The organism is Paenibacillus turicensis, from assembly GCF_050461185.1.
GTDB classification, from domain to species: domain Bacteria; phylum Bacillota; class Bacilli; order Paenibacillales; family Paenibacillaceae; genus Fontibacillus; species Fontibacillus turicensis_A.
In genome coordinates, this window is sequence record NZ_JBCMOR010000013.1 from 619 (window position 1) to 58,289 (window position 57,671).

The window sequence follows — 57,671 nt, forward strand, 5'->3', positions numbered from 1 at the left end:
CGGATGTAACGGTCAGCTTGACGTTAAATGGCAATGTGTTTAGTGGCATTAAAAACGGGGCAACTCAGCTACAAGCAGGAGTGGATTATGAAGTTACGGGTGGCAATGTAGTTACGATAAAGAAAGAATATCTAGCCCAGCAAGGGATAGGGGTAACTAACCTAGACTTTGAATTTAGTGGTGGACAAGCGCAGACACTTGCAGTAACCGTAAGTGACAGCACGCCACAAAATAGTGGGCTAAGCCAAACGAGCACGAGCTTTGACAAAAAGGCATCTGCGCAAGCGGATGTAACGGTCAGCTTGACGCTAAATGGCAATGTGTTTAGTGGTATTAAAAACGGGGCAACTCAGCTACAAGCTGGAATCGATTATGAAGTTACAGGTGGCAATGTGGTTATGATAAAGAAAGAATATCTAGCCCAGCAAGGGATAGGCGTAACTAACCTAGACTTTGAATTTAGTGGTGGACAGGCGCAGACGCTGTTTGTGAACATATCAGATAGTACTGATAGTGTAGCAAATCCAGCTCTCCTCGTCCCAGTGACTGCTGGAAATGGACAAGCGAGCTTACTCTGGAGTCCAATTAACGGGGCAATAGGTTACAAAATATTTGTGAGAACAGATGCTGAGCCTTTTGCTTCTGAGCTAACAACGCTTGCATCTGATTTGAACAGTTATGACGTTACTAATTTAGTTAACGGAACAACCTATTACTTTGCTGTTAAGGTAGTTTATCCTGAAGGGGATAGCGCATTCTCGAATGAGCAAAGTGCAACGCCAGGAACTGCACCTGGAGTACCAACTGGTGTATCTGCGGTTGCAGGAGATAAACAAGCAGTGGTTTCCTTTACAACACCACTAGATGATGGTGGAGCTCCAATTACCGCATACCAAATTAAAGATATAGATGGAAATGTAGTAGCAACAGGAACATCAAGTCCTATTACGGTTCCTAATTTAGAAAATGGAAAATCATATATTTTTGTTGTACATGCTATAAATCAACATGGAGGTAGCACAGCTTCAAGTCAGTCTAATGCTGTTACACCTAACGCTACGTCTAATGAGGGTCCAATCGATTCAGGTGGAGGCGGAACTACATCACCAAGCACACCAACACCATCTTCACCTTCAACAGGAACGACGACACCATCTACAACAACTCCAGTTAATAGTGGTGCAGGTGTAGATATTTTGGTTAATGGCAAGGTGGAAAAAATCGGAACAGCTATGACCACAACGAATAATAACCGTTCAACTACTACAATTACAGCGAATCAAAAGCTGTTAGAGGAGAAGCTAGCACAGCAAGGAAATGGTACTGTAATTACAATCCCATTAACCTCGCAATCAGATGTAGTGATTGGTGAATTAAATGGTCAAATTGTCAAGCAAATGGAAGATAAGCAAGCTGTTATTGAGTTAAAAACGGATAAAGCAACTTATAAGCTACCGGCTTCACAAATCCAAGTTTCACAACTGTCCAAGCAATTTGGTTCAAATATTGATTTGAATAATGTAAAAATTCAGCTTGAGACAAGCGTAGCAACTAGTGATCAATTAGCTTTAGCGAAGCAAGCGGCTTTAACAGGGGGATATAGCGAGGTTTCTAGTCCACTTAACTTTGAAGTTCATGCTCTATATGCTGATCAAAAACTAGACATTACTAAGTTTAATATTTATGTTGAACGTTCAATTGCATTACCTGAAGGTGTGGATTCTAACAAGATCACAACAGGTGTTGTAGTTGAAGCAGACGGAACAGTTCGTCACGTACCAACAAAGGTAACTGTTAATGCAGGTAAATATTATGCCACAGTAAATAGTTTAACTAACAGTATATATTCCATTGTATGGAATCCAATTGAGTTCAAGGATGTTGCAAATCACTGGGCTAAATCGGAAGTAAATAATATGGGCTCTCGCATGGTTATTAACGGTAACGGTGAAGGATTGTTTAATCCAAATGATGATATCACACGTGCCGAGTTCACAGCCATTGTTGTACGTGGTCTAGGGCTGAAGCTGGAGAAAAGTAATGTTTCCTTTAACGATGTGAAATCAAATGATTGGTACGAGCGTGTAATCCAAACCGCGTATGCAAATGATTTAATTAATGGGTTTGAAGATGGTTCGTTTAAGCCTAACGATAAAATTACACGTGAGCAAGCGATGACAATTATAGCAAAAGCGATGAAGATTACAGGGTTGAGCAAAAAGCTAGAGGCTGAATCTGGAAGTAGCCAATTACAAGCTTATCGTGATGTGGCACAGGTTGCTGCTTGGGCAAACCAAGGTGTAGCTGATGCGTTAAAAGCAGGGATTGTGAGTGGACGAGATGCTACATTGTTAGCACCAAAAGCACACACAACACGTGCTGAAATTGCAGCGATGATTCAACGCTTATTGAAGCAATCCGATTTGATCTAATTCAATAACTAGGGCTCTTCTTTTAAGAGTGGGCTATAATTAGATTAGAATATGTAAATTATGTTATGACAGAGCGCCCCTCATCAAAAGTTGATGAGGGGCGCTTCTTTTACATGCCATTTAACTTATGTGGTTAACTTATAAGCTTAGCTCATGGGATCAACTCACGAAGTTAATTTACTACAATTAATCATTAAATTAATCATTACTTAATTGTTATTTGATGAAATGCCGTGTGCGTAGCTCCTTGATCATCTGTGACGGTAAGTTGAACTGTAAAGGTGCCAGGATCATTATAACGATGTTCTGCTTTCACACCTTGCGCTTCGCTTCCGTCTCCAAATTGCCAAGCATAGCTAACAATTTTCCCATCAAGATCATAAGACTTAGAGGCATTGAATTTCACATTTTTAGATTTTTTTGCGTTATCTTTAGCATCAATCACAGCTACAGGGGCTGTATTATTGTCTGGCTCTGTCACTCCCGTAGTAGTTACATACAATTTACCTTGCGCTTGCTGTTCGTTTTTATTTCCAGCAGCATCCGTAATTTGAACTACGATAATTCCCCCATCTAATTTAAGGGAAGCTGGTGTCTGGTAGCTAGCTTCATAGTGTCCAGGCGTTGTTTCAGTAAAAGGAATCACATTGCCACCTTCAAGCTGGAACAACAAAGGGATTTCGACTCTAAATGCGGCCTGTAGTCCTGGGACACTATCAAATGCGACGGTAAAGCTTTCCCCAGCTTTAATATGAATATCTTCCACAGGGGTCAGATTTTGAATTTCAGGTGCAGTTAAATTCACAACAATTTTGATGGCTTGTGTTGTCGTATTCCCCGCTTTATCTGTGGCTTTGACTGTAATTACGTTTTCTCCTTCACGTACAATGATGCGCTCATCGAAGGCACCATTTTCATCCACAGTCGTTACTTGACCGTTGATTTCCACTTTATCTAAATGTAAATCTGCTACTGTACCTGTAACATGAATTAATTCAGCATTTTTGGATTCATTATCCGTAGGTGACGTAATCGTTAAGGTTGGATTAACTGTATCTACCGTAATTTTAATCGGTGTAGAAAGGTCTGTTCCCTTACCGTTTACAAAGACGCGAGCAGTCAATTCGTTTAAACCTTCACTTAATTCTACAGGAATATTAAATTTGTGATCAACAACTTGACTTGTGGCAAGTAACTCCGTACCTTTATAAATTTTAACTTCCGCATCGTTAGCAGGAGTACTTCCGACGATAGTCACTTCGTTTGTATTTGTAAAGCTTCCATCGACAGGTGACGTGATTTCCGGCGCACCCAAAGGATAACGAACGGTAGCACGAATCATGTAATTTCCTTCAGCTTCAGGAGATTGACTCCATGCGCCACTAGCCCGTTGCCAGCTACGTAACGCATTAGGGCTACTTTCATCTGTTGCAAGGCCGGGAGCGTCCAAACCTGCGGCGGATTGAATGTACACAATGTAGAAGTCACCTTTTACATTTACAGCTTCAGGTAGTTCAAGTACTGTCCATTTGTCATTACGTAATGCAGTAGCGTCAAATGGTCCTGCTAATTGGCGACCTGGTGCGCCGTTTGGACCTGATGCATCATAAACAGCATATTGGAATGCAGTCCCCCCAGGAATAGGGAATTCGGTATTCCAGAAACGAAGGGAAGCCCCTGTCACTTGTGTGCTCTCGGATTCTGGTGTAAAGCGAACCGCCCATGCATTGCCTGCAGCATTAAAGGCTCTAGCGTTTTCAGGTGTTCCATCATCATAGCTAATTTCACCTGGGAATCCGATAAACGGTTTTAATGTTGCATTAGCTTCAACATTCGTATTACCTTTAACGGTTACAGCGACCGTTGTATTATTATAATCCTTTGCTGATATAGCCAACGTGTATGAGCCTTCCAGCAAGGTCAAGCTAAATGTACCATCTGCTCCAGTTTGTACTGGTGTAACGGAGGCATCTTCAATGACAAGGATGGTTGCTTCTGCAATAGGTTCTCCACTTTGCTCATCTGTAATTGTACCTTGCACGGTGCCACTTGGTATTTCTTCTAATCTGAAGTTGGCTTTTACATTTGTTCCGTCTGTAATCGTAACAGGTAACGTCTGAGCGTAATAACCATAGGCTTCTGCTTTAAGTGTGAAATCACCTGCGGCATGGTTAAAGCTGAATCTTCCAGTAGATGGATCTGTTTTTACGGAACGTCCAGTTTCTAACACCGTTACTGTTGCACTTGCAGGTAAGCTAGCAGGTGCCTGATTACTAGATTTTTTTGCTTCATCTTTTAAAGATGCGTTATATTCTTCCTTTGTTGTGTAGCTTAATTTAAATTCAGGTCCATCAAATAAGGAAAGGTCCTTTGCTTTTGTCTCTGTGCCAAGCACATTTTTAGTAGACTCGGTAGCGGCTACACTTAATACTTTAAAATTATCGATATACCAGCCTAATTTCGTAACAGAGCTATCACTTTTTAGTCTAAAGCGAAGCTGTACTGTTTTTCCAACATATTTGTCTAAATTATAATAAACGGGAGTCCAAGCTTTACCTGCTGTAGAGTGAGAGAATTTACCTAACTCTGACCAAGTATCGCCTTGGTTACTGCTAATTTCTACATATCCAAAATCATAGTTGGTTTCAATTTCAAACCAATGCTCAAAGGTAGCTGTTGCATTGCTTACACCAGTCAGATCAATAAGTGGAGAGTAGAGAGAAGCATCTCCGCTATTTTCATAGGTGTTATCTAAATCCGTTGCCCATACATTTGGTAGTGATACTGCACTTGCTGGGCCACCCGTTGCTGTAGGCACTCCACGCTCCCATTCATCTTTAGCACCAGAGTGTGTCCAGCCGTTATCATCATTCCCATCGAAATTATCACTGTAAATAATCGTTGGACGATGAATCGTTAAGCTAATTTCGTTGGAATAAGCACTTTCATTTCCGCTATAGTCAAGGGCAGTAACTACATAATAGTAGGTGGAATCCCCTTCTGTTGTAGCATCTGTATACGATGTAGCTGAGGTTGTCGTTAATAATTCATAACCTGTACCACTGCTTGTAGAGCGGTAAACTCGATATTCCTTAAAATCTTCCTCTGTTGAAGCTTGCCAGTTTAATATTACATTTCCTGTAAAATTCGCTGTTCCTGTAAGCTGTGCTGGTGCTGCTGGCGCTTCTGAATCAGGGGCAGATAGTGCAACATCATCAATATACCAACCTGTTTTTTGAATGGTAGAGTCGCTAGTGAAGTTTAGCAGAACGTGAACCTGCTGTCCTCCATAAGGGGTTAAATCAATATATTGTGTTTTCCATCCACCACTTGTTCCTGTTACTTGTGCAACTTCTACAAAGGCATATTCAGAGTCTTCAGTCGCAATTAAAATCTTCCCTACATCGTTATTGTTCTCAAGGTCATACCATTGTTTAAAGGAGAGCAAAGCTCCATTTGGACTGTCGCTGAGATCAATTGGAGGTAGCTGAATGTGTGAGTTCGCACTTGCTGGATAAGTGCCTGTTAAATTTGTAGCAATCACTTTACTGCCTGAATAAGCTTTTCCTGGTCCGCTGGTTGGTACTCCCCAAGCCCAGGTATTTTTAGTGCCACCTGAAACGTAACCTGTATTATTTTCCTCAAAGGTTTGAATATAACCAGGGGTAATACCTGCGGAAACTGGAATAGTATAAATCGTACTTTCTACTACATTATTGCCGTAATCATTTACACGAATGTAATACTCTAATCCTGCTGTATCGATAAGGAAAGCAGGTACATTTACTTCGTACTTCCCGTTTTTAGAATCTCCAGAAACTCGTGTTGCAGGGAGATATAAATAATGGTCATCCCCTTTTGATCTGGCATAAAACTCAACAGAGGTAACTGCAACGTCATCACTAACATCAGCCGTAAGCTTTACATCAAAACCTTTATATAGCTGTGTTGGTGGTGTGTGTGAAATGACAGGTTCACTTTCATCATCCCCACCGATCGTTACTCTTCCTGAAACAGTTCCTACCCCGCTAAGAACAGAGCTTACAGCATCTAATGCATTGATAATGCCATAACCATACCCGTTGTTAGGTGTTGTTGGATAAGCAGCATCTGTACGTGGTGTTGCCGTAGATTTAATAATTTCCTCAAGCTCACTTACAGTTAACGAATGATTTGCTTGCAATAATAATGCAGCAAGTGCTGCTGTATGTGGACCTGCCATAGAGGTTCCGTTCCAGCCACCTTCATATGCACCACCCGGTACAGAGGAACGAATGTTTACCCCTGGCGCAGTTACATCTGGCTTAATAACCCCATATGGTGAAGGACCTAGCAATGAAAAGTCGCCTAGGTTTTGATTAATATCTGTAGCACCTGTTGTAAATGCTTCTGGATAGTTCCCAGGGTTAGCTACAGAGCCAGGACCACCAGGGTTCGTACGCGTTGTATTTCCCGCTGAAAATTCAGGGAAGATGCCTGCATCACGCCAAGCGCGTACAACTGGACGGAACCAGTCATCCACACCAGGACCACCACCCCATGAATTGTTGACCACATCTGGTGCTAATTCAGGATGTAGGTTACCGTCTTTATCCACTGGGGCTAGAATCCATTGTCCAGCATCTAAAATGATGGCGTCCGTCGTCTCTGGATTAAAAATACGAACGGCAATCCATTTTGCGCCTGGTGCAACCCCGATTTGGTTTGAGCCGTCAGGTTCAGAGCCTACCATCGTACCCATAGTATGTGTACCATGACCATGAGTGTCCACAGGTAGAGGCGCATGATCATTTGCATCATACCAGCTTAATTCTGGATTTACTATATTTCCAGATGCATCTAGTCCACGCCATTTACTTGCTAAAGCAGGGTGTGTATATTCAACCCCTGTGTCAAGGTTAGCTACAACAATCCCTGTACCATCGATACCTTGATTCCATACCTGTGGAACATTAATTTGGGAAATGTTCCATTCGATGTTGGCGTTATTTTTACTTTTATCTTTAAGTGCCACGCTTGAGTCGCCTTTAGCCGCTTCTTTGGTCGTATCAGGTTTTTCGATAGCGGGTGCAGCGTTTAGTTTAGTTGTAGCTGAAGGTGTTTGTTTTTCCTTTACCTCCGCTTTATCTAAATAACGCGTTTGGTTTGGCACAATTTTTTCAACCTCAGGCTGTAGCGCCAATTCATCTAATACCGCTTTTGTACTTTTGACATAAAGTGCATTGACGATAAAGTATTTTTTAAACTCTTTAACCTCACCACTTTTTTCTTGCTGCTCCAAGTAACTAGTAATAGAATCCTGTGTTCGGGTTGCTGTTTCCCGCAAGGCGCTTACAACAGAAGTACGCACAGCCAATTTTGCAGAAGAAGCTGTAGATTTATTGGTAAGAGCTTTACTTAAGGCTTGATTAGCTACCTTTGTTGTATTTGTTTGCTCCTTTAATTTAACCAAATAAGAAACGTACTCATCTTGTTTAAAGCTTTGTAGTAATTGCTCATCGATTTTATTCACTGTGCTACTAGGTAAGTCTCTTTTCAGCTCTAGCTTTTGTGTGGAAGATCCGTTATCAGCAAAGGCCGAAGGGATTAGCGTGAATACTAGGATGAGGGCCATGCTGAGTGAAAAAGATTTGCGAAATTTTTTGGATTTAAACAACTTCTCCACTCCCTTTACTTGGTTTTTGTCTTTTACGGTAATACTCAAGGCAGCCAGCCTAAGTAAATTGCTCCTTAGCATTGAGACACAATTCTTCTCAAGGAATTGCCTAAGGAATATCTGATGGTGGCTTTCATCACCTCCTTTACTAAATTTATTTTTAAAAAGTTAAAAGGTATATGTGATAAAAAATGATAGGATGATAGATAGTAAAAAATTGAAGAATGTCAGTAAAATGAAGTAAGTCATGAGGAGAGTTGTCATACGATGTAATATATTAACATCATTGAGAATAAATAGTCGTTGTCTTAATTATTGATAGTATAATATTGTAAAATAATATATACAAGTATAATTTGTGAAAAATTATTACATATTTTCAATCTTTGCGAAAAATAGGGCTAGTTACATAGAAAAATAAAGAAAGATTAGTTCGATAGTGAGAGGAAACTGTGACTTGATTCGTCTTAGTTATACACATTGAAAAGTCCAATTTATTTTAAGGAGGGGCAGCATGGACCCGATCACAGATCAGGCCCTCGTGGAAGAGGTGCTGAAGGGTCGTAAAGAGTCTTACGCTCTTATTTTAGATAGGTATAAGACCAAGGTTTACGGCTTGTTAAGAAGTATGGGAGCAACATCAGTAGATGCGCAGGATTTAGCGCAAGAAACCTTTATTAAAGCATATTGTAAACTGTCACAGTATCAATTTGACAGTAACTTTGCAGCGTGGTTGTACAAGATTGCAGTCAATACGTTAAAGGATTTTTATCGTAAAAAGATCCCAATCCCGATTGAAGATGCTTATGGGGCGTTAGAACAGAAAACACAATGCAGGCAGGAAGAGCAAATTACAAACGTACCTGAGCAAAACTATTTAAGTAAAGAATTAAGAGAAGAGTTCAGAAAGCTTCTACAAACACTTCCTGAGCAATGTCGCCTTATTATAGTTTTACGGTACAGTAATGAGCTAAGTTACCGAGAAATTGCTTCGATCGTAGGTGTGTCTGAGAGCAAAGTGACGAATAGTATTCATCGCGCAAAAAAGAAGTTAAAAAAGCAATTAGGGCAAAAAGGAGGGGATTCTTTTGAATTGCTGGAGTCAATTGCAAATGGAAAAAGTATTGTTTAGTGGACAAGCATCGGAAAAACAGAAGCAAAAGCTGATGGCGCATATTGAGCATTGCGCAACCTGTAAACAACAATATGATGAGTTGCAGCGGGAGCAGGCTGCTTGGGAAGAAGCTTTATATTATGATGAGCTTCCAATTGATTTTACGGATAATGTAATGAGCCAGATCAACACACTAGAGGCAGGGGCTAGTTCTTCAGGCAATGCGCTATGGACAGATATAGATAGTTCAAAGTCACCAAATGTGGGGCTGAGAAAAATGCGTTCTTCCTTATTTAAAATGAAGGTGGCAAGTGCTGTATTAGCTGTTATTGTCATGCTATTAGCCATAAGTATTTTTGTGCAACCTTCTTTAGCAGAAAAGATCAGGTCGATGTTTACGAAGACAGAGCAGGATACATTTGATGTGGTTGATCCTGCTCTTCGGAGTGCATTTAACCAAGGATTAGTCACAAATACGGATCTAGTAGTGGAAAATGCGGGCTATACGTTAGAAGTGAAGGAGGTATATGCAGATCCATTACGAATCAGAATGAGTGCATTGTTAAAGGATAAAAATGGGAAGGAGATTAAAAACCATCCACTTCGGGTAGTTTCGGTCCAGGTGAGTGATTCCAATGGACATAATATTCCAAGCATAATGTATGATATGTCTATAGAAAGGGAAGAAGCACTCCCCTATTACGGAGCAACATTTAATGAGCCTGTGATTACAGATGGTCTTGAAATATATATGGTATTAGATGATTCATATACTCTTCAACAAATTCAACAAAATCAAAAAGGGGAAAAAGATTTTATTCCGGGAAAATGGGAACTTAGCTATCATGCTAATATTAGGCAGACTAAATCGCAAACGGTTTTAATTCCTTTAAATGAAAAAGTGACAACCCCTGCTGGGCTTCATGTTCAGATGGAGGGGATTACACTTTCACCTAGCGGTGCAGGATTGAATTTTATAACCTCACTAACAAAGGAAGCTCAACAACGGTCACCAAGTGACCTTGGGCAAAGACAATCCATATATTATCATTATGAAATAAATGGAGAACCATGGGATGGTTATAGTAAAGGTCTTTCAAATGGTTCTGCTGGTCATGGAACATGGCTTAGTGGCTATAGTAATGCTGCCTATAACGTATGGGATCAACATATGAGATGGTACTCATTTGAAACGTTATTAAAAAATTCAAATCAAAAAGATGATATTAAGTTTGTATTAGATGGTTATTCTATTTCAGAGAAATCTGATTATAAAATAACCTTTAAGCCCTCAGAAATTTCAGAAACTAACCCTGCAATATTTAATAGCTTAGGAGATCAATTTCATATAACAGCGATGGAATATAAGGATCGAGGAACTTCTGGTCATAAGGAAATGCTTATTGATATTTCTAAAGGGACGTTTACAAATTTAATGAATACTAATGAACAATGGGAAATTGAAGATGAAAAGGGACAGACCTATCCTGTTCATTTTGGTCCAAATGAATCAAGTAGTGATGCTAGGTTTGGTTATCCTTCACATTTTAAATCTGGTTATATATTTGTTGATGATCTAACAGAGGTTCCTAAACAAGTGACACTAAAGCGTACGATTGTACAAAGGTTTTATAAAGACATCAATTGGTCATTTATGATACCAAAGGATGGGTTTGTACCACAAAGAGAACTAATTGATCTTGGTGAACTTTATAAACAATAACTAAAGAATAAAAGTGAATGTTTTGCGGATAGACGCAAGCATTCACTTTTTTTTGCTAACTTTTGCGTGATCTACCGATAAAATTCAGTAAAAATTAATTTCAGTAAGAGAAAATCATGAATGTATGCGTCTTAATACATAGAAAGCAATTTAGTTAATGTCATAAAGGAGGGGCAACATGGACCCGGCTACAGATCAGGCACTTGTTGAAGAAGTGCTAATGGGTCGTAAGGAGTCTTATGCATCTATTGTGGATAAGTATAAGAATAAGATTTACGGCTTGCTAAGAAGTATGGGGGCAACCCCAATAGATGCGCAGGATTTGGCGCAGGACACGTTTGTTAAAGCATATTTCAAATTATCACAATATCAGATGGAGAATAGCTTTGCTGCGTGGTTGTACAAAATTGCTGTAAATACGTTAAATGATTTTTATCGTAAAAAAATACCGATTCCGATTGAAAATGTTAATGAAGCATTAGAACAAAAAACACAACGGGGACAACATGAGCAAAGTGCAAACGTTCCAGAGCAAAAATATTTAAATAAAGAATTAAGAGGAGAGCTGAGAAAACTACTATATACATTGCCTGAGCAATACCGCCTCATTATGATTTTAAAGTACAGTAGTGACTTTAGTTACCGAGAGATTGCATCGATTGTAGGGATATCCGAAAGAAAAGTGAGTAATAGTATTTTTCAAGCAAAAAAAAGGCTGAAAAAGCAATTAGGGCAAAAAGGAGGAGATTCTTTTGGATTGCTGGAGTCAATTGCAAATGGAAAAGGTATTATCTAGAGGACAAGAGCTGGAGAAAGAGAAACTGATGGCACATATTAAGGTGTGCTCTACATGTAGACAAAAGTTTGAAGCGTTGCAGCAGGTGCAAAAGATGTGTGAAGAAGCTTTAACTAGTGAAGAGCTTCCTATTACCTTTACAAATGAAGTGATGCAGAGCATTGAACAACAGCTAGCTATTGAGAGCAATAGCACTAATATTAAATTCACAGAGCTAGATAATCCTAAACCATCTAGTATTCGTTTAAAGAAAATGCGTTCCTCCTTATTCAAAATGAAGGTGGTAAGTGCTGTATTAGCTGTCATTGTCATGTTTTTAGCCATAAGTATGTTTGTACAGCCATCTTTAGCAGAGAAGATTAGGTCGATGTTTACGAAGTCTAGTTTAGAATGGTTAGATGTTGTTGATCCTGGACTAAAAAGTGCTAAGGAGTTAGTGAATGAACCTAAGTTTACTGCGAAAAACGGAGATTATACCTTTGAGGTGAAGGAGATGTATGCTGATCCACTACGGATATTAATAAGTGGAGTGCTTAAGGATAAAGTTGGAAATGAAGTTAAGGGTCATTCACTTGAAATAGTTTCACTAGAGGTTAGAGATAACCATCGGCATATAATCCCAGGGAGATTGTATGGATTAAATATGGAAGATCTCGGAGCGATACCTTTCTATGGATTGGTTTTTAAAGAACCGGTTATCACAGATGATATAAGAATAAAAATGGTGCTAAAGGACTCACAAGATAACAATAAGAAAGGTGAACATCAGACTATACCTGGTCAATGGACAGTATACTGTTATGCTGATATTAGAAAAGCTAAGGAGAAAACTATAATAGCACCAGTAACAGAGCAATATACAACACCTAGTGGACTAAATATCAAAATGAATGGAATTGCCTATGCGCCTAGTGGGCTTGGATTAAGTTTTGCTACCAAGTTCACTAAGGAAGGGCAACAACGTTCTCCAGGTGAGCTAGATAAAAACAGTGGGATTTATTACCATTATGAAAAAAATGGTGAACCTTGGGATGGTTATAGTGATTTTTATGATGAGTCTGATATCTACTATGATCCTTGGCAAAAGGAAACTAAGTGGTACACGTTTGATTCAAGATTGACAGTAGCAAATAAGAATGACGATATAAAGTTCGTATTAGATGGCTACTTCACCACAGAGCAGTCAGATGAGAAAATAACCTTTATGCCGTCAAAAATATCGGAATCGAAGCCAGCAGTTTTTGACAGCTTAGGAGATTCATTTAAAATAACTGGGATTGAATATTTTGAAAAACATAGGTCCTATGGAGAGAAGACAACATTAATAAATATATCTAACGGTGTATTTTCCAACACAAAGACTGATGATCAATGGGAAGTTATTGATGAGAATGGAAAAACGTATAGCGCTAATATTTCTACGCAAGGGGAAGGTCAAGATGTAAGATTTGGTAAACCAAGCTATTTTTCTTCAGGTCATATTATCATTGATAAATTAACCCATATCCCTGAAAAATTGACCCTTCGACGAAAAATCGTGGGAAGACTGTACAAAGATGTCAACTGGTCCTTTATGCTTCCAAAGGAAGGGAAAGTGCTAGAAAGTAATATTATTAATCGTGACCATTTAAGAGGCTACTAAAAATATATTTAAAAAAGCCAGTATTTCGTATTATACGAGACACTGGCTTTTTAGTGTTTATTTGAGATCTTAGTTCTTATCCAATACCAACTCTAACTGTACGCCAATATCATTTTCCGTAGACAATACAACATTGTGTGGGTTTTGCATTCCAAAGTCACTAAAGGTCACTTTCGTTTTACCAGATAACATGACTTGATTGTTTTTATACATTGCTTGTGCGTCAAAGGTAACGTCCTTTTCAATCCCTTTTACTTTCAATTTACCTGTTAGTTTAAACGGAATTGCAGTACCTTCAGTCCATGCTTTTGGTAAGTTCTCAAATGAAGTTGCTGTGAACGTCGCATCTGGAAACTTAGCTACATCAAAAAAGTCTGCTTGCTGGATATGATTATCACGTTGGCTATTGCCGGAATCGTTGGCAGTCATATCGATACTCCCGTTTCCTTTCATTGTGCTAGGCGAATCGACATTAATATCCCAATTCCCACTTACCTTTTTATTTTCAAAGTTCACGGTTTCTTGTGAAGTCGTTACTGAGAAATATACCTTAGATGCATCCGTAATTTTCCATTGGCCATTTAAAGCATCTGCCGCAACTTCCCCACCTTGGTTAGAAGTAGCAGCGGGAGTAGAAGAAGTATTTCCTGTAGTTTTATTTGCTTCACTATTTTGGGTGCTGTCAGGAATTACACTATTAATTTCGATATTGTTGCCTGTAAAGGACCTAAAAAATAGATAAGTCCCCACACCTATGATGATGACTAATGCAATAATAATAATAGACCAACTTCGTTTGTTCATTTTCTCTTTTCCTCCTAAATTTTTACATATTTTTTCTCTGTCAGCTCTAAGATCAGTGTTAAGTGATTTACGCTGTTATGTAATTCATAATTTAGCAAGGAAATGTGTCAGTAAGATGTCAAAGCGAAAAACTTGCTTACATTCAGAAAATATGTAAAATTGCTATAATAAAGTGTTCATTTTGTAATGAACTAGAGTAAGAATGGAATTGAACTAAAATAGATTGAAATTGAAATATAGATGCATGGAAGTAAAGGAGATGAACTTTTGATACCAGATTCTAGTAATAAACAGACACTTCTTGTGGTAGAAGATGAAGAGGCGATTAGCCGTGTTTTATATAGCTATTTGAATAAAGCAGGGTATCAGGTTGTTCGATGTTTGGATGGTAATGCTGCTCTTGAGGCGTTTGAGCAACATGTGTTTGACTTAGTATTGCTTGATGTAATGCTTCCAGGCAAAGATGGCTTTGAGCTACTTACCGAAATTCGCGAAAAAAGTGCATGTCCGATCATTATGCTAACAGCAAAGGATCGGCTGGATGATCGCTTATTTGGTCTTGATCACGGTGCGGATGATTATATGACTAAGCCTTTTGTGCCAGATGAGGTAGTTGCTAGAGTTAAAGCAGTTTTACGCCGGAGACCGATTTATTCAGAGGAGCCTGAACGTAAATATTTTGGTTCCTTGTTAGTAGACTATGAGGCTAAACGTATCTTTCTGAACGGGAAAGAGATCGCAGTCACTCCAAGAGATTTGGATGTGTTTTTGTTTTTATCAGCTAGGCCAAATCGTGTGTGGACAAGAGAACAGCTTATAGAACAAATATGGGGATACGACTATGAAGGAAGTGATCGAGCGGTGGATTTATGTATAAAACGATTACGAAAAGTACTCGCAGATTGGCCACAAGCTCAAGGGGAAATTCGGACGTTGCGAGGAAGTGGGTATTCATTTTGCGTAAACCAGTAAAGCAAGTTTCCATTTTGTCGTATTGGTCGGTTCGGTATATTGTTATATTATTTGCCGTCTGTGCTGTCATCGGCTTAGTATCAGTTTATTGGATTAGAGAAACGGCAAAAGATAATCGCCTCCAAACCTCAAGCTTATTTGTTCAAAACATTGCAGAACGATTAGGTGGAGAAAATGCTCTTGAAATTCCGAAAAATCTGGATGATATCGTGGGGAATAAGCTGCAGTATTTTGATGTTGATGCTAATTTTTGTTTATATGTCGTAGATGAGGATGGGCATTTAAAATATAGTATGCCTCAAATGACACAGCAGGAGTTTAATGAGAAATGGGATTATAACGAGTTAATTTCACCACAAAGTAAATTTAATTTGATTTCATCTCCAGTATATGGGCATTCCTTAAAAGAAGTTGGCAAGACTGTATTGATTCAGTCCAATCAATCCCTCACGAATAGCGAGGCTATTATTACTGTCATTATTATCATGCTAGTTATTTTCACTTCAGCAGGTCTATTAACGATTTATTTATTATCTAGTCGGCTTTCCTTACCTTTACGACAGGTGACTGCAGCCACGCAAAGGATAGAAAAAGGGGATTATTGTATTGATAATTTACAGGTGAAAACACAAGAAAAAGAAATCACTCAGCTTGTAGAATCTTTTTCAGGGATGGCGACTCGTTTAAAACAGCTTGAGGAGTGGCGAATATTGTCTCTAGCTGGTGTGAGCCATGAGTTAAAGACACCCGTTACTTCAATTAAGGGCTTAATTCATGCTGTTAAGGATGAGGTTGTTACAGGTGAGGAAGCAGAGGAGTTCCTAAACTTAGCTTTGCAAGAAACTGGAAGATTGGACAGAATGGTGGCTGATTTACTAGACTATAATGTCTTTGCATCAGGAAATGTCAGTATGCGAAGTGATAGAGTAGAGTTAACTGGATTGCTAGGTGAAGTGGTTCAACAGTGGGAGCTCATCGATAATCATCAGGAAGTGAGATGTGAGCTGCTTATACCTGAGGATGAGATTTATGTCATGGGGGATGCGCTCAGGATTAGACAAATTATCGTTAATTTACTAAATAACTGCGTTCAAGCCAAGCATAGTGAGCGTGAGCTTATGATTAAGGTTAGGCTTCACTGTAATACACTTGGTACTGAGCTTAAATCTAAGCGTGATGCCAAGAGTGATATTGAACATAGTATTGCGCGAGAACAAGCCATCATTGAAATTGAGGATAACGGAACAGGAATTAGTCAAGAGGACGCACCTAATATCTTTGAACGTTTTTATCGGGGGGAACGCAAAATTGCGCGCCCACATGGTTTAGGATTAGGTCTCACCTACAGTCAGCAATTAGCGCAGGCACAGGGGGGAGACTTAACTTTGAAATCTACTTCTAAAAATGGAAGTGTTTTTGTGATTAGGTTTCCGATTGCATAAATAAACATTATAAATTCTGTAATTACATCGCTTTTTTCTATATTATATCGCTTTCTTAATTGTATATAACATGATATATTATTACATGTAATGATTATGTCTATGTATGATGTCTAGGAGGAAGCATGATGTCCAATCAATCTACATCTAAACCGATGTATGAGCAAATTTTTGATGCTTTGCGTGAAGATATTATTTCGCTTAAATATAAGTCAGGAGAACGTATTCCGTCCGAAAAAGAATTGTGTGAGCAATATAATGTGAGCCGGATCACGAGTAAAAAGGCGTTGGAGCTCCTTACCACAGAAGGTTATATCATTCGTAAACCAGGAAAAGGCTCTTTCGTAAATGAATTTATGGGTGTAAAGGAAGATACTAATCACAATGACGGGATATTAAGCTCGCCGATTAGTTCAACCGTAAAAACCAATAAAAAACTGTTAATTGGTCTGGTGATTACTACCTTTGATGATAGTTATGGCACAGAATTGATCTATGGGATGGAGGAAGCCTCTCGGGAGCATGACTGTTATTTAATTATTCGTCGTTCCTTTGGGATTGCTGCCCAAGAGGAAAAAACAATTACGCAATTTTTAGAGATGGGCGTAGACGGTTTAATTATTTTTCCTGCTCAGGGCGAATATTTTAGCGCAGAAATTCTGAAGCTTGTGATTTCAAAATTCCCGTTTGTGCTTGTAGATCGTTATTTAAAAGGAATTTCAGCTTCATCTATTAGCAGTGACAATGTGCAGGCAGCAAAGGTAGCAAGTAATTACTTATTTAACTTAGGTCATACACATATCGGACTTTTAACGCAACCCTCCATTAATACAACAGCGATTGAAGAGCGGATTGAAGGCTTTATAGAAGCACATGCGGAAAATGGGATTGTGGCAGACCGTGGATTGTGGTTAGAAAACATTACGTCTACAATGCCAAATGAGTTCGATCCAAGCTCAAGAGAACGGGATATTGAAATGATCCAACAGCATATCCAGCAGCATCCTGAAATCACAGCTCTATTTGCAATCGAATATACGATTGCACAGTATGCATATGAGGCAGCTCAGCGCTTAGGGTTGTCTGTACCAGAGGATATTTCAATTATTTGCTTTGATAGTCCGCTTAGAAATGATGCCTACCAATTTACACATGTTAGACAAAATCAACAGGCGATTGGTAAGCAGGCGATTGAAAGTGTGCTTAAACTAAATAACAACGAAGTGGTACCTAGTAGAGTTATGCTTGAAGCTCCACTGATTGTGGGGAAAACAACGGCAAAGGCAAAAATTAATTAACAACAATCTTCAGAATTTTTCTGGCTCCTCACTAGTTAGGGTTAGTTGTCAAGGACTGATCTCCACAAATAAAATATAAGCATTTGATAAAAAGAAGCTTGAATAAGGCTTCTTTTTTGTTTTGTTATATTGTTATATACATGTATATATTAATCATGTAAAAAGTATGTATAAATGACGTAAAAGGCATATTTTTAACAAAATAATATATTGACATACTAATCTATTTACATATAATAAATGTAAGCGGTTAATTAACAGCGGTTTTATATTTAGAAAAAGCTATTACATGGAAATAGGAGGTGTGGATTTGCCATCACCCACACAAAAAACAAGCAATGTAGCAATTGAAAACATGATTGACGAAATGAAAAACAGGTTTGTTGATCGACCTAAGCTTGCTCAGATTTTTGAAAATGGTTTTCGTAACACGATCAATACGACGATTCAAACATTAGAGGACAACACTACCTTTGTTATTACAGGTGATATCCCTGCAATGTGGTTAAGGGACTCCGCAGCTCAGGTTAGACCCTATTTGGTGCTTGCGAGCAAGGATAAAGAGATAGGGGATATGGTTGAAGGTTTAGTTCAGCGTCAAATGGAGTTTGTATTGTTAGATCCTTATGCCAATGCATTTAATGTAAGTGCGAATGGAAATGGACATCAAGATGATTTAACACACATGGGTCCATCGATATGGGAACGTAAATACGAAATTGATTCTTTATGCTACCCGTTGCAGCTTGGTTATTTATTATGGAAAAATAGTGGTCGTACAACACAGTTTAATGATACCTTCCGTAAAGCAGCAGAAGAAATTATAAAGCTGTGGCGAACGGAGCAACATCATGAGGAGCAATCGCCATATTTGTTCCAAAGATTAGATGCCCCTATTACAGATACTTTAAGTCGAGAAGGTAAAGGGAGTTTAACGGCCTATACAGGCATGACGTGGTCTGGATTCAGACCTAGTGATGATCGCTGTGAATATGGTTACTTAATTCCATCCAATATGTTTGCAGTAGTTGTATTGAAATACTTAAATGAGATTGCACTTACAGTATGGTCTGATGAAGCTCTAGCTCAGCAAGCACTTGACTTAGCTAATGAAATTCATCAAGGCATTCAGCAATACGCAATTGTTGAACATCCTGAGTTTGGGAAAATCTATGCTTATGAGACAGACGGCTTAGGTCATTATAATCTAATGGATGATGCGAACGTGCCAAGCTTATTATCTTTACCTTATTTAGGTTGTGTAGCTGAAGATGATGAAATATATTTAAACACGCGTAAATTTGTACTGAGTACACATAATCCTTATTACTTTGAAGGAGATGTCGCTTCAGGGATTGGTAGTCCACATACACCTGATCATTATATTTGGCATATTGCTTTATCCATGCAGGGTTTAACCTCACTAGACTCAGTAGAAAGAGAAAAATTACTTGAATTATTCCAAGCGACAGACGCTGGAACAGGTATGACACATGAGGGCTTCCACGCTGATGATCCTTCGCAATATACAAGACCATGGTTTTCTTGGTCAAACATGCTGTTTTGCGAGTTTTTAATGGATTACTGCGGTATCCGCATTCATAAATAGCATTTTAAATTTATTCATCAGGGGGTTTGTCAAAATGAAAAGTAATAAAATCAAGGCTTCTTTTATGTTCATGCTCGCAGCACTAATGGTGTTTACAACTGCATGCTCCAGTGGTGAGAAAAAAGAAGAGGCAAATGGAAAAAAGGAAATTACAGTTACATTTCGTTCCTCAGGCTCTAATGATTCTTTAACTAAATATTTTAATGCTGGGTTAGTGGAAGAGTTTGAGAAGGAAAATCAAGATATTAAAGTAAATTTAGCTCCGATTCTTGCAAGTGAAGGAGATTACTTTTCAAAAGTTGTGCTACAAATGAAGTCAAGTGACACCTCTCCTGATCTCATTGCGGAGGATACTTCTATTTTGAAATCGGATGCGGAAGCGGGGTATTTAGAGCCTTTAGATAGTAAAGTTGAGGCATGGTCAGATTGGAGTAATATTATCCCGAATCTGAAAGCGGGAGTTACTGGAGAAGATGGCAAGGTATACGGTATTCCTGCTACCTCTGATACTCGTGGATTGTGGTATAACAAAGATTTATTTAAAAAAGCTGGCCTGCCTGTGCCATGGGAACCTAAAACGTGGGAAGAAGTCTTAGACGCGGCGCGTACTATTAAAGCAAAATTACCGGATGTAACCCCAATGCACATGACTGTGGGTAAGGCAAGTGGTGAAGGCGTAACGATGCAAACGTTAGAAATGCTGCTGTATGGTACGCAAGATGAACTATATGATTTTGATACGAAAAAATGGATTGTGAGCAGTCCTGGCTTATTGGATTCTTTTAAATTTATTAATCAAGTATTTAATGTAGATAAAACAGGTCCAGCTTTGCAAATTGCACTTAGTGGACAAGCAGGAAGCATGGCATTTGAGCAATTGTTACCTCAGGATAAAATGGCGATTGCCCTTGATGGTAGCTGGGCTGGATCAACTTGGAGTGCAACAGGTGCTGCACCAATTGAAAATGTAACTGAAAAGATGGGTTTCGCTGCAATGCCAACTCAAAATGGTCAAGAGCCTGGCGCAACAACCATGTCTGGTGGCTGGGCGTGGTCTATCCCTGCAAATGCTAAAAATAAAGACGAAGCATGGAAGTTTTTACAGTTCATTATGAACAAGGAAAATGCAACAGCACGTGTCGTGGCTGAGGGAGCATTAAGCCCTCGTGTGGACTCTGTAGATGTAAGTGGCTATTTAGATCGTCCATTTATTAAAGAAGCTCAATCATTTTTAAACCATGCACATTTCCGCCCAACGAATGATAAATATGCTTCAGTCTCTACTCAAATTCAAAGTATTGTTGAAAGCATCGCTTCGGGTAATCTCAGTCCTGAAGATGCAGTGAAGCAATTCAAGGAAAATGTAACAAGAGTTGCTGGGGCAGATGCAGTAGAGGAAAAATAATCTAAAAATAGGCTTAAAGGAAAAATTAGTGGTTGCTTACTTTCGAGGTAAGAGACTACGGTACAGAGGGTGACTTCAACCGCTGTTAAAGTCTGATTTTCTTTAATCAAATATGTAATGTGATGAAAATCCAACTTTAAAGGCGGCCGCTGACGCTTTTCCATCATCCCTCTGTCCCTTCGTTAATTTAGCCTTTGCAACCACTAATTTTAAGATTAATCCTAACGTTTAAACATAAGCCGAAATCAGATTTTTTAGAAAAGGAGTAGAGGGACTGAATCACATTCTGGATGTGATGTGAAATGCAGATTGCAGAGTCATATCATAGATCACAGTTTACTGGTCGTCCCTCTATCGCCTTGTGAATGGAGAGAATGACATGGACAGACAAAGGGGAAAAGGATTACAAGCATTCCTATTCTTATTTCCATCCATCATCCTGTTGCTTATCTTTTTCGTCATCCCGATTTTTCTGACCGTTGGTTTTGCTTTTACGAACATGTCATTGACGGGAGCAGCAGCAAAAAGCTTAGAATTTGTAGGCTTTCAGAATTTTGCAAATATGTTTCAAGATCCAGACTTTAAAATTAGTGTGTATCGGACATTAGTTTTCCTTATTTTTTCCGCAGTAATTGGACAGGTTGTATTAGGCTTTATGATTGCACTATTAATGAAAGAAAAAAATATTACGTTTAGACGTTTTGTGGGGATTATCGTAATTGCTGGTTGGGTAACCCCAGAAATTGTTGTTGCATTTTGTATGGTAGCTTTTTTTGGTGATACAGGAACCTTAAATAGTATATTAGAAGCCGTCGGCTTATCGTCGGTATCTTGGTTGTTTACATTTCCGATGACAACCGTTGTAATTGCGAACATTTGGCATGGGACTGCCTTTTCGATGATGGTATACCAATCTGCCTTAGACGATATTCCTAAAGATGTGGAGGAAGCTGCCACAATTGATGGAGCAACCGCCTTCCAAACTTTACGCCACATTACATTACCGATGGTAAAGGGCTCCATTGTTACGAATATGATGTTAGTTACGCTGCAAACGTTAGGGGTATTCACCTTGATCTATACTATGACGGGTGGTGGACCAGGTAATTCAACGCAAACCTTACCGATCTTTATGTATCATCAAGCGTTTGTGAATTATCAGTTTGGTTATGGTACAGCAATCTCGATGGTATTGTTATTTATCGGTATCATTGCAAGTCTGTTGTACATGCGATCCATGAAAGTCAAAGTGTAGATGAGGGAGGTGGACATCCATGTTTAAAAAACATCGCATTCATAAACAAATTCAATATGCAGTGCTTGCTTTAATTGCTATCTGTTTCTTGATCCCTTTATTGTGGATTGTGTTAGCATCGGTAGATCCCCATGCACAGCAAGGAATTAAAATTCCAGATACCTTTACATTAAGCAACTATAAAGATGTGTTAGGTGAAGCATCTAATGTGCGCTCTTTTGGGGTGGGATTACTGTTATCAGGTGGACAAGCCATTTTTGTAGTGGTGGTCTCTGCCTTGGCGGCATACCCATTATCCAGATATGAAATGAAGTTTAAGAAAAGCTTTTTACTTACGATTTTATTTATGACTGCATTGCCTATTACAGCAGTGATGGTGCCTGTGTTTCAATTGTTTTTATATTTAAAGCTGCAAAATTCGATTTTCGCGACGATGTTATTTTTAACGGCATCCTCCTTGCCTTATGGAATATGGATGATGAAAAATTTTATGGATTCAGTTCCAATTGATCTGGAGGAATCCTCTTGGATTGATGGTGCTTCGGTGTGGACAGGGTTACGTAAAATTGTTGCACCTTTAATGCTCCCAGGTATTGCAACGATCGCTATTTTTACGTTTTCAGGAAGCTGGGGGAACTTTTTTGTTCCGTATATTTTGTTACAGACCCCAGAAAAGCTGCCTGCTTCTGTGTTGATTTATCAATTTTTCGGAAATCATGGTATGGTTGAATATGGGCGTTTAGCTGCCTTTTCATTGCTGTATACGATGCCATCTGTTGTGTTGTATATTTTCTCGCAACGTTATATGTCTAAAGGCTTTAGTATGGGTGGCGCAACAAAGGGATAGATGGGAAGCGTGTAGCACAGGGAGTAAAAAAACAATACGCGTTATTACTGTAAAGGTTCTTTGCAGTAAAACTTTCTTTTAAAAAGGTGCAGAGGAGCTGGATACATTGACGCAAAAAAAGACGGCACATATTATTTCCCATACACATTGGGATCGGGAATGGTATATGCCTTTTGAATATCATCATATGTTGTTAGTAGAATTGATGGATACACTGCTAGATACACTAGATTCCGATCCTAATTATAAATATTTCCATCTAGATGGACAAACGATAGTGATTGAAGATTATTTGCAGGTTCGACCGTCTCAGAGAGAACGTCTAGAACGTTATATTAAAGAGGGACGTATTCAGATTGGACCATGGTATGTTTTACAGGACGAATTTTTAACGAGCAGTGAAGCAAATATTCGTAATTTACTTACAGGACATAAGGATGCCGAGCAATATGGTGTTATTTCCAAAACAGGGTATTTCCCAGATTCATTTGGTAACATGGGGCAAGCGCCGCAAATCCTCCAACAAGCGGACATTCAAAATGCAGTGTTTGGGCGTGGGGTTAAGCCTACAGGTTTTAATAACATGGTGGGTGAAGCCGATACGTATGAATCGCCTTATTCTGAAATGTATTGGGAAGCACCCGACGGGTCAAAAGTGTTAGGTATTTTATTTGCGAATTGGTATTGTAACGGGATGGAGGTTCCTGTAGGGGCGGATGATGCCAAGGCGTACTGGGATAAAAATTTAAAAAATGCTGAGGAGTTTGCTTCCACACCTCATCTGCTATTTATGAATGGTTGCGATCATCAACCGATTCAAACTGATTTGTCAGACGCAATTAAGACAGCATCAACTTTGTATCCAGATATTGAATTTAAGCATTCCAACTTTGATGAATATATTGCAGAAGTGGCTGAAACTGTACCTGATGATCTGACAGTGGTTAAAGGAGAGTTGCGCAGTCAGCATACCGATGGATGGGGAACACTTGTGAATACTGCCTCTGCACGTATTTATTTGAAGCAAATGAATCAGCAGGCGCAGACGTTGCTTGAAAAGGTGGCGGAGCCACTAGCTGTGTTTGCACATTTAGATGCTAACGCTTCGTACCCTCATGATGAACTCACATATGCGTGGAAGACATTAATGCAAAACCATCCGCATGACAGTATTTGTGGCTGTAGTGTGGATGAGGTGCATCAGGAGATGGAAACTCGCTTTTTAAAGAGTCGCAATGTGGCAGAGGTGCTCATTAAGGAAGCTACCTCCAAGCTAGTGAAGGAAATAGATACGTTGGGTGTTGATGCTTGGAGTGGGAATGAAAGTGATGTTAATGCAAATGCAGATGTCGACGCAAATGTGGATGCCAAAGCCAAAGCCAAAGCCAAAGCCAAAGCAGTAATCCCTTTTACCATATTTAATACAACGGGTTGGCATAGAACTGGTGCAGTACAAGTAGAGCTTGAGGTCGCTAAAAAATATTTCTCAGAGGGACCTGCCCCGCATTTATTAGCTCAAGAGCTTAAGAAAGAGAAGCTTGGTCACTATGTAGTTAGAGATGATCAGGGCAAGATTGTACCTTCTCAAATTGCAGATATGGGCGTGCATTTTGGTTATGATTTGCCTAAGGATCGTTTCCGTCAGCCTTATATGGCACGAAAAATAAAGATAACATTGCTTGCAAGTGATGTTCCTGCGCTTGGATATAAGGTGTATGCCTGTCAACAGGTGACATCAGATTCAACAGTAGGTACAGTAAATGTAACATCAAATTCAACATCAAGTTCAACATCAAGTTCAACAGTAAATGTAACTTCAAATTCAACATCAGGTGTAACTTCATTGTCAGAAGCTATTGAAACTAAATCTGTACATGTTGAAGGTCATACGATGGAAAATGACAAGCTTGCTGTCACTGTGGAGCAGAATGGGACATTGACCTTACTAGATAAAAAAAGTGGACATGTGTTCAAAGGCTTAAATGCATTTGAAAACAGTGGTGATATTGGGAACGAATATGTATATCGTCAGCCAAATGGAGAAGTGGCGATGACTACGGAAGGGCTACAAGCACAGATAACAGTTGTGGAGCAAAATGCTGTTCGTGCAGTTATTGAAGCAAGATTGGAATGGGAGATTCCAGCATCTGCAAATGAAACCTTTGCCGAGGAGAAGCAGGAGTTTGTTCCATTTAGAGAAAGAACGGCTGTGCGGACAACAGAAACTGTACCCTTCATTTTAACAACAAGATATACACTTGAAGCTAACAGTGGCATGGTGAAGGTGGAAACACGTTTTAACAATCAAGCAAAGGATCACCGTTTGCGTGCATTGTTCCCTACAGGTGTAAATAGCGCTTATCATTATGCGGATTCCATTTTTGAGGTGGCAAAACGAGATACTCAGCCTGCAAAGGAATGGATCAACCCAAGTAACTGTCAGCATCAGGGTGCATTTGTCAGTGTACATGAGCAAAATCGTGGCTTGACGATTGCCAACAAAGGCTTGCAGGAATATGAAGTATTACAGGGAGAGGAAAACAGGATTGCCATCACTTTGCTAAGAGCGGTGTCTGAGCTTGGAGACTGGGGTGTGTTTGAAACACCTGAGGCGCAGTGTTTAGGTGAGCAGGTTGTAGAGTATGCGATTATTCCTCATGCTGAAGATGGTATAGCTTCAGGTGCTTATGCGAATGCGTATCAATTCCAGATTCCTTGGACTGTCGTACAGACGGAGTTACAACATGGGAAGCTGCCTACGACTTACAGTTGGTTAAATTGGAATGAGGAAGAGACAGCACTAGCTTTTTCCACTTTGAAATTAAGCCAAGAAACATCGGATGTAATTGCAAGGTTTTATAATTTAGGACAAAAGACAGTAATGCTAAATGCGGATCTTCCTCGTGGTACGGGTGATATTTATAACAGTGATGTGCTTGAACGTAGACATGAGCTTGTAGATAAGAGTAAAGGTTATGAGGTAGCAGCGTACAAAATTGTTACGTTATCTTATCCTGTTTAAAACGAGTGATTTAGATGCCTAGTGATATCCTCAAAAAGTGAAGGTTAAGTTATTTCATTTAGCTTATCCAAAAGGCTGCATTTTAAGTCGTAAAATTATGACTTGAGTTGCAGTCTTTTTCTTGTAAAATTCATTCAGCATTACTTTGTGCATTTGTTCACAAATATTTCAATTGCTTTTTCTCGAGAAGGTGCTATATTATAGTAAGTAACATTTTGAAGTATTAAATCATAAGTTATTAAATAAACTAAAATAAATTGAATATGGATCTTCGGGGTAAGGTGAAATTCCTGACCGGCGGTGAGAAGCTCATTTTGTTCATAAGAATAAAGAGATGCTTTTAAGCCCGCGACTCGTAAGTTGCTATTAGTAATTTACGACTGACTTGGTGAAAATCCAAGGCCGACGGTAAAGTCCGGATGGGAGAAGATCAATCCTAAGCATGAAGAATGTTTATTTAGGCGAAAGATATTTGTCTTTGCTGTTGTCTATAAAGATGATGGTAAAGTAGTTTACGCTTAAATTATGCTTAATTGGTCAGCCCCCGAATTGTCGATTAATGTCGATATCGGGGGTTTTCTGCTGTAAGACCCCATATTCGAGAAGGGGAAATCAACATGGATAACGCAAGTGTAAGAGTAAAACCAGCAACTTTATCTTTTGGAAAATGGAATGTAGGTTTTTGGTTAGTAGCAATTGGTGCGGCAAGCTGGGGAATTGAGCCTTTATTTCGTGTATTATTGCTACACTCATTAACGTCTGCACAAATTGTATTATTAGAGCATGTTATTATTGGTGCAGTAGTATTACCTATTTTGATAAAAAATCGTGCAGAGCTACGCACCTTAAAATGGAAACAACTAGGCGCCTTAATATTTATTTCATGGGGTGGCTCAGCGATTGCAACAATCTTATTTACAAAAGGTCTTGCAATGGGTGGCAACCTAAATGCACTTGTTTTACTACAAAAGCTACAGCCGTTATTTGCAATTATTTTAGCTCGTTTTTTACTAAAGGAAATTTTACCTAAAAATTTCTTCCCGTTATTTTTAGTCGCACTAGTAGGTACGTATTTTTTAACCTTCGGTTTCTCATTACCAATTGGACACTGGAGTGAATTTATCCAAATGGGTAGCTTGTTTTCACTAGGTGCTGCTGCATTATGGGGTGGATCTACAGTAATGGGGCGTTTATTAGTTGGAAATTTAAAATATGAAACGGTCACTGCTTTACGTTTTGTGATGGCAATTCCGTTATTGTTAATGATCACAGTTAGAGAAGGTGCTGCGTGGAATTGGCCAACCGCTTCTTCCGAGTTGTTTCTAGTATTACTAAATTTATTTGGTCAGGCATTATTACCAGGATTACTTGGTTTATTAATTTACTACAAAGGATTAACAACCACCAAAGCTTCTGTAGCGACACTAGCAGAACTTAGCTTCCCGATGGTGAGTGTATTGATGAACTGGTTTATTATGAATGAAGTGATTACATGGGCACAAGCCTTTGGTTTTGTATTGATCTGGTTGGCATTGTTCTTTATTTCTAAAAAAGGGCAAGCAAAAGCACCAAAACTTTCAGTTACAAATAAATAAATGAACAATAAAGCAATATATTAAGGAAATAAATAAAATCGCTTGATTTTTACAAAGACGCCTTTTACAATAGGTGTTATAAATTGGAATTTGGTGAAGCACACCTTACTTATTTTGGATATCTTATGATGTCATTTAGTTGGCAGTTAGATATCACCTAATGAGAGGTGTGCTTTTTATTGTACGCTGATTCCTGTATTTCTCAATTTATCCTTATTGAAGGAGGTGAAAAGGGATATTTTGTCGAAATATTGTAGGTGGATGGGAATGGTGTCCTAGGAGAAAAGGAGGAAGTGCTTAGAGGTAGTATCAATAAAAATATAGCAGTGTCATCAATGAAACTATAGTAGAATCAAACATCTTAGTGTACAGCATACATAGTTCAAGATTTTTTAAAGTGGATTTAAAGAAATTAAAGGATTTAAAAGATTTAAGGCATTTAAAGGAGTTAAAAGAAAAGAGAATTTTCGTTTAAAGAGCTTATAAAATTATTGAGAAGATATTAATCCAAGCTTATGAGTTCTTAACTATAAAACTGATTTTAAAGGAGAAGGAAAATGAATAAAAAGGCGATTAGTATTATTTTAGGGATGGTGTTGGTAGCTGCAAGTGGAGGGGCGCTTTGGGGTAATGGGAATGAAGTGAAGGCGCTAGATAGTGAGAAGGCCGGTACGTCAGTGATGTCAACAACAACGGTGGAGAATAATGGTACAGAAACTAAAACAGATATAGATACCTCGGTGGAGAAGAGCAGCAATAATGGAGAACTGACAGACAAAGATCGTACTAGTCGAGAAAAGAGTGGGGAAAAAGATAACGTCGATCAGGAGAGTACTAGCCAAATGTCTGACGTAACGACTCAGCAAGTGACTTCCTTTTCAGATGTGAAGGATACACATTGGGCGAAAAAAAGCATTACGGCTGCAATTGAAAAAGGTTATGTAAGTGGCTACCCAGGTGGTGTGTTTAAGCCTGAGCAAGCAATTAAACGTGATGAGTTTATGAAAATGGTGGTTACGGCTATGAAGCTACCTGTTGAAACAGAGGGAGCATCTACGTGGTATGAGCCTTTTGTAAAAGTAGCGAAAGAAAACAAGTTATATGTAAATAGTGACTTTTCAGATAGTGATCTAGGTTGGAATAAAGTTATCACCCGTAAGGAAATGGCACGCATTGCTGTACGTGCAGGACTTGGAGAAGAAGCAAAAGAGGATAGTAAATGGATGTATTTAGCGACTAAAGCAGGCTTGGTTACAGGACTTGGAAAGGGAGAGCTTGGCGAAACAAAGACAACGACCCGTGCGCAATCTGTGACGATTATTGAGCGTATTTTAGCTGTGAAAAATGGGGAGAAGTTGCCTGTAGATAAATATGCAGTAGGGAGTGCAGAGTTAGCTTGGCATGGTACAAATATTTTTACGGTGATGCCTGAGATTATGGTGACGAAAGAAGAGGATTATAAGGGGAAGACGATTGAGGAGTTGTGGAGACAGGATCAAATGACAGTAGAAACTAAGGATGGGAAGTATAAGGGGGTATTGGAGGGGCTAATTGCAATTGATTTAGAAGACCCTCACGATCCAAATCTAAAGTTATTACCACCACTAAATGAACTGAAATGGGATAGTAATAGTGGAACTATAGCTGATGTACCCACTCAAGTTAACTATGTGAGTAAGTGGGAAAATAGCTATATACTGTATTTTAAAGGAAAAGAGATTTTCAACAAAGATGATAAGAGTTATAGAAATGATCCACGTGGACCGAGGAAACTTTTGTTTGGTATATCTACGCCTGATATGAAGAGTTTTTTTGAAGGAAATCTAAACAAACAAGCAATCGTTTATCATAAAAGGTTAAATGATTTGTCTGCTTTAATATTGCCTAAATCGGGCTGGAAGCAAGATGGAAAATTAGTACTGAAACTCTATTCACCAAATCTTAGTGAGAGTGGTTACCATGCTAATATTTTATTTGAAATAGATGGACCTAATTTGTAGAATAGTTTCCTATATTTTTCTGAGGAAGTGACAATGATTGCGAATAAAGAAAATATTTAGTTTTATGCTATCAGTGATAATGCTTTTTACTTCGCTCTCAATATTAAATAATCCTGTATTTGCAGAAGAGAGTACCGAAATGCCAGTAGGAATAAAAACAATATCTTCATTTGTTACAAGTAACAATCAATCAGTGCCCTCAAAAAACATATTTCCAAAGTATGATTCTATTTTTACTAAGTATCCAAAATTGAAGGCTCAAATCAATGAGGATGCTGGAAAGGGTAAGATCATAACGAAAATTGAGTTTTTAATGGGTGATAAAGTTGTCCAGACTAAAACTGTAAATGAACAAAAATTTAAAGGAAGTGTGGAACTAACCCCAGAAACTGTTTTAGTGACATCAAAAGATAATATTACACCATCTGGAGCGACTATTGCATTTAAAAGAGTGGGCAACACTTGGAAGATGTGGAAATCCGGTAGTTGGTATGAACCAGTTGACTCAAAAGCTGTAAAGCCTAAGAAATTTGATAATTCAAGCTTAGATGCATATCCTGGTACTTTTATAAAACACATGGCTCAATTCAATAGACGGGAGCCTTATAAAAGTGAAAAATATTCTGGCATTCATGCTTTTGAAGAGAAATATTTAGATGATTCATTAGGAACTTTATCAAAATTGAATGTACCTATTTTAAATGAGAGAGACTCCAATAATAATGTAAAAGTTCGTTGGGATAAAGAGGTAGAATATCCTCTAGGAAGTGGAACAACAGATAGATCAACAGAAGTTTATGATTTAAAAATTACATCTTTAGGACATGCTCAAGTCTATTTTACTCAGTTCTATGATCATACTGGAAAGTATGATCCTGCTAGTGGTTCAGTAATGTTCTACCTTTCAGCATATCAATATACGATTAAAACCAACACTTACCGCTACCCAGATCGTATTAAGGTGTATGTCAAAAAGGGTCCTGATAAACCGAATCCACCTAAAGATCCCGATTGTACTGAAGAACGTGGTCAAGTGATAGAGGGAAAAGATTTAGATCCTAACGTTAGCGCAGTGATTAAAGCAGATCAACGTGGGAGCGAACAATTTAATATCCTACAAGGAATTCCAACATCTGAGACCTTATTTGGAAATATATTCACAAAAAAATATTTATCACAAAATAAATTTGTTCAGATCAAGGGGAAATGTACCTTTGAAGTAAAGGTAAATAAAAAATTCACCTTGAAATGGGATCCAGGAAAGCCAGGAACCGATGCTAAAGGAAAACCTATTACACTTCCAGATCCGCAAACAGATGAGGAAGTTGTACCTAAGACGTATCAAGTAGAACGCCCTTATTCCTATTGGATTATTGATAATTTAGAAGTCTATCAAATTGATCAAGCTAGGCTAAAAAATTATGCATTTGAAGGGGAAGAAATTTGGATTACTCCGCAAAACTATGATCCACCTAGTTATGATACAGTTGAAAGTCATGGCTATGAACGACCTGAATATGAAAAAGAGGTCAATGTCGATGGGCCAACTCGAAATGGAGGTAAGGATCGTCCAGATGTTTCAGATGAAGAATTTCCAGAAGATGCAGAGAAGGTCGTAGGGAAAGTCAAAGTCACAAACGACACCTTCACCTTCGACGGCACCACGATCATGGATGGTGCGCAAACCGAAGAAAGCGGACCTACGCCAGGTCGCATCCAGCAAGCATCACAGATTGGACAGGACGTATTATATAGCCCTTACAATATGATTCCAACCACCAAAACTAATAAGGCAAATCAGCCAAGTAGCGGTACGATTTTCTATGGACTGATGTCAGGCAATATCAATGGGGGCGAAAACAAGGAATACCCGATAAACGGGATCAATTCCGTCACCGTACATACGCCAGTGGTGTTATATCCTTCTGTGTCTGACGACAAGGCACATAACCAAAAAACGGAGCCTGCACAAAATCGATCCGCGATTATTTTGGAACGTCCGTTTACCGTTCACTTACCCAATAGTGGACAACATACGAACTATAAAGGTTATGGCATCCGAGATTATGGCAAATATGTGCGCAACAAGCAAGTGAAGTTTCCTTTTGATGTGTATGATGTATTCCGCACGACTTTTTATCCGAAAGGGACTTGGATCGATGTGGCGAGCTATGAAGAGGAAGTGGAGTTTTATTTACCCGTTTGGGTGGACGAAGGCTTTTATGATGTTGAGATGCGTACATTTGCGGAAAATGCACCTGAGAATCCGAGCGAGCAAACCAATGCCAACCTCGATTTAACTCATCATGTGGCAAAGGCGACTGTCCCTGTCGATGTTGTGGGCAGGTTGTATGATTTTCATGTCACAGATATCGCAGATTTTAACTGGGAATCGGTATTTCGGATGGAGCAAGGTAGCCGATTGCATACAGGCAACAGCTATTGGGTGGGACAAGGGGACATCGATGGTGACCCCAGGTATACTCCCTCCCAATATACGTTGCCCCTGCGCCCAGGGAGTCATCCTGTCTTTAAAAATCTGGTGACTAAAACAGGGTATCACTTTAAATTCGAGCTAAAAACCAAAGGGAATATGTTTAGTGACAAAGATGGAGTAGAGATTGTCCCTAGCTTTTACTTTATTCCGTTGTTAAAGGAGAAAGACAACCCAACGCCACAGATCGGTAAACGGGTGCCTGTCGATTTGTATTATCATACGAATGACAAATACTTTATCCAAATCGGCTCGAAAGATGATAAGGAAAGCAGATATGTTATTTTAAATGAGCGTTTGCGGAATGTACCGCAAGTGGAGCTAGAGGATACGGCACGTTATCAGTATGATGTGGAGAAGAGCTTCTCAGAAGTGAATCAAATCAGCCGTGCTCAATACCTAGCGCAATATCAAGACAAAACGACAAAGCAAAAAACAATGGTGGGTGGGTATGGTGGTTTATTTTTAAGTGCCCCCATTCGCACCTATATTGGACCAAAGACCGAGCTACCGACAGGGGTAGACCCATATCGAGCCAACGCAGCCATACAAAAATGGTATGGCGAATATAGCATCCCAGCTGGGGTGTATGCAGTAGAGAAGGGGACCAATATTGCAGAATATGGACGTACGCACCAAGGCCTGGATGATGCTTCCCCGATCTTTTTAAAGGATGGCTATATTGTCGTGAACTTTGATCTTCGTAGTGTGCAGAATGGACAGAGAGATCGCCCGCATCTGCAATATATTCATGGCAAGCTAATGAATCAATGGAGCCAGATGGAGGGCTTTAAGAAGGATGTTATCGATCCTTATGGCAGAAGCTCACCCACCCAGGATGGCGATGTCATTTATTATGATGGCAAATACTCGAGTCGGAATGACTTTGTGCCGATGGTGACGCATTAAGGAGAGCAATATCATTAGCATAGAAATAAGAATAGCAGTTCTAGTAGATTCTAAATAGATTCAAGATAGATTATAGATTACGTAAAAAAGGCTTCTCTTTTTTAGTGGTATAACGTGATACGCCACATACGAATGGGGAGATTTTTTTTAAAGAATAAAGTCTGGTAGAGTTCATTCCTTAGGTGTTAAGCATAGGGAGTCTACGTTATAATTGTGAATTTTTAAGGAATAAAGGATATATTTCCTATCTTCTATGTTATTATTTTCCTATAAATATAAAAATCATAGGACTTTTGGGGCTTTTTAGGAGGTATAAAGAAGGCACAAACCTAGTTAAACATGAATACATAGGAAGAGAAGAGGGAAAAGACAGATGCAGATTGAAGTGAGAGCTTCTGATTTAGAAGAGCTTGGCTCGAAATTAAGAAGATCTGGTAGTGAGATGGGGGACATCCGTGCTGAATTACAGCGGGCGATGCGCTCCCTTACCTTGCGAAGCCAGGGACGCACGGAGGTGGATGCATCCTATCAGAGTATTGAGCGGATGCTCCAGCAATTGGAGCAAGACCTCGATCGGTTTAGTCGTGGTTTGAATCAAAAAGGCAAAGGCTTTGATGAAGCGGATGGGAAAGCACCTCCGTTTGAGTGGGGAAAGGTATGGCAAGTATTCAAGGTAGTCACGAGTATGGTTTTAGACTTTGTGCCGATTGTGGGTAATATTAAAGGGCTCTACGAGGCACTGACCGGGCGTGATCTCATAACTGGCGCAGAATTAAGCTGGTATGAGCGTGCATTAGCCTTAGCGGGTCCACTGGGCAAAGGTCTCAAAGGGGGCGCCAAATTGCTGAAGGCAAGCAATGAGGTGGTCAAGGGGATTAATAAAATTGTAAAAGCGACGGATACCGTGATCTCTGTCGTGGATAATGGTAAAAGTATCGTCGAGGCGATCACGGGCGTGGATATGCTTACGGGTGAAAATCTAAAGCCATGGCAACGACTCATGGGTTTAGGTGGAACTGCGGCGAGTGCAGGAATGAGCAAGGTGAAGAACAAGAAAGATAAGCTATTCCAAGCGGCAGATGAAGTGACAGAAGGGATTCCGAAGTTTAAGAAAGCAGATGCGCCTTTGGAAGGAATGAGAGAGGCAAGTATACACCAGGAAAAAGGAAAACATCCTGAAGTTTCTGCGGAGAACCGAACTGGTGACGGAGGCCATGGACTTGAAGCAACTGCGGCAGGGACAACGGTAGCAGCGGCGAGTGCAATGAGAAATCCGAAGGACAAGGGAAGCGTTCCAGATTCCTCTCCTAAGCAGGATAAGGGGAACCACAGAAATGAGACGGAAACCCCTTCACAGCAAAGGGAGAAAAATCCAAACGAACAGCATATAGAGCGTGCGAATAAGGAAGCTGAAATAAAAAAACAGGAAGATACGCCACGTGAATGTAAAGGCGCAGACCCTATTCATATTGGTACTGGTCAGCAATTTATTATCCACACAGCCTTAATGCTTTATGGTGCGGCAACGTGGGATTTTACAATGTATTACAATTCTGGATTGTTACAAAAAAGTGGGCTTGGTTTAGCTTGGACTCATAATTACGACATGCGTCTTGAACTTGGTGAGCGAAATGAAGCTTCAACTGAGTTGGATACTAACACAAATACAGGCGCAGAAAGCATTACTGTTTTTTGGTCGGCAGGACGAAGAAATCAATTTACACGCCATGAAGATGGAATCTACCGTAGTAACGATACGGATGTGTTACTAGATACGTTATGTCAGCATTCCGAAGGCTATGAACTACGGGTAGGAAAGAGTCGAGAACGGTACTATTTTAATGAAAATGGAGTTCTTTTACGACATGTAAATGCGGTAGGCATGGTGCTACATGCTACACATAATGAGCAAGGTCAACTGATGCGCTTAGAGGATGGTTTGAGTGGACGAGCGTTTCACTTTTCGTATAACAAGGAATTATTAACGAAGTTAACGGATGGAGTCCGCACTATTACATTTGACTATGATCAAGCAGGCTGGATGTCGCAGTATATTGATGCCGTTGGTATGAGCACCACCATAACCTGTGATGATTCAGGGCGGATTTTAACTATGTCAACGGATGGCAAGCTTGATTTAAAAAATGAATATGATGAATATTACCGGATTGTGAAGCAATACGATGCCAAAGGGAGTGTAACGACCCTATCCTATGATGCGGATAGTCGGCCAGGCTATTTCTTAACCACCATTACGAATCGCGCAGGGGAAGTGGAGCATCATGTCTACAATAATCGCTTTGAGATCCTTGAAATTCGTGGTGAGGAAGGAATAATAGCAAGTTACACCTACAACGAACGAGGGCAACGGTTAACCGAGTCTCATGCATTAGGTGAAGTGAGCCGAAGAACGTATGATGAAAAAGGGCTACTACGAAGTATTTGTGATGCGTTAGGAAATGAAACAACTTATGACTATAATGAATCAGGTGTATTGATTGCGCAAAAGGATGCATTAGGTGGTATAACCCACTACAGTTATGATGATCAGGAACGTCTCATCGGGGTGACACGTCCAGATGGCTCATCCTGTCGTTGGAATTATAATGAAGTGGGACAACTTCTTGCCTATCATGATTATAACGGAGAAACGAAACGTTACATTTATAACGAATGCGGTGACGTGGCTGAAGCCATTGATGAGGAAGGACGTCAAACTACAGTTTTACTTGATGATGTAGGTCGAATTAAAGGCTTACAGCAGGGACAAGGTGAAGCTACGATCCGTACCTATGACGAAAATGATAAGCTCATTCAAGTGAAGGATGAATTAGGTCGAACGTGGCAGCAAAGCTATGATTTACATGGAAGGATCACTGAAACTACTGATCCGACTGGTGCAAAAACGACGTATACGTATACGCCAACAGGGAATGTAGCTATGGTGCAGGATGCCCTTGGGGCTGTTCAGCGATATGAGTATGATGGGGAGGATCGCCTCATCCAGCATGAGGATGCCAGAGGTGGCATTACGAAACTAACATATGATCAACGAGGACGACTCTCTTCAGTCATAGATCCGCTAAAGCGTAGTATCTATTATCATTATGATGCTGTAGGACGCTTAGAGGTGGTCAAGGATGCTACAGGTAATCCAGCGCAATCGTTAACCTATGACCAAAATGGCCAGCCAATTGCCATTACTAATGCTTTAGGACATACGACTCGGCGCCGATTTAATGCTTTGTATCAGCCTGTTGAGCAGATTGAAGCAGATGGAGTAAAAACGGAATACCATTATGATGAATTGTCACGGTTACATGAAGTTATCCAAGATAGTGAAACGTGGCGTGCCCGTTACACACAAACCTATGATGCAGAGCATCGGAAGACGATGTATCAAGATGCCAATGGCAACGAAACAAAGTTGATTTACAATCGTAGTGGACAGTTAACGGAAGAAATTAATGCTACTGGCCATGGATTTTCTTATCACTATGATGAGCAAGGACGTCTAAGTAGAAGTGTGAATGGACGTGGGAAACTTAGCAGTTACGGCTATGATGCTGCAGGACAACTGCTTACCCTCAAGGACGAAGTGGGCCAAGTGACATGGACCTATGATGAAGCAGGTCGCTGGATTGAAGGGAAGGAAATACATGCACAAGTAGATGAGCCATGGAAACGTCCAACCCATGAACGCAGGGCAAAACAAGGTCAAACTGATGAACAGCAAGGAGAACAGCATGCTCAGGTTGCTAATAACGAACAAGAGAACGAAGCGAATGAGAATGTTCAATCACTTTCACGTAAGTATGATGCTTTAGGCAGACTCATTGAACAACGGGATGTATGGGGAAATGTGATTGGTTACCGTTATGATGAAGCCCATAACTTAACTCACTTAACTTACCCTGATGGCAAAGTGGTAGAGTACCGTTATAATCTAGCAAATGAACTGGTGGAAGTAAAGGACTGGGCAGGTAGACTGACGCGGTATCGTTACGATGAAAACGGACATGTGATTGAAACTCACCGCCCCAATGGTACACGAGAACGCCGAAGTTATGATGCTTTAGGACAGCTGTTACGACAACAGGATGTCACGAAGCAAGGGATGATGCTTCAGGATTTAAAATATGAGTATAACGAAGTGGGCCAAATCATACGAGAGCAAAATAAGCAATTTACGTATGACCAGCTACGCCGTTTAGTAAGTGGAGCAAATCAAGGACAGATTACCTACTATCGCTACGACTTAGGTGGAAACCTGACGGAGCAAAGGGAAAATGATCCTGTAGATCAAAGTATAGGCAATACAATGTCCGCCTTAAGCTACAGCACAGATAATCGCTTGCATCGCATTGGCAAATATCCAACAGAGCTAGATGCAGATGGAAACCTGCTATACTTTACAGATGGCGAAAAGATGGGCGCCTATGAATACGATGCACGCAATCGTCTAATTCAAAGTGGACGAATGAAATATCGGTACAACTGGAAAAATGAGCGAATTGAGACGATATGGCGAGGAAAAGTAACTCGGTATGTCGTGGACGATTCAAGCAGATTAAGCCGTATACTCATGGAGCAAGATCGTGAAGGTAATATTCTTACACGCTATGTATATGGACTTGGCTTAATTGGTCTAGAGGATGCTAGAACAGGGAAATATCTGAGCTATCATAGTGACCAAAGAGGAAGTACAACCATACTAACAGATGAGCAAGGCATCGTAACAGACCGCTATGCATATGGCATTTATGGTGAAGTAGAGCATTATCAAGGTAGTACACACCAACCGTTCCAGTATAACGGTAGAGATGGTGTCATGACCGATGCCAATGGTTTATACTATATGCGAGCAAGGTACTACCATCCTGAACTAAAAAGATTCCTAAACCGAGATACTGTGCGAGGCGACATTACCGATGGGCAGACCTTCAACCGGTATGCATATGTGAATGGAGATCCTGTGAAGTATGTGGATCCGTTGGGGTTGTCGAAGGAAATAATACCGATGGGGAGTACTTGTCCTGGGAGTATTGATAAGGGCAAATTTCCTAGTGATCCTGATGAACTAATACCTGAATTACCAAGGGAAATAAAGGGTGATAAAACTTACATTTATCCAAACGAAGATACAAGGATAAGGATAGAACAACATAAATTAGAGCCAGAAGAAATTTACAATGCAAGACATCATGGGCTTCATTATCATATCGAAATAAAAACGAATTCAAGTAAAAGCTGGAAATGGCACAATAGGAAAAATCTACAGGAATATATTAAGCCTTCAGGGTATACCCCTAATTCAGGAACAGGTTTTATTCCCGGAGAGTATTTTCCGGGTTGGAAAAAGTAATTTTTTGGAGGTCAGAAAATGGAACTTAAGAAGTTGAATATTGAAGAAGGTTCTATAGAATTTATAGGTATTAATTCTAAGACCTTAATAATTGAATTGAAAAAATGGAATCAAAGAACTATAAATATTATAATTAATGACTACACTAAATTGATTGATTTTAACTCTATAGGTAGGGAAATAAGTGAATTGTTAGTTTTGGAAAACTCTGAGCTTCTGAGAAAAGAGAAAGAAGAGCTAATGGAGTTAGATTTTGATATAGAAGAGCTGAGTCAACTTATACATTTACAATTTATTGGTCTAAGTAATTTGCCATTGTTAGAGGTAGTTTTTAATAAAAATGAAGTGGAGATAAAGGAAAATTAAGTAAATAGAGAGGTATTAAAATAAAAAAAGATTTTTAAACTAAAGCGTATTGATAAAGTAGCACACGAGAGAGCACATATTTTTCAAGTTAGGATTTATGGACATGCTGCATGTGATTCAATGTTGGGTTTTATTCGAAGATGGAGCGTATGGTATTGAAGATACTTTCTGGGAGTATTTTAAGAACAAAGGACACTAAATATCGTTAATCCTAAATTTAAAAAGTGGTTGAAGCTATCAACAATAGTTCAGGAAACTGTTCCTAATATACCTAAGATCATTTGTCCTGGTTGCTCCAGTCCGAATATTAGTTTTGAATATATTGGTGATATTGAAAAGAGACAAGGTTATTTTTTATTATGGTGCAATGAATATCTGGAAGGGATTCATATTTCAAGAATTAGAATTCCTGAAACCGCAAATGTAACCCCATTTAAAGGACCAGATGAACAATTGGCATATATACCAAATTTTTTAAATATTACTCCGTAATATATTCTTTGAAACGGGGCAATCCTAAAAATTAGGTCATAATAATACAAACCCCAAAATCAAACAATTGGTAAACATTAAAAAGCTCATTTCCACTTGTATTCTAAGTAGGAACGAGCTTTTTAATATTCAGAAAATAAAAGAAAGGGTAACCAGCCAGAGATGCAATCTTCAGTTGGATGTTTCTGAGCAGAAGAAAGAAGATATAGAAACAGAGCTTGTAGAGATAAAAGAAACAAGGCAGCAAATAGAGGAAACAAAATAGGTAAACCTAGAATTCTATGTCCGCCTTAAGCTACAGCACAGATAATCGCTTGCATCGCATTGGCAAATATCCAACAGTGCTTGATGCAGATGGAAACCTGCTGTATTTCACGGATGGCGAAAAGATGGGCGCCTATGAATACGATGCCCGCAATCGTCTCATTCAAAGTGGACGAATGAAATATCGATACAACTGGAAAAATGAGCGAATTGAAACGATATGGCGGGGCAAAGTAACCCGGTATGTCGTGGACGATTCAAGCAGATTAAGCCGAGTGCTGATGGAACAAGATCGTGAAGGTAATGTCCTAACACGATACGTATATGGACTTGGCTTAATTGGTGTAGAGGATTGTAGAACAGGGAAATATCTGAGTTATCACAGTGACCAAAGAGGAAGTACGACCATACTAACCGAAGAGCAAGGCATCGTAACAGACCGCTATGCATATGGCATTTATGGTGAAGTAGAGCATTATCAAGGTAGTACACACCAACCGTTCCAGTATAACGGTAGAGATGGTGTCATGACCGATGCCAATGGTTTATACTATATGCGAGCAAGGTATTATCATCCTGAACTGAAAAGATTCCTGAATCGGGATACTGTGCGAGGCGACATTACCGATGGGCAGACCTTCAACCGGTATGCCTATGTGAATGGAGATCCCGTGAAGTATGTGGATCCGTTGGGGTTGTCGAAGGAAATAAATCCGATAGGGAGTCCTTGTCCTAAGGGAAAGACAGGCACTGTATGGGATAACATTGAAGCTACTCAACCTGTTTATGATGGAAGTCAGTTACCAAAATCTTTTAATATTAATGTAAATGGGCAGACATTGTGGGTCAATCCTAATGGCACTAAACATATGTTGGAGTATGTAACTAGAGATGGACAACATATTGGCACATTTACTAATCCAGTTAATAGTCAAATGATGTTAACTGAATTTGAGTCAGCACTTACTGATGCAATTAATAATAATGGATTAAAGATGGGAGAAATGATACATGGAGGCAATTGGGAATTTATTATAGTTCCACCAAGACAAGATGGACTAAACAATGTTATAAAACATGCCAGATACAATCCTAATTTAGACTAAAGAAGGTTGAAATATGTTGAAATTAAATAGAACTGAATTACCGAAGAATTATAATATTGAAATTGATTATTATGTACCTTTTACAATTGAAATTGAGCATAAAGATATTTTTAGTTCAAAAGTTTATTGGCGGACAGGAAATTTGAAGACGTCTATTTTGGAAATAGGTTTAGATGAAAAGACAGGATTATTAAGAGATATTACTTTGGTCTCTGTTGATAAAGCATTTTCTATAGATGTTGAACATACTCAAACCATCCATTCAACAGATACTGGGGTACCTGTATTTGATATTCAAGGAGATATACGCAATAAATTATGTGATATTTCTCAGGATATCTTTGTATTTCTAAGTACAAATGATATTACTGTAAGATTTGGAGATAACATAGATTTTAGTAGAGTAAATAGTTTAGGGAGAATTTATTTCATGTTTGATGAAAATAATATTTTGATATCTATATCAATAACTAACTTGTCAGATTATGAGTATAGTGAATTAAAGGAAAGCCTCAAACTTTAACTCTTCTATCTGATCATTACTAGAAACTAATTTCTCCCATCTTCTTGTAATCCATATATATTTTGATTAGGGGGAAGACCAAGTTTAAGATCAAAGCCTTCAGTATTACCTTTGTGACCTAAAGTAAAGTTAGCAAAGAAAGTTTGATTGAAGAAGATAAATTCAAAGTTGATATTTCTGGATCTGTGAATATGAATTTGTTAGGTGATATCGGTATGATACAATCCGTAAGTGGTTACATTGATAATTTACAGGAGTGATTCCGCTAACTTCACTACTTTGTTTAAATGTGTAGCTTTTTAGTTAAATTTCTTAGACCTTGATTTGCTTAAGGAACTGAGACAGGGATCTAAAGAAAATATTTAATTTTGACTGAAGCCAACAATGTTAACGTTATGCTATTCAGTGTATATGTATATCTTGGTAACATAATAATCTTACGCAAAAATATGCTAAAAATAGTGGGCAAGGTCATCGACGGATGACTTTGTCCACTATTTTCTTTTTTAGAGTATGGCAAAATCCTATTCATCTCATGCTAGTGAGTTTAAAAATTCATGAGCAGACATTTATGATAACTTCGAGATTAATCCCACTTCCCACTAAGAATATTCGGTGATAATGCCTTCAACATTTTTTATGCTATTACTCAGATATATTTTTTACTTCTCATCCAACCACAAAATCGCCGTAACCCCTCTAGGGTAATATTTACTTCCGCATGCTACGCCGGCGAGCATTTGATCGCTCCAGCTCCAGTATGCATTTTCAGGGGCAAGCAGCCAATCTACATGGGCAGCATCTGCGGCTTGACCTTGCTCATCCCATGGCAGTCCAAGAATTTGTCTTGCGATAAATTGGCACAAGTAAATTTTGCTCAGCCAAGAGTTGTTACTTGTTGAAGACAACTTCCAGCCACCATTTTCGAATAGACACACGCCAGGTTGCAGCACATGAGTTAAATGCTGCTTCAATACCTCCAAATATTGACTGTATACGCCGTTTGGATCTAAAGCTTCTTTACAGCCTGTATAAAGTGGGAAAATTAAACCTTCTATTGCAGGAATAATTTTAGAAAAATTATTTTCCGCAATAACAGCAGGGATGTAGCCTTCTGGTGTCATATGGGTGCTAATCGTAGCTGCACATCTTTGAGCTTGAGTGGCTGCAGTTTGTGCTTGTGCATGTAGACCAGCATCGTTAAAGAGCTTCTCTAATGCCACATAAGCTGCCCAACATTTCCCTGCTAAATAAATGTTATTACGTGCTTGACCTAACGAAATATCTAGGCTGTCATAGGTTGTAATTTCTGCCCCACCCATACAACGAGAGCTATCTAACCCCATAATACCGTTACGCTTAGCTTCATCTGGATGATCCCGATTGACCATACTTGTTAAGCATTCTTCCATTAATGGGAGTTGCTCCTTGAGCCAAGCTTGATCTCCGGTATGCTCAATATAGGCTGCCGCACATAAAATCCAATTGACTAATTGCTCATGTGTCATATGTGAGAAGCAATCATCTAAAGCATGTAGCTCATAGGAGGAATAACCCTTGCGTGAGAACGCATTTGCTACACCCATATCATGTGTAAAGCTCACTCCACCAGGATATTCCTTGGAATCCCCAGGGAAGGATACGGTATCGTAATAACGGTATCTTGTAATAAACTGCTCTAATTCGTTTTTAACGGTCCAAGCATTCATTTTTAGCTCAAAAAATAGCTGGTCAACAGTCAGGTCAAAGGTGTTCATCATCCGGTATTCGCCTTCATTAACGACCCATAATGGCTTATCTTCATGCAAAAGGAACTCTGTACAGCCATAATAGCTACGAATGGCGTGTGCAAGCATGAATTTCTGATCTCCATTTAAGGAAGAATCGCTTACCAGTTGATTTGCTTTGTGTGCTTCTGCAATTTTTTGCTCACTATGTGTGAGTGTATATTCGGCAACGTCCTCAATATCCTTGAAAAACTTGGTATAATAATAGCTTGTATCCAGACCTGTTGTTACGTAACCACCACGATAGAAGCAAAGTGCAAAACGGAAGGTTTGCTTTTCTCCAGCAGGTACATCCATTAATAATGCCCCAACCTGACCTAGTCCAAAATGTAAATTTTCTTTTACGCGTGGTTCAAGAATCCCTTCCATTGTAAAAAAGCTAGCACTCGTTACGCGTTCATCTAGCGTTGCAATTGCCACATGTCTTCCTTGTCCTACTCCACACAGCTTGCCGTCGGTTGTATCTGATAAATGGCGCATAGAGGAATAAGGATCATTACCTTGGAAACCCAAAAAGGCTTGTCTTGTATTTTTACCCTTCGTATTGTCGATGGTCAATTCTGCGATAATAGAAGGAACAATCGCTTGCTTTAGCTCATCCTCTTGGGCAAGTGCTGGATCAGGCACACTAGTAAACGGAGAGTATAACTTAAAGGAAATGTCACCCGCTTGCCATTCATCGGTAGCAGCCTCAAAAGTACGTTTAATCTCATTATCAGAGAATGGTTCTATATAAATGGAGGTAGCATTGTTTACTTGATGGTGAATTTCAGTTTGAATGCCTTCCTCAGCTTTAATTCCTTCTTCAGCTTGATCTAAAGCTTCTACACCCGCAGCAGTTTCCTCTTTAATTGCATCTTGTTCAGATGTATAACGTGCACGCTCATCCTCGCCTTGGCCAAAGAAAGGCAATGCCAAATACTTTTTGCTCCCATCTTCCTGTAATCCGATATATATATTTTGATCAGGGGGATGACCAAGCTCAAGATCGAAGCCTCCAGTATTACCTTTGTGACCTAATGTAAAGCTAGCAAAAGCCCCAACAGGGGAATGGTGTGCATTAAAAAATATATTTTTACCCATATTTATTTCCTCCTATTCATTATCATTTTTATATGATAAGTTGATTATAACAAGCTAAAATTAAAGGGACTATGTCCAGATCAGTTAACTTTTTACCCAAATTAATCAACCATATCGAGATATGTAGGGGGAACATATGGGGCAAAATGTGAAACAAGATGTACATCAAGATATTTATCAAGACGTGAATAAAGATTTGGGTCGAGATATGGACCGAGATAAAGTGGATTATAATAAATACCATGTGACGGAATATATGCTTCCAGATATGGAATCGACCTTTCGCGTCTATGCCGCACACATTCGAACAGTGACGAAGGAATGGGCGTATGGGGAGCATAGCCATCCTTTGTTTGAATTAAATGTCGTTTTGTCTGGTGCTCAGAAAATGATTGTAAATGGACAAGTTTATGTTCAGCATGCAGGGGATATTATGTTGTTGCTGCCTGAGGATGTGCATCAGAGTGAGGCAGTGGGAGAGGATGATTTATGTTATTATTGTCTTCATTTTAATGTGGATGATCGGATCGTTCGCGAACGGCTATTTCGCCTTATCCACCGATTTTACTCTGCTGAGCATGGCTTAACGAAAGCCATTTTACCTTCACTTGAGCAGTTAGTCATGATCACAACCCAAGTAGATTCAGCAAAAATTGATAATAAAATGAGAACCTTATCTATTATTTTTGCTCTATTTGCAAGTATAAGTGAATACGTATCTGAGCAAATGCTGGTGGATCGAATGGGAAAAAGCAGTGATGAGGTTGCGGTGATGATTGCCGAACGCTTGGAACGACTAGTGTCTGGTGCAAACGAAGAAAGTTTTAATAGTGCAGACGGTTTAAATAATGCGGATGGCTTAAATAATATAGACTACTTAAATAATATAGATAACGAGGAAATTGCAGATAATGTCATGTCCGACAACGAGCAAGGGGCTGTAGCGGCAGTCATTGCAGATACAGGGTATAGCGCATCATCTTGTAATCGTAGATTCCATGAGGTGTATGGCATGTCTCCAAGACAATACTTATCCTCCCTTAAATTAAAACGGGCAAAATTGCTGCTTATGAATCCTCAGTTATCCATTGAACATATTTCTATCATTTTGGGATATAAGGATATTGCTCATTTTAGTAGACAATTCAAGCGCTGGACGGGAGAACCCCCGGGGAAATTTAGAGCTCGGTTTCATAATTAAGGATTTATAGTGGTAGTTAATAGATAATATAAAAGCTGAATAGTGAAATCAGGATGACTACGTGATAAATTGGTAATGTGGGTTTTCGTGCTTAATATGAAAATAAAACTTAGTTAGGAGAGAAAATTATGAAATTTATTTTTATTTCAGACATACATGGTTCTGCACATTGGCTAAAGCAAGCATTACAAAAGGTTAAGGACGAAGCGGCAGATGAAATTATTTTGCTAGGTGACTATTTGTACCATGGGCCAAGAAATCCGTTACCTGACGAATATGATCCTCAGCAGGTCATTGATTTATTAAACGAACACATTGATCGGATTGTTGCTGTACGTGGTAATTGTGATGCAGAAGTAGATCAAATGCTGTTACAATTCCCAATGATGACGGATTATACGATGTTATATGTGGAAGGACGCCGTATTTTTGTCACGCATGGTCATGTGTACGATATGGAGCAGCTCCCTGCTTTACGTCAAGGAGATGTATTTATTCAAGGACATACACATATTCCTGTTGCTGAGCAAAGGGAAGGCGTATATGTTATCAATCCAGGCTCCATTGCTTTGCCTAAAGGTGGTTTTCCTAATTCGTATGGGGTGCTAGACAACAATCACTTCTATATCAAAGATTTTGATGGCAATGTGATTAAGGAAATTGAATTTTTGAAAGAGTAAATCGACTCTATTTAGAAATTAGTACTTGACAACGATAGGAGTGTGGAAGCTACGATCCAGAGCATTCTTGCGATTGTTGTTAAAATCATATCCCTTTTTATTAAAGTGTATTTATGGATGGAATTTGATTTTAAGAGACAATCTTCAGAATCGCTCTGTTTCTTCGCTAGTTTGGGTTAGTAGTCAATAACTAATTCCAAGATTGAGCCGAAATTATAATGAATTATTTAGCATTTTAGCTTCTTTGTAAGGGAGAGGACTTAGGAAAGTGTTAGTATTGCTGTTCCTTTCCTTCTTCCCCTTTCTTGTTCCTTCTATTTTTATGATTGCGTTTACAATTGAAATAAAGTATAAAAATGATAGATTGTTTGAGGATGTGAATGGAATGAAAAAGATGATGTTTGTTTATATTTTGCTCATCTCGGCGTTTGTGTTATATGTGCTGAGGTTTGAATATACCAATCAAGCGAATCGCTCTTGGGAGGATCGGGGGCTACGTGGCGATATTGGGGAGAACTACATTATGATTACATTCCAATCTGGACTCGAATACTGGAAAAGTCCATTAAAAGGTTTTGAGGATGCGGCAGATGCACTTGGTGTAACTGTGGAATACCGCGGGGCGACGCGTTATGATGCTAAGGAGCAAATAACGGTAATCGAGCAAGCCATTGCGCGTAAACCAGCAGGCATTGCGATATCTGCAATTGATCCAAAGTCATTAGTACCCGCCATTAACAAGGCGATTGACGCTAATATTCCTGTTGTTTTATTTGATGCGGATGCCCCAGGCAGTAAGGCTTACTCCTTTCTTGGTACTAATAATTATAAGGCAGGGGTAACGGCAGCGGACAAAATGGGGGAACTGTTAAAAGGGTCGGGGGAGGTTGCTGTCTTAACGCTTTATGGGCAACAGAATCATGAGGAACGAACTAAAGGCTTTCGTGATACGATCTCACAAAAATACCCTGGAATTCAAGTTGTTGCGGTAGCCAACGGGCACGGCGATTCCATTGCTTCAAGAGATGAAGCGATCAAGCTGATGAAGGCGCATCCTAATTTAGCTGGCATATTTGTAACAGAGGCAACAGGTGGGGCTGGTGTGGGAGAAGCTGTAGAAGGAGCCAATTTAGGGCGTCCCCTGCAAATTATATCGTTTGATACAAATAAAGCCACGTTAGATATGATTAAAAAAGGGACAATTTCAGCTTCAATTGCACAGGGTACATGGAATATGGGATATTGGTCGCTTCAATATTTATTTCATTTGCATCATCATTTAACGATTCCCTCTCCTTCTTCCTTTGGTGAAAATGCACCATTGCCAGTATCGGTGGATACCGGTAATTCTGTCGTGACAAGCTCAAATGTGGATGATTATTATGCGAAATAAGGGAGAACGACAGGATGGTTTTTGGGCTAAGGGTTCCAACCAGGGGTTGAAATCGAGTTTGAAAGGAACTTTGAAATCAATCTTGAAGTCAGCCTTGGAAGGATTACGCTTACGCAATATGCCTTTACGTTATCAGCTAATGCTTCTATTTTTATTGTTTGCGATCGTACCTTCCGTAGGCTTAGGTTTGCTTGTAAATTATACGGTAGAGCGTGTCGTCGAACAGCAGGTGGAAGGGCATACGATGCAGCTTATCAGCAAAGTGAATGAAGCGATTGATAGTAAAATGGAAAATTTGCAAAACATGACTTATTTGATTGCATTTGACCCAGATATCCATGCATTTATGCAGGGCAAGGTTCAACTCAGGGGCGATGAAAGTAATAAAGATATAAATACAGATGCGAATAGTAAAAATGTAGATATTTTTTTAAAAGAAGAAAAGACTCAAGATTGGCTTTATGGTGTGAAACAGAAGCTACAAGGCTTTACGACGTTATATTCTGAAATAGCAGGAATTGCACTTGTAAATGAAAAGGGAGATTACATCAGTAATGAAATGTATCCTCGAACGGAGCAAAATTTAACGCAGGAGCAGTGGTATTTACAGGCAGCAAAAAATCCTGGGATTTTTACGGTGTTAGGACAACCTCAAGATCGAAATATAACGACACATGTTCAATATAAAGATGATGAAATCGTCTCTGTAGCACGTTCCGTCACAGATGAAGTATCAGGACAGATCCAAGGTGTAATTTTAATTGATCTCAAGCTAAGAACGGTAGCACAAGCGGCTAGAAATGTCACTTTAGGCAAATCGGGTTATGTAATGGTAACTGATGAAAGTGGGCGAAGTGTATATAAGCCTCATAAATCTCTTATTGATCACATTCCAACACAGTGGTTTCCAACTAATGAAAATGGCACATTTAATGCTAATGCAGAGGGTAGAGACCTGTTATTCATGTATCAATCCTCTACTTTTACGGGCTGGCGAACTGTAGGCGTATTTCCTGTCAAGGAAACCATTCCAGAGGTGCGTCAAATTCAGTTTTATGTCGTTAGCTTTGTCTTTGTGGTCTGTTTATTTGGGCTTAGTGCTTCTTTATGGTTTTCAGGCTCAATTGCACAGCCTATTTTTCGGTTAATGTCTTATATGAGACGGGCAGAAAGTGGTGACCTTAGAGCAGGACGCTGGAGTGATCGCAGAGATGAAATTGGTATGCTTGGTCATAGCTTTAACCGTATGCTAGCTCAAATACAGCAGCTCATCTCCCTGAACAAGCTTCGAGAAAAGCAGAAGCGAGAGGCAGAGATGCGTAGCCTACAAGAGCATATTAAACCTCACTTTTTATATAATACACTAGATACGATCCATTGGATGGCACAAAAGGAAGGGGCGAAGGATGTCTCTGAAATGGTGGGAGCATTGTCACGCCTGTTTCGTATTGGACTTAGTAAAGGGAATGACTTTATTCCTTTAAAAGCAGAAATAGAACATATTACGAGTTACTTACAAATTCAACAAACAAGGTATCGTAATCGATTACAAATTGAGTTGAATATTCCTGAGGCGTTACATGAGCTCGTTGTACTCAAATTGTTGCTTCAGCCTTTGGTTGAAAATGCAATTTACCACGGAATCAAGGGAAGACGTGGTCCAGGTAAAATTACCGTTGAGGCAACAGTGGAGCAAGGTAAGCTGTTGTTACGTGTTCAGGATGATGGGGTAGGAATGTCGGCTGAACGGCTTGAGGAGATGGAACGTTTCTTAGCAGAGCCGATGGAAAGCTTGGACACGAGAGGTTTAGCTAAAGATAAAGGAAGCAAAAGCTATGGCATGTTAAATGTACAGGCACGTCTTCGTCTTTCCTTTGGTGCAGAGTATGGGATTAAACTAGTGAGCAACGAAGGTCAAGGGACCTGTGTGACGATTATCCATCCATTACTACAAGCGGTGCCGGTGATGCCATCTATGAAGCAGGAGGAAGATTAGCAAAGCTGGGAATGCTGGGAAGCTTGGGAAGGTTAGAAAGTTGAGAATGTTATGAAGGTTAACTGTTTGCTGATGACACTTACATGGAGGTGAACATACTTGGCGACTGAAACAATCCAAATGGAAACGTACTATCGGGTGTTGATTGCAGATGATGAACCTATTATTCGAGAAGGACTACGTGATTGTATAGACTGGACGGCACTCGGGATGGAGGTCGTGGGTGAAGCGGAGGACGGAGAGGAAGCATTAGAATTAGCAATAAAATTAAATGCCGATATTTTGCTCGTTGATATGAATATGCCCTTTTTAAATGGGATTGAGTTGATTCGCCGCCTTCAGGAGAAATGCCCGCAATGCCGTTTTTTGATCGTGTCAGGACATGATGAATTCTCCTACGCTCAGGCAGCAGTTCGTCTTGGGGTAGATGATTATATCCTAAAACCTGTGCAACCCACACAGCTTAATGATGCGCTTGCACGCTTGCGTCAGCGAATGGATGAGGAACGTAAGCGACTTGCCTATGTAAAGCAAGCAGAAGGTCAGATTGAGCGCAATATTCCGTTACTTCGCCAACGTTTTTGTCTGGAGTGGTTGGAAGGACAAGGAAGTGGAAATGAAATTACGGAACAGGAAATCACGGAGCGGCTCCTTTTCTTAGGGCTACCCTCAGCCCCTCCTAACTACATTGGTGTCGTGCGATGGCCTTTGGCGGAAGCTAGGCAGACGATGATGTCAGAAAATGACCGCCAGTTGTTCCTATTTGCGATCGAAAATATTATTGAAGAATTGGTTGAACCTATGCCATATGTTTTGTTTAGAGAATCTAATGGATTAATTGGGATATGTCTATGGGGACAGATCACCGATGATCTGGATTCTCTTATTGAGCAGCAAGTCCTCACCTATCTAAACATTGCCATTCATGCCCATTTTGAGCATTACGTTGGAGCTTTAGAGGGGGTAAGTAATCTTTACCGAATATGTCGTGAACGTATTTATGCTCATACAGACCTATCCCCACTGGTTCGTCGCGCAAGGGGACTGATTCAAGCTAATTATGCTGATCGTAATTTGACGTTGGAGGAGCTTGCTTCTCGGTTACAGGTCTCTTCTGTTTATTTAAGTCGGGTGCTTAAAAAGGAATTAAATGACTCATTTGTGGCGCTGATGACCAAGGCGCGGATACGCAAGGCGATACAATTGCTTGATACTACGACTTTACCTATTCATGAAATTGCAGAGCGTGTAGGTTATGACACCCAACATTATTTTAGTACAGCCTTTAAAAAAACAGTTGGTGTCTCACCTGCACAATATCGTAAAAGTAGTGGTACAGAAATAAAATCGTTGTAGTATGACGAAATTAAGCCACAAAAAACTTAGTAAAAAAGGACTTATTATGCTTTGCAAAAAGCGAATAAGTCCTTTTTGTATTGTCTCTAAAATGAAGCTGACAATCCATCACAAAAGTTAAAATTTTATAAAAAAGGTTTCGTTTGTAGCAAAGACCTCCTAATGCCCCGATGCTACGATAGATTCAAATAGAAAAAGCAGCTAGAAGCTATTTGTAAGCGTTATCTTTTCCTGTTCAAGCTGGTAGGCTTGATTGCATTTCATGATTGGAGAAAGGGGAACTTCTGATGAAAAAAGGGGCAGTAATGATCTGGCTTCTCTTAGTGGCAGTGCTTGTATCAGGCTGTAATTTGGCTGAAAGTAAAGTTGGCAGCAAGGAAAAAGGATATGTTGGAATTTCGATGCCAACTAAATCGTCCGAGCGTTGGGTGGGAGACGGCGAAAATATGGTTCGTCTGTTTCAAGAGCAAGGTTACAAAACAGATTTACAGTATGCGGAGGATGTTGTAGAAAATCAAATTTCGCAAATTGAAAACATGATTACTAAAGGTGTAGACGTCATGGTCATCGCTTCTGTGGATGGGAACACGTTAACAGATGCCATTAAAAAAGCACATGATCAAGGCATTCAGGTGATTTCATATGACCGACTGATCCGTAACACACCTTATTTAACCTACTACGCGACCTTTGACAACTTTAAAGTAGGGGTACTACAAGCGTCATATATCGAGGAAAAGCTAGGACTAAAGGAAGGAAAAGGACCATTTAATATCGAGTTATTTGGCGGCTCTCCAGATGATAACAATGCGTATTTCTTCTTTAATGGAGCGATGTCGGTTCTGAAGCCATATATAGATTCCGGTAAGTTAGTGGTCCGAAGCAAGCAAACCACCATGGCACAGATTGCTACACTACGCTGGGATGGTGCTTTAGCGCAATCCCGTATGGATAACCTGCTTAGTGCCTATTATTCTGGAGAAAATTTGGATGCTGTGTTATCTCCTTATGACGGAATTAGTATTGGGATCATTTCATCACTAAAAGGGGTGGGTTACGGCAGTGCAAAAAAACCATTACCTATTATTACAGGACAAGATGCTGAACTTGCTTCGATTAAATCAATAGTGGCTGGTGAACAAACACAGACAATTTTTAAAGATACGCGCAAGCTAGCAGAGCAAACAGTACAGATGGCAAATAGCATTTTGCAAGGGAAACAAGCCGAAGTCAATGACGAGGAATCATACGACAACGGAATTAAGGTAGTTCCGGCTTATTTGCTTGATCCTATTTCAGTGGATCGAAGTAATATCGAGAAGGATATTTTAGGCAGCAATTATTATACCAAGGAAGAAATCGGACTGAAGTAAACATAGAAAGGAGTAAATCCTATGAGTGACATCATTCTGGAAATGAAAGGCATCACCAAGACGTTTCCAGGCGTAAAGGCATTGGAAAATGTCAACCTCAAGGTTAAAGAGGGGGAAATTCATGCTTTATGTGGTGAAAATGGGGCAGGTAAATCTACGCTCATGAAGGTGCTTAGTGGTGTTTACCCGCATGGAAGTTATGAAGGAGATATTTTGTTTCGAGGGAAACGGTGTGAATTTAAGGATATTAAGCAAAGTGAAGAGTTAGGCATCGTTATTATTCACCAGGAGCTTGCGTTAATTCCGTACCTTTCCATCGCAGAAAATATTTATTTAGGTAATGAACGTGCAAGCAAAGGGATTATTGATTGGAAGGAAACGTATGTCGGTACGCGTGAATTGCTTGCAAAGGTAGGGTTAAGTGAGGACCCGAATACTTTAGTGTCTAACATCGGAGTGGGTAAGCAACAGTTGGTCGAAATTGCGAAAGCGCTCTCCAAAAAAGTGCGTTTGCTTATATTAGATGAACCTACAGCGGCATTAAACGAAAATGATAGTGAAAATTTACTTCAATTAATGCTGGAATTTAAAAAACAAGGTATTGCTTGTATTTTGATTTCACACAAGTTAAATGAAGTATCAAAGGTTGCTGATTCCGTTACGATTTTGCGTGATGGTAAAACGATTGAAACTTTAGATATGCAAAAGGATAACGTGACAGAAGATGTGATTATTAAAGGCATGGTAGGACGTGACCTCACGCACCGTTACCCAGAGCGACATCCCAACATTGGGGAAATCTTACTTGAAGTGAATAATTGGACGGTTTATCACGAGCATCATGCAGATCGAAAAGTATTAGACAATATAAACCTAAACCTTCGTCGTGGTGAAATTGTAGGCATTGCAGGACTGATGGGTGCTGGACGAACGGAATTCGCAATGAGTTTATTTGGCAAATCGTATGGGCGTAATATTTCAGGCGAGCTCATTAAAGAAGGGGAATCCATTCAAAATAATAGTGTAGATGAAGCGATACAAAATGGTTTTGCTTATGTTACAGAGGATCGAAAGGAATATGGACTTATTTTAATGGATGATATAAAACGAAATATTTCTCTTACAGGCATAGAGAAGCTGACCGCAAAGGGTGTTGTTAATGAAAGAGAAGAAGTGCTTGTAGCTGAAAAAATGAAAAAGGATATGAACATTAAAGCGTCTAGTATTTTGCAAAAAACAAGTGATTTAAGCGGGGGAAACCAACAAAAGGTCGTATTAAGCAAATGGATTTTTATGGAGCCAGACATTCTTATTTTAGACGAACCGACACGTGGGATCGACGTTGGTGCAAAATACGAAATTTATACCATTATTCACCAGCTTGCTGCCGAAGGAAAAAGCGTGCTTGTTATTTCATCGGAGTTGCCTGAGGTACTAGGCTTGTGTGACCGAATTTATGTGATGAATGCTGGACGTATTACAGGGGAAGTAAGCCGAGAGGAAGCAACACAAGAAACGCTGATGAGATATATGACGAATTCAGGAGGCGGGAAGCATGGAAACGATAACCAAACTGTTTAAAAATAATATACGTCAATATGGGATGATTATTGCACTTATTGTAATTATGTTATTGTTTGAGGTTCTCACTGGGGGATTGCTGTTAAAACCAATTAATATTACGAATTTAATACTGCAAAATAGTTATATTTTAGTGTTAGCGATTGGTATGGTGCTTGTCATCATCACAGGGCATATTGATTTATCTGTAGGTTCGATTGCTGCCTTCGTGGGTGCTTTTTCTGCGATTATGATGGTAAATTGGCAACTACCAACTTGGCTTGCAGTGATTGCTGCATTGCTTGCTGGTGCTTTAATTGGGGCATGGCAAGGCTTTTGGGTAGCTTATGTGCGAATTCCCGCCTTTATCGTGACCTTGGCAGGGATGTTATTGTTCCGTGGACTAACGATGATTGTATTAGAGGGACAGTCGATTTCACCTTTTCCAAGTGGATTTCAAAAAATAAGCTCTGGTTTCTTACCGGATTTCCAGTTTGCAGGCGTTAGTTTCATTTCGATTTTAATTGGAGTAATTCTAACCGCATGGTATATTTACACTGAATTACGTGAGCGGCGCGCTCAGCGCAAATATGGTTTTGACGTATCATCTCAAACAATATTTTTACTCAAGCTTATTGTAGTTGGTGTAATCATTAATTTATTTATGTTCATGCTAGCAAGCTACGCAGGGATTCCGAATATTTTGGTTCTAATGTTTGTGCTCATTATTATGTACTCCTTCGTGATGAATCGAACTGTCATGGGGCGTCATGTATACGCACTAGGTGGCAATGAGAAGGCGGCTAGTCTTTCTGGGGTAAAAACGAAAAAGGTAGCATTTTGGGTATTTGTAAATATGGGTGTGATGGCGGCAATTTCCGGTTTGATTTTTGCAGCACGTCTGAATGCAGCTACACCTAGAGCAGGTACAAACTTTGAGCTTGATGCGATTGCAGCATGTTTTATTGGTGGTGCTTCAGCATCAGGTGGGATTGGAACTGTGTTTGGAGCAATCATTGGTGGTTTAGTAATGGGTGTTTTAAATAACGGGATGTCCTTGATTGGCTTGGGGATTGACTGGCAACAGGGCATTAAGGGGTTAGTGTTATTGCTAGCCGTTGCTTTTGATATTTATAACAAAAATAAAAGATCAGCTTAAAAGAATAGTATGAATGATTTGCTGTAAAAAATAAGAGGATACACTCGGAGCAATTTTTTATCGCTTCGCGTGTATCCTCTTAAATTAATGAGACTACTTACTAATTTACTATATTAGCTTGTTAACTATTTTAGCTTTGCTTCGAGACCGTTAATGTTGACTTGCGTGTTAGGGAATATACTGCAAATACAGCTGCTACGATGATAATTCCTCCACCAAAGTAGGCGTTGCTTGCGACAGAGTTTGTTTGATCAAGCACCATTCCGCCAAACAACGAACCTAGCGCAATCCCGATTTGTAATGCTGAATAGTTAAAGCTTTGCTGGATATCCGAAGATTCAGGTGCATATTTAATAAGATAGCTTTGTTGTGCTGGTGATAATGCCCAGCTTAAAATTCCCCATATAAATAATACAAAAGTAAAAACATATAAATGAATCGTTGACCAAGGTAATACAAACATAACTGCAATAAAGGTACCTACAATGATAAGAATACTTTTTGTTGATCCAAGCTTATCTGATAAAATCCCACCGATCAATCCTCCACTAACTGCGGCGATACCAAATAGGAAATAAGAAATACTAACTTGGAATGAGTCCAAATGAAGCAATGTTTCCATAAATGGTGTTAAATAAGCATACACCGTATAATGACCTGCTAATGTTAAGGCAGTCACAATATGAGCGCTAGCAATTTTAGGATTACGTAATGATTTCAATTGTGTTTTTAGTGGTACGGTTTGTTCAGTCATATGAATTGGCTCAAGGAAAAATTGTACAGTCATCATTGCTACTAGTGTTAAAATCGCAATAATGAAAAATAGCATTCTCCAGCTAATATATTCACCTGACATGACGCCAAGTGGTACACCAAGCACAATCGCCGAGCTTACGCCCATCGAAATTACACCAATTACTCTAGCTTGAAAATTTTTTGGAACAAGCTTTACTGCAATTGTAAGTGACAACGTAACGATTAGAGAGCCACTTGTTGCAGTGATGATACGAGATATAAAAAGGACAGCATAGCTAGGACTCCATGCGGCAAGGAAGCAACCTAATGTAAAAATAAGCATGGAAGAGATGTATAGCTTTTTGCGTTCAATTTTACCCGTCAATGCAAGTAAAGTAGGTCCCGCAATCGCGTACATTAAGGCATAAATCGTAATAAGCTGTCCTGTCATACTCAGTGATACGTCAAGGTCTTTGGCAATCGTAGGCAGCAAACCACCGATAATAAGCTCAACAAGACCAACAGTAAATGTAGCAATCGTAAGTACATAAATTTTTAAGTTCATAATTTAGCTTTATCCTCCTATATAGCATTTCCATTTTTTTGTTTTGTAGCAAAAGGATATTAAAACCATAATCAGCGTTACATTTTGAAGGATGCTTCCATCGCCCTTAAATCTGAATTTCCTTAAATTATGAATAAGGTAGAATTTCAGATTTTAAAAGCGAACGCTCACGCTTGTCCACATTCCTTCAAAACTTCACTGTAGCCAATCAAGAAGTTTAACAACCTAAAACTGCTACACAACAAAAAAATCCTGACCGAAAGAAAAAATGCAGACGCATTTTACTTGTAGTCAGGATTTAAAATGATTGGTTCCTGGTAGAGACCCTCAAACCATATTATTGAGGTTATACAAATATTAAATTATAAAAGAGTTAATAGTGTTCAGCTGGCACAATAGCCATTTTATCTAAAATTTTGTTTTTATTCAAGAGGAATTTAAAAACAATCTAACAAACGCTCGACTCTTATATGTGAATATGGTATCATGGAACTCTGATAACGTATTAACGAACTAAAGCGTTTTGTAGAAATACTTTAAACTAATTTTCTACTGACTATTAACATTATAAAAGCACTTGGGGGAGAAAAAGATGAATAAGAAATTAACATGGATGAGTGTACTTATAGTTGTATTATTAATTACCGTGGTGGGATGTGGAAACAGTAATAAAGCAGGCAAACAAGGCGATAAAATTGTTATTGGAATTGACGACAAGTTTGCACCGATGGGCTTTAGAGACGACAACAATGAAATTGTTGGCTTTGACATTGATTATGCAAAGGCAGCGGCAAAGGCAATGGGGGTAGAAGCGACCTTTCAGCCAATTGATTGGAAAACAAAGGAATCTGAATTGTTAAGTGGTCGTATTGATTTGATTTGGAATGGCTATACAATTACAGATGAGCGTAAGCAAAAGGTGTTGTTTACTAAGCCTTATTTGAAAAATAGTCAAGTGATCGTCACCTTAACGGATTCTTCCATCAACTCTATTAATGATCTTGCTGGTAAAAAGGTAGGTTTGCAGTCCTTATCCTCTGCGTCAGATGCGTTAGATGCAAATGCAATTAAGTCTCAAGTTGCTAATGTTTCAGAGTTTCCAGATAATGTGCTAGCATTAAGTGATTTAAAAACAAAACGAATCGATGCGGTTGTCATTGATGAGGTTGTAGCTAGATACTATTTGTCTAAAGACACTGCTAGCTTTAAAATACTAGATGAAGCACTAGCACCAGAGGAATATGGCATTGGCGTGAAGAAAGGAAATGAGCAGTTATTAAATAACCTACAGGCTGCTTTAGACAAAATCAACGCAGACGGAACTTCCGCTGAAATCTCAAAAAAATGGTTTGGTGAAGATAAAATTTTAAAATAAGCGGCATAATTTTGAGCTTAATTAAAACCGGAGCAAGCTTCCGGTTTTTGTTTATGAAGGGGAATGTGAATATGGATTACATTACAAAGATTATTGGACCCATGCTTGAGGGAGCACAAACTACTGTTTTATTATTTTTCATTTGTATTATTAGCTCAATCCCATTAGGATTTTTAATTACGTTAATGGCAAATAGCAAGGTGAAGCCAGTCTCATGGTTTGCGCATTCGTTTATTTATGTCATGCGTGGCACACCACTATTACTGCAAATGTTGTT

General features: G+C 39.3%; 35 protein-coding genes and 2 riboswitches (1 of these 37 running past the window's edge). Of the genes, 31 read left to right on the forward strand and 4 right to left on the reverse strand.

Annotated features, from left to right (window positions below):
- The coding region (locus tag ABE099_RS16720; RefSeq protein ID WP_430032221.1) for a X2-like carbohydrate binding domain-containing protein at positions 1-2,432 on the forward strand (2,432 nt) is incomplete at its 5' end.
- Positions 2,433-2,637: 205 nt separating this feature from the next.
- Here ABE099_RS16720 and ABE099_RS16725 read toward each other — a convergent pair.
- Entirely contained in the window at positions 2,638-8,088 is a 5,451-nt protein-coding gene (locus ABE099_RS16725) for a S8 family serine peptidase (protein ID WP_430032222.1), read from the reverse strand.
- 514 nt (positions 8,089-8,602) lie between these two features.
- On the opposite strand from ABE099_RS16725, the gene ABE099_RS16730 reads away from it, so the two are divergent.
- From ABE099_RS16730 to ABE099_RS16745, 4 genes are all read left to right on the forward strand, one after another.
- Positions 8,603-9,220, forward strand: a complete 618-nt coding sequence (locus tag ABE099_RS16730) for an RNA polymerase sigma factor (protein ID WP_430032223.1) — start codon at positions 8,603-8,605, stop codon at positions 9,218-9,220.
- Complete coding sequence (locus tag ABE099_RS16735; RefSeq protein WP_430032224.1) at positions 9,177-10,925, forward strand: DUF4179 domain-containing protein; 1,749 nt, start codon at positions 9,177-9,179, stop codon at positions 10,923-10,925. Before ABE099_RS16730 ends, ABE099_RS16735 begins: the two co-directional genes overlap by 44 nt.
- A gap of 178 nt (positions 10,926-11,103) precedes the next feature.
- Positions 11,104-11,721, forward strand: a complete 618-nt coding sequence (locus tag ABE099_RS16740; protein ID WP_430032225.1) for an RNA polymerase sigma factor — start codon at positions 11,104-11,106, stop codon at positions 11,719-11,721.
- On the forward strand, positions 11,678-13,363 hold the full coding sequence (locus tag ABE099_RS16745; RefSeq protein ID WP_430032226.1) for a DUF4179 domain-containing protein: 1,686 nt from the start codon (positions 11,678-11,680) through the stop codon (positions 13,361-13,363). The genes ABE099_RS16740 and ABE099_RS16745 overlap by 44 nt, the downstream gene beginning before the upstream one ends.
- 69 nt (positions 13,364-13,432) lie before the next feature.
- Here the strand turns inward: ABE099_RS16745 and ABE099_RS16750 are convergent, their stop codons facing one another.
- A complete protein-coding gene (locus ABE099_RS16750; RefSeq protein WP_430032227.1) occupies positions 13,433-14,167 on the reverse strand; it encodes a YceI family protein in 735 nt (244 codons plus the stop codon).
- 267 nt (positions 14,168-14,434) lie between these two features.
- Here ABE099_RS16750 and ABE099_RS16755 point away from each other — a divergent pair, with 267 nt between their 5' ends.
- From ABE099_RS16755 to ABE099_RS16830, 16 genes are all read left to right on the forward strand, one after another.
- A complete protein-coding gene (locus ABE099_RS16755) occupies positions 14,435-15,139 on the forward strand; it encodes a response regulator transcription factor (protein WP_430032228.1) in 705 nt (234 codons plus the stop codon).
- Positions 15,124-16,581, forward strand: a complete 1,458-nt coding sequence (locus ABE099_RS16760; protein ID WP_430032229.1) for a HAMP domain-containing sensor histidine kinase — start codon at positions 15,124-15,126, stop codon at positions 16,579-16,581. Before ABE099_RS16755 ends, ABE099_RS16760 begins: the two co-directional genes overlap by 16 nt.
- Before the next feature lie 128 nt (positions 16,582-16,709).
- Complete coding sequence (locus ABE099_RS16765; protein ID WP_430032230.1) at positions 16,710-17,879, forward strand: GntR family transcriptional regulator; 1,170 nt, start codon at positions 16,710-16,712, stop codon at positions 17,877-17,879.
- Between the two features lie 355 nt (positions 17,880-18,234).
- Positions 18,235-19,488 carry a glycoside hydrolase family 125 protein gene (locus tag ABE099_RS16770; protein ID WP_430032286.1) on the forward strand — a complete coding sequence of 418 codons (1,254 nt, stop codon included), beginning with the start codon at positions 18,235-18,237 and terminating at the stop codon, positions 19,486-19,488.
- Between the two features lie 34 nt (positions 19,489-19,522).
- Complete coding sequence (locus ABE099_RS16775; protein WP_430032231.1) at positions 19,523-20,893, forward strand: extracellular solute-binding protein; 1,371 nt, start codon at positions 19,523-19,525, stop codon at positions 20,891-20,893.
- Between the two features lie 379 nt (positions 20,894-21,272).
- Positions 21,273-22,148 carry a carbohydrate ABC transporter permease gene (locus tag ABE099_RS16780; RefSeq protein WP_430032232.1) on the forward strand — a complete coding sequence of 292 codons (876 nt, stop codon included), beginning with the start codon at positions 21,273-21,275 and terminating at the stop codon, positions 22,146-22,148.
- A 19-nt stretch (positions 22,149-22,167) separates the two neighbouring features.
- Entirely contained in the window at positions 22,168-22,995 is an 828-nt protein-coding gene (locus ABE099_RS16785; protein ID WP_430032233.1) for a carbohydrate ABC transporter permease, read from the forward strand.
- Between the two features lie 166 nt (positions 22,996-23,161).
- The gene (locus ABE099_RS16790) at positions 23,162-26,017 is read left to right on the forward strand and encodes an alpha-mannosidase (RefSeq protein WP_430032287.1); all 2,856 of its coding nucleotides are present in this window, start codon (positions 23,162-23,164) and stop codon (positions 26,015-26,017) included.
- 263 nt (positions 26,018-26,280) lie between these two features.
- Positions 26,281-26,452: riboswitch (FMN riboswitch) on the forward strand.
- A 182-nt stretch (positions 26,453-26,634) separates the two neighbouring features.
- Positions 26,635-27,612, forward strand: a complete 978-nt coding sequence (locus ABE099_RS16795; RefSeq protein WP_430032234.1) for a DMT family transporter — start codon at positions 26,635-26,637, stop codon at positions 27,610-27,612.
- A 557-nt stretch (positions 27,613-28,169) separates the two neighbouring features.
- Positions 28,170-29,612: an S-layer homology domain-containing protein gene (locus ABE099_RS16800; protein ID WP_430032235.1), complete on the forward strand. Its 1,443-nt coding sequence runs from the start codon at positions 28,170-28,172 to the stop codon at positions 29,610-29,612.
- 139 nt (positions 29,613-29,751) lie between these two features.
- On the forward strand, positions 29,752-33,015 hold the full coding sequence (locus ABE099_RS16805; RefSeq protein WP_430032236.1) for a DUF5704 domain-containing protein: 3,264 nt from the start codon (positions 29,752-29,754) through the stop codon (positions 33,013-33,015).
- 373 nt (positions 33,016-33,388) lie between these two features.
- Complete coding sequence (locus tag ABE099_RS16810) at positions 33,389-38,380, forward strand: pre-toxin TG domain-containing protein (protein WP_430032237.1); 4,992 nt, start codon at positions 33,389-33,391, stop codon at positions 38,378-38,380.
- Between the two features lie 18 nt (positions 38,381-38,398).
- Positions 38,399-38,746: a hypothetical protein gene (locus ABE099_RS16815; RefSeq protein WP_430032238.1), complete on the forward strand. Its 348-nt coding sequence runs from the start codon at positions 38,399-38,401 to the stop codon at positions 38,744-38,746.
- Positions 38,747-38,974: 228 nt separating this feature from the next.
- On the forward strand, positions 38,975-39,238 hold the full coding sequence (locus ABE099_RS16820) for a hypothetical protein (RefSeq protein WP_430032239.1): 264 nt from the start codon (positions 38,975-38,977) through the stop codon (positions 39,236-39,238).
- A gap of 281 nt (positions 39,239-39,519) precedes the next feature.
- Positions 39,520-40,608 carry an RHS repeat domain-containing protein gene (locus ABE099_RS16825; RefSeq protein WP_430032240.1) on the forward strand — a complete coding sequence of 363 codons (1,089 nt, stop codon included), beginning with the start codon at positions 39,520-39,522 and terminating at the stop codon, positions 40,606-40,608.
- A 13-nt stretch (positions 40,609-40,621) separates the two neighbouring features.
- Entirely contained in the window at positions 40,622-41,131 is a 510-nt protein-coding gene (locus ABE099_RS16830; RefSeq protein WP_430032241.1) for a hypothetical protein, read from the forward strand.
- 662 nt (positions 41,132-41,793) lie between these two features.
- Here ABE099_RS16830 and ABE099_RS16835 read toward each other — a convergent pair.
- On the reverse strand, positions 41,794-44,001 hold the full coding sequence (locus tag ABE099_RS16835; RefSeq protein ID WP_430032242.1) for a glycoside hydrolase family 52 protein: 2,208 nt from the start codon (positions 43,999-44,001) through the stop codon (positions 41,794-41,796).
- Positions 44,002-44,137: 136 nt separating this feature from the next.
- Between ABE099_RS16835 and ABE099_RS16840 the strand changes: the two genes are divergently transcribed.
- The 8 genes from ABE099_RS16840 to mmsB all read left to right on the forward strand — a co-directional run bounded on the left by ABE099_RS16840 (position 44,138) and on the right by mmsB (position 54,719).
- Positions 44,138-45,202 carry an AraC family transcriptional regulator gene (locus tag ABE099_RS16840; RefSeq protein WP_430032243.1) on the forward strand — a complete coding sequence of 355 codons (1,065 nt, stop codon included), beginning with the start codon at positions 44,138-44,140 and terminating at the stop codon, positions 45,200-45,202.
- 128 nt (positions 45,203-45,330) lie between these two features.
- The gene (gene yfcE / locus ABE099_RS16845; protein WP_430032244.1) at positions 45,331-45,882 is read left to right on the forward strand and encodes a phosphodiesterase; all 552 of its coding nucleotides are present in this window, start codon (positions 45,331-45,333) and stop codon (positions 45,880-45,882) included.
- Positions 45,883-46,267: 385 nt separating this feature from the next.
- A complete protein-coding gene (locus tag ABE099_RS16850) occupies positions 46,268-47,275 on the forward strand; it encodes a substrate-binding domain-containing protein (protein ID WP_430032245.1) in 1,008 nt (335 codons plus the stop codon).
- 118 nt (positions 47,276-47,393) lie between these two features.
- Positions 47,394-49,271, forward strand: coding sequence for a cache domain-containing sensor histidine kinase (locus ABE099_RS16855; protein ID WP_430032288.1), 1,878 nt, complete (start codon positions 47,394-47,396; stop codon positions 49,269-49,271).
- Positions 49,272-49,391: 120 nt separating this feature from the next.
- Positions 49,392-50,627: a response regulator transcription factor gene (locus ABE099_RS16860; RefSeq protein WP_430032289.1), complete on the forward strand. Its 1,236-nt coding sequence runs from the start codon at positions 49,392-49,394 to the stop codon at positions 50,625-50,627.
- A 287-nt stretch (positions 50,628-50,914) separates the two neighbouring features.
- Complete coding sequence (gene chvE / locus ABE099_RS16865) at positions 50,915-52,000, forward strand: multiple monosaccharide ABC transporter substrate-binding protein (RefSeq protein ID WP_430032246.1); 1,086 nt, start codon at positions 50,915-50,917, stop codon at positions 51,998-52,000.
- Between the two features lie 21 nt (positions 52,001-52,021).
- On the forward strand, positions 52,022-53,581 hold the full coding sequence (gene mmsA, locus ABE099_RS16870; protein ID WP_430032247.1) for a multiple monosaccharide ABC transporter ATP-binding protein: 1,560 nt from the start codon (positions 52,022-52,024) through the stop codon (positions 53,579-53,581).
- On the forward strand, positions 53,556-54,719 hold the full coding sequence (gene mmsB, locus ABE099_RS16875; protein ID WP_430032248.1) for a multiple monosaccharide ABC transporter permease: 1,164 nt from the start codon (positions 53,556-53,558) through the stop codon (positions 54,717-54,719). The genes mmsA and mmsB overlap by 26 nt, the downstream gene beginning before the upstream one ends.
- 130 nt (positions 54,720-54,849) lie before the next feature.
- Here mmsB and ABE099_RS16880 read toward each other — a convergent pair whose 3' ends face one another.
- Positions 54,850-56,019 carry an MFS transporter gene (locus tag ABE099_RS16880; RefSeq protein ID WP_430032249.1) on the reverse strand — a complete coding sequence of 390 codons (1,170 nt, stop codon included), beginning with the start codon at positions 56,017-56,019 and terminating at the stop codon, positions 54,850-54,852.
- A 268-nt stretch (positions 56,020-56,287) separates the two neighbouring features.
- Positions 56,288-56,393: riboswitch (purine riboswitch) on the reverse strand.
- Positions 56,394-56,611: 218 nt separating this feature from the next.
- Between ABE099_RS16880 and ABE099_RS16885 the strand changes: the two genes are divergently transcribed.
- Positions 56,612-57,394: an amino acid ABC transporter substrate-binding protein gene (locus ABE099_RS16885; RefSeq protein WP_430032250.1), complete on the forward strand. Its 783-nt coding sequence runs from the start codon at positions 56,612-56,614 to the stop codon at positions 57,392-57,394.
- Positions 57,395-57,459: 65 nt separating this feature from the next.
- A protein-coding gene (locus ABE099_RS16890; protein ID WP_210087543.1) for an amino acid ABC transporter permease crosses the window boundary here: on the forward strand, positions 57,460-57,671 show its 5' portion. It continues 448 nt past the right edge of the window; 212 of the gene's 660 nt are visible here — the first part of the coding sequence; the start codon lies at positions 57,460-57,462; its stop codon lies beyond the right edge, outside the window.

Bases quoted from the DNA above. Each gene is read 5' to 3' on its own strand.
- ABE099_RS16730 (WP_430032223.1), top strand. From the start codon at position 8,603: ATGGACCCGATCACAGATCAGGCCCTCGTGGAAGAGGTGCTGAAGGGT.
- ABE099_RS16740 (WP_430032225.1), top strand. From the start codon at position 11,104: ATGGACCCGGCTACAGATCAGGCACTTGTTGAAGAAGTGCTAATGGGT.
- ABE099_RS16750 (WP_430032227.1), bottom strand. From the start codon at position 14,167: ATGAACAAACGAAGTTGGTCTATTATTATTATTGCATTAGTCATCATC.
- ABE099_RS16765 (WP_430032230.1), top strand. From the start codon at position 16,710: ATGTCCAATCAATCTACATCTAAACCGATGTATGAGCAAATTTTTGAT.
- ABE099_RS16770 (WP_430032286.1), top strand. From the start codon at position 18,235: ATGATTGACGAAATGAAAAACAGGTTTGTTGATCGACCTAAGCTTGCT.
- ABE099_RS16775 (WP_430032231.1), top strand. From the start codon at position 19,523: ATGAAAAGTAATAAAATCAAGGCTTCTTTTATGTTCATGCTCGCAGCA.
- ABE099_RS16780 (WP_430032232.1), top strand. From the start codon at position 21,273: ATGGACAGACAAAGGGGAAAAGGATTACAAGCATTCCTATTCTTATTT.
- ABE099_RS16785 (WP_430032233.1), top strand. From the start codon at position 22,168: ATGTTTAAAAAACATCGCATTCATAAACAAATTCAATATGCAGTGCTT.
- ABE099_RS16790 (WP_430032287.1), top strand. From the start codon at position 23,162: ATGCCTTTTGAATATCATCATATGTTGTTAGTAGAATTGATGGATACA.
- ABE099_RS16795 (WP_430032234.1), top strand. From the start codon at position 26,635: ATGGATAACGCAAGTGTAAGAGTAAAACCAGCAACTTTATCTTTTGGA.
- ABE099_RS16800 (WP_430032235.1), top strand. From the start codon at position 28,170: ATGAATAAAAAGGCGATTAGTATTATTTTAGGGATGGTGTTGGTAGCT.
- ABE099_RS16805 (WP_430032236.1), top strand. From the start codon at position 29,752: ATGCCAGTAGGAATAAAAACAATATCTTCATTTGTTACAAGTAACAAT.
- ABE099_RS16810 (WP_430032237.1), top strand. From the start codon at position 33,389: ATGCAGATTGAAGTGAGAGCTTCTGATTTAGAAGAGCTTGGCTCGAAA.
- ABE099_RS16815 (WP_430032238.1), top strand. From the start codon at position 38,399: ATGGAACTTAAGAAGTTGAATATTGAAGAAGGTTCTATAGAATTTATA.
- ABE099_RS16825 (WP_430032240.1), top strand. From the start codon at position 39,520: ATGTCCGCCTTAAGCTACAGCACAGATAATCGCTTGCATCGCATTGGC.
- ABE099_RS16830 (WP_430032241.1), top strand. From the start codon at position 40,622: ATGTTGAAATTAAATAGAACTGAATTACCGAAGAATTATAATATTGAA.
- ABE099_RS16835 (WP_430032242.1), bottom strand. From the start codon at position 44,001: ATGGGTAAAAATATATTTTTTAATGCACACCATTCCCCTGTTGGGGCT.
- ABE099_RS16840 (WP_430032243.1), top strand. From the start codon at position 44,138: ATGGGGCAAAATGTGAAACAAGATGTACATCAAGATATTTATCAAGAC.
- yfcE (WP_430032244.1), top strand. From the start codon at position 45,331: ATGAAATTTATTTTTATTTCAGACATACATGGTTCTGCACATTGGCTA.
- ABE099_RS16850 (WP_430032245.1), top strand. From the start codon at position 46,268: ATGAAAAAGATGATGTTTGTTTATATTTTGCTCATCTCGGCGTTTGTG.
- ABE099_RS16855 (WP_430032288.1), top strand. From the start codon at position 47,394: ATGCCTTTACGTTATCAGCTAATGCTTCTATTTTTATTGTTTGCGATC.
- ABE099_RS16860 (WP_430032289.1), top strand. From the start codon at position 49,392: ATGGAAACGTACTATCGGGTGTTGATTGCAGATGATGAACCTATTATT.
- chvE (WP_430032246.1), top strand. From the start codon at position 50,915: ATGAAAAAAGGGGCAGTAATGATCTGGCTTCTCTTAGTGGCAGTGCTT.
- mmsA (WP_430032247.1), top strand. From the start codon at position 52,022: ATGAGTGACATCATTCTGGAAATGAAAGGCATCACCAAGACGTTTCCA.
- mmsB (WP_430032248.1), top strand. From the start codon at position 53,556: ATGGAAACGATAACCAAACTGTTTAAAAATAATATACGTCAATATGGG.
- ABE099_RS16880 (WP_430032249.1), bottom strand. From the start codon at position 56,019: ATGAACTTAAAAATTTATGTACTTACGATTGCTACATTTACTGTTGGT.
- ABE099_RS16885 (WP_430032250.1), top strand. From the start codon at position 56,612: ATGAATAAGAAATTAACATGGATGAGTGTACTTATAGTTGTATTATTA.